The sequence below is a fragment of the Paenibacillus sp. 10L310 genome, from assembly GCF_056395745.1.
On the sequence record NZ_JBFTKC010000026.1, the window covers coordinates 1 to 55,927 of the forward strand.

Below are 55,927 nucleotides of genomic sequence, written 5' to 3' on the forward strand. Positions count from 1 at the left end.
ATGTAAGACCCCTTGAAGACGACGAGGTAGATAGGCTGGGGGTGGAAGTGCAGCAATGCATGGAGCTGACCAGTACTAATCGGTCGAGGGCTTATCCAATAGCAAGTGATAATTCGCATGTTTCGTTTCGAATCTAGTTTTCAGAGAACGATCTCTGAAATGAAAATTGGTACATCACAGAACGTGTGTATGATTTTCAGTTCCATATCTGATTTTAAGAAGCTATGCTTCGACAAATCGCGTTTGGTGGCGATGGCGGAGGGGTTCCACACGTACCCATCCCGAACACGACCGTTAAGCCCTCTAGCGCCGATGGTACTTGGACCGCAGGGTCCTGGGAGAGTAGGACGCCGCCAAGCGAAGAACCACTGCCGATGTTATTCGGTGGTGGTTTTTATTTGTTTATTTTAGGGGATGCGGAAGCATCTCTTATTTGACTTTGTAAGAATCCTCTGACACACTCTAAGGGGTACATATATCAGATATCAGGCCATGATTTGGATTGATATAACTCTAGCGAATGGGGTGTAGGACAACATGGAAATTCAGAAATTGACGGTAGATGATTTTGAACCGGCGATGGCACTCTCCGAATATGCTTTTCAAGTAGTAATGAGTGAAGAACAGAAAGAAAAACGGCGGAGTCAATTTTCGTCACAGGATATATGGGGTGTATATGAGGACGGGCAGCTAGGAGCCAAACTTCACATCATTCCTTTTCAAACCTATATTCATGGCAGATCGTTCGAGATGGGCGGTATTGCGGGTGTAGCCACCTGGCCAGAGTATAGACGCAAAGGCTGGGTAGCGGGTCTGCTGAAGCATGCGTTGGAAGAAATGAATCGTAACAAACAGAGTATATCTTTCTTGCATCCATTCTCTTTTGGTTTCTATCGGAAGTATGGATGGGAGACGTATGTTGAATTTAAACGTTATAAAGTACCTACAGCTCATTTGCCTCAGAAAAAAGCGACACCTGGAACAATTCGGCGTGGGGATCCGGGCCTCAGCATATTAAAGGAAGTATACAGTGCTTATGCTGAGCGTTATAACGGAACTCTGGTTCGAGATGATGCAAGGTGGGAGAATTCAGTTCTTGTTAATGGGGCCAGCCAGAAGGCTGTATATTACGATGAAGCTGATGCAGCACAAGGTTATCTTTTATATGAGGTTAAGGAAAATAAATTTACCATTAAAGAGATCATCTATCTGAATGAAGAGGCTAGGCAAGGGCTGTGGACCTTTATTGCTAACCATGATTCCATGATCCAGGAAGTTACGTTGCAGGCGCCTGCCAGTGATACGCTTGCCTTCCAATTGGATAACCCACGGATTCAGCAGGAGATTGTACCTTATTTTATGGCGCGTATCGTTAGTGTAGAGCAGTTTATATCCCAGTATCCATTTGCAAGCCAGGACTCACCGGTTCAGATTGTACTTCAGGTAGAAGATGCCCACGCTCCATGGAATGAAGGGGTATGGCAATTAAACGTGGCAATGAACGGAACAGCGTCCATATGGAAAACAACGGAGCCAATTACTGATGATCAGATCATTAAGGTGGATATTCAATCCCTTACCGCGGTGCTGATGGGATATCGCAGACCAACGGAAATGGCACGAATCGGAAGAATTCACGGACCGAACACAGCAATCAAGGCTTTGGAACAAGCGATTCCTGAACGGGAAACCTATTTGCTCGATTTCTTCTGATGACTATTCCCACTGCTCCATTTAACTTGATTAGCTTATATAGAAATACGGCGTGATTGAAAGACAAATGGACTTCTCCAGAAATTTTGGGGAGGTTTTTTTGTGTCCGGGGAATATTTCGTGTAAAATCGTAAAAAATGAATAGTGACCCCACTTGGCAAAACCACAAAATATGCTATAATGGTTATAAAGTCAAAGAAAGTCAAAGTCAACTAAAGGTTTAATACTTAAGTAGCTTTCTTTCTACAATCTGATGCATGATCGCCAATATACGGGATTCATTTCATCGGAGGATCAAGGGAATATTAAAGGACCTTCGTGCTTCCTTCGCTCTCCTGTTGACACCATTGGAAGCAAGATTCGCTGTTTCCCTGATTGGTTAAATGGGTAGAGAAGGTGTACTCTGTGGGGGCGTGTGGGTCCTTATTGACTTAACGTTTCAGACAGTGGAGGATGATTGGATGCGTAATATCTCTGATATTATCGAACGATATCTGAAGAGTATTTTGCATGAAAGTCCCGAAGGAATGGTTGAAATTCAGCGTAATGATCTGGCAGATCAATTCTCATGTGTACCTTCCCAGATCAATTATGTCATCAGCACACGTTTTACACTCGAGAAGGGATACCTGGTAGAGAGTAAACGCGGCGGTGGTGGTTATGTTCGCATACAGCGCATTGAATTACCGGCCCAATCAGCTCTGCATAATCATTTGCACCATAGTATTGGTGAAGAGATCGGGCAGACAGCTGCCGAAGGTCTGATCTATCAATTGGAAGAAGCGCGCTTCTTGAACAAGCGGGAAGCCGGGTTGATGCGAGCTGCTGTATCTAGAGAGGTTATATTGGTCAAACTTCCTTACCGGGATCAAATTCGTGCCAGAATGTTGAAGGCGATGTTAATATCTTTGCTCGGTAAATGAAAACTATCGGGGTCAAAGGAGGTACATCAATATGCTGTGCCAAGAATGCAATAAACGTCCGGCGACACTTCATTTTACGAAGATCGTAAATGGAGAGAAGACGGAATTCCATATTTGTGAGTCATGTGCCCGTGAAAAAGGGGAAATGATCCCTGGAACAGCAGGTGGGTTTTCCATTCACAACTTGTTGTCCGGATTGCTTGATTTTGATCCAGCCGGCAAAAGTGGATCGGCAGGAACACCACCTGCAAAAGCTCTTCAATGTGAAGAGTGTGGTATGACGTACGCACAATTTAGTAAGATAGGCCGGTTCGGCTGCAGTTCATGTTATAAATATTTTGACAGTCGTCTGGATCCTTTGTTCAAGCGGGTTCATGGTAATACGTCCCATGTAGGCAAAGTGCCTGCACGAGCTGGTGGTCGCATCAAGGTGAAACGGCAAATTGCTGATCTGAAGCGTGAGCTACAAGAGAGCATCGCACAAGAGGAATTTGAAGAGGCGGCTCAGATCCGTGACCAGATCAGAGGACTTGAAAAAGGAATAGCTCAGGAGTAAAGTTTGTCATGAGTAGGAGGGATGCGTAATGCCTAATCTGCGCTTTACAGAGAAGGCGCTCAGCGACTGGATGCGCAGTGATGCGGCTGATTCCGAAATTGTCATTAGCAGCCGTGTCCGGATTGCACGCAACCTTCAGCATGTTCCGTTTCCGATGCTGGCTTCCAATGAGCAATCGGAAGAGGTGCTGAATAAGCTGAGCGAAGTACTTCAATACGATGACGTTCATGCCTTTGGGGATTTTCATACGTTGGATCTGATCGATATTGACGAACTCGACAAACGGGTGCTGGTGGAGAAACATCTCATCAGTCCAAGTCTTGCGAATGAATCCAGGAATGGTGCGGTTATTCTCAGTGAGGATGAGTCTGTCAGTATTATGATTAATGAAGAGGATCATCTTCGTATCCAGTGCCTCTATCCGGGGTTTCAGGTGAAAGAAGCCTGGGAGAAAGCTTCCGCAATAGATGATGCTTTTGAAGCGCACGTGGATTATGCTTTTGATGATCGCAGAGGATACTTAACCAGCTGCCCTACCAATGTAGGTACAGGCGTCAGAGCATCGGTCATGATGCACTTGCCTGCCCTGGTGATGACACAACAGATTGGCCGTATTCTAACCGCAGTTTCCCAAGTGGGATTGACGGTAAGAGGGATATACGGTGAAGGTAGCGAGGCGATGGGTAACCTGTTCCAGATCTCGAACCAGATTACTTTGGGACAGACCGAACAGGAAGTCATCGAGAACCTGCATGGTGTTGTGTTACAGATGATTGGTCATGAACGTACAGCGAGAGAACGGTTAATTACCGACTCCAGACTTCGGATTACGGATCGGGTCATGCGTTCTTATGGCATATTGTCTCATGCAGCTATTGTTGATTCCAAGGAAGCTGCACAGCGCTTATCGGATGTACGCCTTGGCGTGGATCTCGGATTGTTGGATGGACTGTCCATCACGGTAATGAATGAATTGAATGTGATGACACAGCCGGGATTTTTGCAGAAAACATTCGGGGAAGATATGCGCACAGATGAGCGTGACATATACCGTGCTCAGTTGATTCGTGATACGATCAATGCAGCGAAGCAGTCCTAGTTCAGCCTGATATAGTATTGAATTATGGTTTCATGCCGCATTGCGGCTTTTATATAATAAGGCATGTACAAATGCCAAATGACTTTATTCGCAGCATGGCTGCAAACAAAAATGATATGAAGAATACGACGGTTATTTCATTATATGACCCTCGTTTTATCCAAAACCATGGAGGTGCAGGAGATATGATGTTTGGAAGATTTACGGAACGGGCCCAAAAGGTGCTCGCACTCGCGCAGGAAGAAGCTGTCCGTCTCGGTCATAATAACATCGGTACTGAGCATATTTTGCTCGGCCTCATTCGTGAAGGCGAAGGCATCGCAGCCAAAGCACTGATCGGCCTGGGACTCGGATTGGAAAAAATTCAGGATGAAGTAGAAACGCTAATTGGCCGTGGCCAAGAGCAACCTACCAACATTGCATATACGCCACGTGCGAAAAAAGTAATTGAACTGTCTATGGATGAAGCTCGTAAATTGGGCCACACTTATGTAGGCACAGAGCATATCCTGCTCGGATTGATTCGTGAAGGCGAGGGTGTTGCAGCACGTGTGCTCAATAACCTAGGAATTAGCCTGAACAAAGCACGTCAACAAGTGCTGCAATTGCTTGGCAGCAGTGAAGCTGTATCCAGCCATAATGGCACACCTGCCAATGTAAGCACACCAACGCTGGACAGTCTGGCACGTGACCTCACGGCTTATGCGAGAGAGAACAACCTGGACCCAGTCATTGGACGTAGCAAAGAAATTGAGCGTGTCATTCAGGTGCTCAGCCGTCGTACGAAGAACAACCCGGTATTGATCGGTGAGCCAGGTGTAGGTAAAACAGCGATTGCTGAAGGCCTTGCACAAAAAATCATTGCAAATGAAATTCCGGAAACATTGCGCGACAAACGGGTAATGACCCTGGATATGGGTTCTGTAGTCGCTGGAACCAAATATCGTGGTGAGTTTGAAGATCGTCTGAAAAAAATCATGGATGAGATTCGCCAAGCAGGTAACATTGTCCTGTTTATCGACGAATTGCATACCTTGATTGGCGCAGGCGGAGCTGAAGGTGCCATCGATGCTTCTAACATTTTGAAACCGGCTCTGGCCCGTGGAGAATTGCAATGTATCGGTGCGACAACACTGGATGAGTATCGTAAATACATCGAGAAGGATGCAGCGCTTGAGCGTCGTTTCCAACCGATTACTGTAGATCAGCCTTCTCCGGAAGAAGCGATTCAAATCTTGCACGGCTTGCGTGACCGTTATGAGGCGCATCACCGCGTGAAAATTACGGACGAAGCAATTGTGCAGGCGGTTAAACTGTCTGACCGTTACATTACAGACCGTTTCCTGCCAGATAAAGCGATTGACCTGATTGATGAAGCGGGTTCCAAAGTAAGATTGAACTCTTACACGATCCCACCAAACCTGAAACAACTGGAAAGCCGTCTGGAAGATATCCGTAAGGAAAAAGACGCTGCAGTTCAAAGTCAGGAGTTCGAAAAAGCAGCAGCTCTGCGTGATACGGAACAAAAAATTCGTGAAGAGCTGGATGTAACGAAGAACCAGTGGAAAGAGAAACAAGGTCGCACCGATTCCGAGGTTACTCCTGAGGATATCGCACAAGTGGTAGCCAGCTGGACAGGAATCCCTGTGAACCAACTGAAAGAAGAAGAGACACAGCGTCTGATGAATCTGGAGTCTATTCTACATGAACGTGTCATCGGTCAGGATGAGGCAGTGAAGTCTGTCAGCCGTGCGGTTCGTCGTGCTCGTGCGGGACTTAAAGATCCAAAACGTCCGATGGGTTCATTCATTTTCCTCGGCCCTACAGGGGTAGGTAAAACAGAACTTGCTCGTGCTCTGGCTGAAGCGATGTTCGGCGATGAAAATGCAGTAATCCGGATTGATATGTCCGAGTATGGTGAGAAGCACTCGACTTCCCGACTTGTCGGAGCGCCTCCAGGATATGTTGGGTACGAAGAAGGTGGCCAGCTGACAGAGAAAGTTCGTCGCAAACCATATTCCGTAGTCCTGCTCGATGAAATCGAGAAAGCACATCCAGAAGTATTCAATATCTTGTTACAAGTGCTTGAGGATGGTCGTCTGACGGATTCCAAAGGTCGCGTCGTTGACTTCCGCAATACGCTGATCATTCTAACATCCAACGTGGGTGCCGAAGCGATCAAACGTAACTCTACACTGGGCTTCACTGCAGTTGTAGATGCAGGAGCAGATTATGACAACATGAAGGGGAAAGTGATGGATGAGCTGAAGAAAAGCTTCCGTCCAGAGTTCCTTAACCGGATTGATGAAATTATCGTGTTCCACTCACTTGAAGAAAAACACATCGCTGAAATTGTTACGCTTATGAGTGAAGAACTTCGTAAACGACTGCTTGAACATGAGGTCGATTTCGAACTCACTGACAATGCCAAGTCTTTCCTTGCGAAGTCAGGCTTTGATCCAGCTTACGGTGCGCGTCCGCTTCGTCGGGCGATCCAGAAGCATATCGAGGACAAATTGTCCGAAGAGTTGCTCACAGGTAACGTAACCAAAGGGGATTCATTGCTCATCGACGAAGAGAACGGTGCACTGTCTGTTACGAAAAAAGACGTGGTCGTTCCGTCCAATGAGGAAATCGAAACTAAATAATATTTAGCAAGCTTTGGAGTTAAACTTCAGCTTGTATTGATCCATAATCCTTAATCAAATCCTTCCCGGCTTCGGCCGGGGAGGATTTTTTGCACTTTGGACAGAAGACGGACATGATTATGTCAGGAACATGTGTAAAGTTTGCGATAATCCTTTACGAAAAATCTCAAACAATGGTAAACTTTTAGTAACCCTGCACGTCAGGGAGTTTGGGTGAAATTCGTCGAATAATGCAAAATGCTGTTATAAAATTAAATTATAGGAGTGCTGAAGTGGCCAAAGTTAAAACCAAGTTTCAATGTACGGAATGCGGCTATGAAGCCCCCAAGTGGTACGGTAAGTGTCCGGGTTGTCAGTCATGGAATTCAATGGTGGAAGAAACAGAGACGGTGGTCAAAACACAAGGGAGAAATTCTCCTCTGTTTGACAGTAAAGATAAACCGCTTCCTATCATAGATATAGATAGCGGTCAGGAACCGCGTGTACAGACTGGAATCGGAGAGTTGAACCGGGTATTGGGTGGCGGAATCGTTCCGGGTTCACTCGTTCTCGTGGGCGGAGATCCGGGTATTGGTAAATCAACGTTGATGTTGCAGACGTCCCATGCTTTGACGCATTCGGGTTTGCGTGTGTTATATGTTTCCGGTGAGGAATCAGTCAAGCAAACCAAATTGCGGGCAGACCGTCTCGGGGCACTCTCTGCCGAGTTGTATGTACTGTGTGAAACGAATATGGAACGTGTAGAGGAAGCGGTGGATCAGATCCAGCCGCATTTTCTGGTCATCGACTCCATTCAGACGGTATATCTTCCCGAAGTTACCAGTGCGCCGGGTAGTGTTGCACAGGTAAGGGAATGTACGTCAAGGTTCATGCGGATTGCCAAAGGCAGAGGCATTGCAACGGTTCTTGTGGGGCATGTTACCAAAGAAGGTGCTATTGCCGGTCCACGTATGTTAGAACATATGGTGGATTGCGTGCTTTATTTTGAAGGAGAACGGCATCATACGTATCGCCTGCTGCGTGCGGTGAAGAACCGTTTTGGTTCCACCAATGAGATTGGCATTTTTGAAATGGGTGAGGATGGACTTCGTGAGGTGGGCAATCCGTCCGAACTCTTTTTGTCGGAACGTCCACTGGGTGTAGCAGGTTCAACGGTAGTTGCCAGTATGGAGGGGACACGTCCTCTGCTCGTGGAATTACAGGCGTTGATCTCAACCACCCATTTCCCTTCTCCCCGCCGTATGGCAACAGGGGTAGATCTGCATCGATTAAATCTGATCATTGCAGTGCTGGAGAAACGGATGGGGATGTTTTTACAGACCCAGGATGCATACTTAAATGTAGCTGGTGGAGTACGGTTGGATGAGCCCGCTGTAGACTTGGCGGTTGCTGTCAGCATTGCATCCAGTTTGAGAGATGTACCGACCAAGCCAGACGACGTCATCTTTGGCGAGATCGGTCTGACAGGTGAAGTTCGAGCCGTATCACGGGCCGAACAACGAGTGAAGGAAGCCGCAAAGCTGGGCTTCAAACGAGTCATTTTACCAGAAAAAAGCTTAAAGGGCTGGAAACATCCTCGCGGGATACAACTGATCGGTGTGAATACCGTGGCAGATGCACTAGCGGTTGCTTTAGATTAGGGGGCATAACAAGATGAAAGATATGAGCCAACTGGATAATATGAATGAGTTGTTAAGGCTGATCGCACCAGGTACACCTTTCCGCGAAGGTCTGGAAAATGTGCTGCGCGCCAAGACGGGCGCACTGCTTGTTGTAGGATACAGCCCTGAAGTAATGGAAGTGGTGGATGGGGGATTCTCGATTAACTGTGATTTCTCCCCGAACTATCTGTATGAACTCGCCAAAATGGATGGAGCCATTATTCTTAGCGAGGATTTGAAGCGTATTCTTTACGCCAATACCCAGTTAATCCCGGATTCATCTATCTCTTCATCAGAGACGGGGATTCGTCACCGGACGGCAGAGCGTGTAGCAAAGCAAACGGGTAAATTGGTCGTATCCATATCGCAGCGCCGGAATATCATTACCTTGTATCAGGGAACACTTCGTTATTCCCTCAAGGAAATCGGGGTTATACTGACCAAAGCGAATCAAGCGATTCAAACCCTGGAGAAATACAAAGCGGTATTAACACAGTCCCTTACGAATCTGAGTGCTTCGGAATTTGAGGAATTAGTAACGATTCCTGAAGTGGTTAATGTGATTCAGCGTACCGAAATGGTGATGCGGATCAAAACGGAAATCCAACGGTACATTCATGAACTCGGGAATGAGGGACGACTCATTTCCATGCAAATGGAAGAACTTGTGGGTACAACGGAAGAAGAGGCCTGGTTATTGTATAAAGACTATGCCCGTGACGACAGTGATGACAAAATCCGTGAAATTATCGTGGGACTGAAAAGATTGTCGGACGATGAGTTGCTGGATGCACATCATATTGTCCGTCTTCTCGGCTATCCATCATCAGCGGCTACTTCTGAGGATTCGGTTGCCCCTCGTGGATTCCGGGTATTAAATAAGATCCCCCGCCTGCCCAATGTCATTATCCATAATCTGGTGGATCAATTCGAACAATTGCCTCATGTTATTATGGCTACAATTGAAGAACTGGACGAAGTGGACGGTATTGGTGAAGTTCGTGCCCGGACCATTAAGGAAGGCCTCAAACGTTTGCAGGAGCAAATGTTTATCGACAGACAGATGTAAGGGTTTGCCTATATAAAGGCTTGAAATGGATGAGGTGAAACAACGATGCTAACCAGATTCATTCCGAATCTCTTTACCCTGGGTAATCTGTTTCTTGGAATGATGGCAATTTTGCTTGCGATTGATGGAAATTACAGTTTGGCTGCCATTATGGTCATTGTAGCGATGCTGCTGGATGGTCTGGATGGCCGAGTGGCACGTGCACTCAATGCCCAAAGTGAATTCGGCAAGGAACTGGATTCCTTGTCTGACATGGTTTCCTTTGGTGCAGCACCAGCCCTGATCATATTTATGGTGTCGTTTCAAGATTCAATGCCGATCCTCGCCTGGATCGCAACAGCGGCTTTTCCGATCTGTGGAGCCATTCGTCTTGCACGGTTTAACGTTCGTCCGGGAATTCCCGGGTACTTCACAGGTCTGCCGATACCGGCAGCCGGCGGGGTACTGGCCACACTGTCCTTGTTCAATAAGGATATTGGCCCGGTTAGCATGATGATTGCTACGTTGCTGTTATCGTATCTGATGGTGAGTTCGCTTAAATATCCCAATTTCAAAAAGGTCGGTTTGCCACGCAAGGCAATCTGGATTGCACCATGGGTTGTGTTATTTGCGATAGCCGTAGCCGTTATTTTCCCGGAGCAGTTATCCAAGTTGATCTTTATTCCGTTGGTGTTATACGCCCTGTATGGAATGAAGCATAATGTGCGAACAGCGGCCTCACGTAGTCGGGCGAAAAAGCGCAAGGATGAGAAATCTTCCCGTCCTTCCGATCGTTAAGTCGCCTTGGGGACAACACTATACAAAGAAAGCACGTACTCTCCTGAACTGGAGAATGCGTGCTTTTTGTTTATTCAGATCTATTTACGGTAAAAGAAACCCTTACGGACGACATACATATCTTCTTACGACAGATTAAACATCCCTAACGTTGAACACTTCTGTGATTCGTGATTTACGACCTCTTCCATGTTAATGTCCAGCAGATTGCAGAGAGCCGACATGTAGAACAGGTTCCGCCCTAGCTCAGAGCTGATGACCTCTCTGCAGTTCTCACACAACTCACCTTCCACATGCGTTTCCAGCAGGCCCTTGGTTTGAGCGATATCGCTCTCCGGGGCATATTTCTGCTTGGTGGCGTGCAGCTCGATGCAGCCGCATTCGGTAATGGCTTTGGACACGGCACGGTTAACAGACGCTCCGGCTTGTCCCGTTTTGGACAGTACATCAATCAGGCTGCGATGACGCAACAACAGTTCAGAAACTTGATCCTGGAAAGCCTGTAAACTTAGCGTACTCATTTTGCCACTCACCTCGGGATATGAATTGAATTCATTATATGCCAATAATTTACCTACTTTCAACTGACGATTGCAACATTTCCAAAAAGTTCTTCCAGATGGGATTAGCAATTCAGGAATTGGATCATACTGGATATAAAGATCAAGATACATTGAAGGAGGTGCAGGGACTAATGTGGAAAAAAGGCATTTTAACTTTTACAGGATTGTGCGGTGCATGGTTCGGCTACACGGCATATCATCTGGCAGGAAAATCGGTCCCATGGATGGCGGAGTGGATTCAGTCAGCAGGATTACTGGGAGCTGGTATATCGACGCTGCTGGGAGCTGTAATGTTTATGGCTGTATGTAATATTGGTGGAACATTGATGGCAGACAGGCTGCATAGTGGAATTGATTCATTGGCAAAAGTACCTATGAACGAATTGGCTGCAGGTGCTGCAGGTACCGTTGCAGGATTGCTCGTGGCCTTGTTACTTTACCCTGTTGTGGGATGGATGGGGACGGCAGGAGAAGTGCTGCAAGTGGCGCTGACGGTGATTAGTGCTTATTCCGGTTATACCCTTGCCATGGCGAAGAAAGACGATCTGGGGGCCTTCTGGATGTCTGGACGATGGGGTCATCCCGAGGTGGACGAGGACAGACGGATGGAAGAACATAAAATTCTGGATACCAGTGTTATTATCGATGGGCGTATCGCTGATATATGCAAGACCGGATTTATTGAAGGCACGATCGTAATTCCGGAATTTGTTCTGGAGGAGTTACAGCATATTGCCGATTCATCGGATCTGCTCAAGCGAAACAGAGGACGGCGTGGACTGGACATTTTGAACAAAATCCAGAAGGAACTTGATGTAAAAGTCCTGATCTACGAGGGGGATTTCGAGGAAATCTCCGAGGTGGACAGCAAACTGGTTAAACTGGCTAAAGTGCTTCAGGGCAAAGTGGTCACCAATGACTTTAACCTGAACAAAGTGTGCGAACTCCAAGGTGTATCTGTGTTGAACATTAATGATCTCGCCAATGCGGTTAAGCCGGTTGTTCTGCCAGGTGAGGAGATCATGGTGCAGATCATCAAGGATGGCAAGGAGCATGGTCAAGGTGTAGCCTATCTGGATGATGGCACAATGATCGTTGTGGAGGGCGGACGCGAGTATATCGGCATGATGATGGAAGTGCTGGTGACCAGTGTGTTGCAGACTTCAGCGGGACGAATGATTTTTGCCAAGCCGAAACTGTTGGAAAAAGCCCAATAAAGCGGTATGATGGGTAGTGTATCGTTGAATGATATTGTATATCTTTGGACGATAAACTGACAGACAAGGCAGGGATTGCGGCATGGATAAAGGGTGGGGCGTTGTCATTGTGGCAGCAGGTCGCGGAACCCGGATGGGGACGACCGAGAGCAAACAGTTTCTGTTGCTGCAGGACAAGCCCGTTTTCATACATACGCTTGAGGTATTTGCTGTGCTGGACGAGATCCGCGAGATGGTGCTGGTCACAGGAACCGCAGATGTTGAACGCTGCCAGGATTGGGTAAAAGAATACCAACTGGATTCACGTGTCCGTGTTATCCCCGGAGGGAAAGAGAGACAACATTCTGTCCATAAAGGCCTTGAGGCACTTGGGACGGATTGGGTTCTCGTTCACGACGGGGTACGTCCTTTTGTGAACCATGAGCAGATCAAGGGATGCATGGCGGCCGCCATAGCCGGTGGTGGAGCAGCTGTACTGGCGGTTCCCGTGAAGGATACGATCAAACAAGTGAATGCGGAAGGAGTCGTTACGGCGACGCCAGACCGTAGCAGTCTGTGGAGCATTCAAACCCCGCAGGCTTTTCGTCTTTCTTCCCTGCTCTCCGCCTACGAATCAGCTGAGCAGGACGGATTTCTGGGAACAGATGATGCCATGCTGGCTGAACGTCAGGGAATGTCGGTCAAGGTTGTGGAAGGCAATTATACCAATATCAAATTAACAACGCCGGAAGATTTGAAATATGCTGCGTTTTTGCTGGGGGGAGAGAAGAAGCGATGATACGTGTAGGACAGGGATTTGATGTACATCAGCTGGTAGAGGGACGCCCGTGTATTATTGGCGGAGTAACGATTCCTTATGAAAAAGGACTGCTGGGTCACTCGGACGCAGACGTGCTGTTGCACGCGATTAGTGATGCCATTTTGGGTGCGCTGGCACTTGGGGATATTGGCAAGCACTTCCCGGATACCGATCCGGAATTCAAAGATGCCGACAGTCTGAAGTTGCTGGAGCATGTATGGCAGCTTGTGAAGGATCACGGGTATAAGCTAGGGAATATCGATTCAACGATTATTGCCCAGAAGCCAAAGATGGCTCCTTATATCCCACAGATGGCTGAGGTTATTGCCAAGGCACTGGAAGCGGATGTAACACAGGTGAACGTGAAAGCAACAACGACAGAGCAACTGGGATTCCCGGGACGGGGAGAGGGCATTGCCGCTCAATCCGTTGTTTGCCTTGTACGTGTGTGATATCATCAATCAATTAGTGACGGAGGGGATCATATGAGCACGGATATTCGTGTGCGTTACGCGCCGAGCCCAACGGGACACCTGCATATCGGGAATGCCCGTACGGCGTTGTTTAACTATTTATATGCCAAACATAATAACGGTAAATTCATTATTCGTATTGAAGATACGGACGTGAAACGGAATATTGCCGGTGGTGAAGAAAGCCAACTGAAATACCTGAAATGGCTCGGAATTGAGTGGGACGAAAGTATTGACGTGGGCGGAGAATACGGACCATACCGTCAAACGGAACGTCTGGACCTCTATCGTAAATATACGCAGGAATTGCTGGATAAAGGTCTGGCTTACCGTTGCTTCTGCACGGAAGAAGAATTGGAGCAAGAGCGCGAGGAACAGTCAGCACGTGGAGAAACACCGCGTTATTCTGGCAAACACCGTGACCTGACTCCAGAGCAAATTAGTGCGTTTGAAACGGAAGGCCGCGTAGCGAGTATTCGTTTCCGTGTGCCGGAAGAGCGCACATATACGTTTGATGATATGGTTAAAGGCACAATCTCGTTCAACAGCAAGGAATCCGGTGACTTCGTCATTGTGAAAAAAGACGGCATTCCCACATACAACTATGCCGTTGCTGTGGATGATCACTTGATGAAGATCTCCCACGTCCTGCGTGGGGAAGATCACATCTCGAACACGCCGCGTCAACTGATGATCTATGAAGCGCTTGGCTGGGAGCCACCGCAATTCGGTCATATGACGTTGATCGTGAATGAAAATCACAAGAAGCTGAGTAAACGGGATGAGTCCGTTATCCAGTTTATTGAGCAGTATGATCAGCTCGGCTATTTGCCTGAAGCGATGTTTAACTTTATTTCCTTACTCGGCTGGTCGCCAGAAGGGGAAGAAGAGATCTTCTCGCAAGAGCAACTGATCTCCATTTTTGATACGAAACGTCTGTCCAAGAGCCCTGCGGTATTTGATACCCACAAGCTGGCGCACTTGAACAACCACTATATCAAACATGCTGACCCGGAACGTATTGCCGAAATGGCCATTCCGCATCTGCAAAAGGCTGGACGTATTTCTTCCGAGCTGTCTGCTGAACAAAAAGAATGGGCTTATACGCTGGTACACCTGTACCAGGAGCAGATGAATTCTGCCTCCGATATTGTCGAATTGTCAGAAGTATTCTTCCGTTCCAATCTGGAGCTTGAAAGTGAAGGAGAAGCAGTGCTTGCGGAGGAGCAGGTGCCAACTGTACTGAAGGCATTTGCGGATAAAGTACAGGCGAGCGAAGAGTTTACTCCAAGCAAAATGGCTGCATTGATCAAGGAAGTACAGAAAGAAACCGGCTTTAAGGGCAAACAGCTCTTTATGCCAATTCGTGTAGCCTTGACTGGACAGACGCATGGACGGGATCTGAACCAAACGATCGTGCTTCTGGGTCGTGATACGGTGATCGAACGTTTGCTTGCACAAGTAAAATAATCTTAGTCGAAGACATTCCGTTTATTTGGAATCTGAACACAGTCCTACGATGGATAGATTACGTAGGAGGCTGTTGTCAGTCTGAGGCCTTTTCGCTATAATAACAACACAACGAATAATTGATATGATGTATCTAATAGAACAGCAAAGATCGGGAGGAGTAGACTGACCCGGACAGATTCAGAGAGGATGGTCCCGTAGCAAAGAGAGATTTCTTTGGATGCGGTGGCTGTGAACCATCCACTGTCCATCAGTCGAAATGCGCCCGTGAGCTGCACAGCCGAATCCGGCCCCGCCTTTGTCGATCATGACATGGGAAAACGTTAGGATAGGTTGTGACGATTGGTTTCCGTTACCAAACCGCTTGAGGGCTCATTCTATTTAAGAATGGACCGAGCAGAGTGGGACCGCGATAAACGCCTCTGCAGCTAAATGCTGCAGGGGCGTTTTTTTGTTTAGGCGAGTGTGCAGTACACTACCAAGGAACGCGCCGTCCGGTAAGCCGGAGGACGGGAACCTGAACAAGAGGGGAACGAGCATGTTCAAGAAGATCAGATCAGATATCCAGGCGGTGTTTGAAAACGATCCGGCGGCCCGAGGTTGGTTTGAGGTGGTATTCACCTACTCAGGGCTGCATGCGATATGGGCACACCGGATCGCTCATTTTTTATACAAGCGAAGATGGTTCTCGGTTGCCCGGTTCATTTCGCAGGTTAGCCGTTTTATGACAGGAATCGAGATACATCCTGGAGCTACGATCGGAAATCGGTTGTTTATTGACCATGGAATGGGCGTCGTTATTGGAGAAACATGTGAGATTGGCGATGATGTCGTTATCTATCAGGGGGTTACCCTGGGCGGAACAGGGAAAGAAAAAGGAAAGAGACATCCGACCATTGGTAATAATGTGGTTATCTCATCCGGAGCCAAGGTGCTGGGTTCATTTAGCGTGGGGGATCAGTGTAACATTGGTGCGAACTCCGTTGTGCTTAAGGAGGTCCCTTCCAATAGTACCGTGGTAGGTATACCGGGTAGAATTGTTAAACAGGATGGCCGACGGGTAGATCGCCTCAGTCAGCAATTGCCCGATCCGGTAGTTGACTCCTTGCGCGGTATGCAAAAAGAACTCGAACGATTGCAGGAAGAAGTACGTACACTGCAAAATGCCCGTGAAAATGAGACTGTGCGTGATACGTGATACAATAAATAAAGGCAGTATAGGATGAAAGGATAAGTGACCATGACGCTTCAGATTTATAATACGATGAGTCGTACCAAAGAGAAATTTGTTCCCCAAGAGCCAGGGAAAGTGAAAATGTATGTCTGCGGACCAACGGTATATGACTACATTCATATCGGGAATGCACGCCCGGTTATCTTTTTCGACACGGTTCGTGGATACCTGGAACAGACAGGACATGATGTGAACTATGTGGTGAACTTCACGGATGTGGACGATAAGTTGATTCGCAAAGCAGAACAACTTGGAACAGACGTTCCTCACGTGGCTGAGAAATTTATAGCTGCCTATTATGAAGACATTGAGGGATTGGGTATTCCCAAGGCAAGCAGCAATCCGAGAGTAACGGAAAACATGCCGCTGATCATTGATTTTATCCGTGAGCTAGTTGAAAAAGGATTTGCGTATGAAAATGGCGGTGACGTCTATTATCGCACAGGCAAATTCAGCGAATATGGCAAACTTTCGAAACAAAACCTGCAGGAGCTGCAATTTGGAATCCGTGTGGGTGTGGACGAGCGCAAAGAGCATCCCGAAGATTTTGTGCTCTGGAAGGCTGCCAAACCAGGTGAGATCTATTGGTCCAGTCCTTGGGGCGATGGTCGACCAGGCTGGCATATTGAGTGCTCCGCCATGGCTAGGGAGTACCTTGGGGATACACTGGACATTCACGGGGGTGGACAGGATTTGCAGTTCCCGCACCATGAGTGCGAATGCGCCCAATCCGAGGTATTAACAGGTAAACCACTTGCGAACTACTGGATGCATAATGGATTCATCCGGATTGATAACGAGAAGATGTCGAAATCACTCGGTAATGGTGTTCTGGTTAAAGACTTGCGGAATCAATATAAACGCGAAGCGATTCGTTATTTCATGTTGTCTACCCACTATCGCAATCCATTGAACTTCACGGATGATACGATGGAGCAGGCACAGAACAGTGTGGACCGGATTGCAAATGCGGTAGGTAACCTGAACCATCGTCTGAATGCAGTAACTGTTGATCAGGACATCACAGCAGAGTTTGCGGCAAGACTCGACCAAATTCGTCAGCAGTATCACGAGAAGATGCAGGATGATTTCAATACTCCTGATGCAATTACTGCGATGTTTGAGTGGGCAGGGGAAGCCAACCAACTGTTGCAACAAGAAGTGGTTAATGCGGCAGACATTCGCGCACTCCTCGAGTTGTTCAGTGAATTGAATGCTGTACTGCGCATTTATACTGACGCAGAGCCAGAACTTCTGGATGAGGAAGTAGAACGTCTGATTGAAGAGCGTGTAGAAGCGCGCAAGTCCAAAAACTGGGCAAGAGCGGATGAAATTCGCGATGAATTGTCTGCACGTGGCATTCTGCTTGAAGATACGGCGCAGGGCATGAGATGGCGGCGCAAATGAGCGAAGGACATCCAAATACACCAAAACAACAGGAGCAGGTCACAGAGGGAGGGTGGTTCCCTTATCCTCCTTCCAGACCTGCGAGGTTGATTCCACCTATTGCACTGGCCTATATTGGTGATGCGGTATATGAGGTAGCTGTTCGTCAATATCTGTTGTCGAAGGCCAACATGCGTCCCAATCATTTGCACCGTAGTGCAACCGGGTTGGTATCAGCGAAGGCACAGAGCCGCATACTTACAACGATTGAGGATGAACTGACAGAGGAAGAACGGGATATCGTCCGGCAAGGGCGGAATGCCAAGTCGGGTAGTGTACCCAAAAATGCAGATGTATTGGAGTACAGACATGCTACGGCTTTTGAATGTCTCATTGGTTACCTCTATAGCAGTGGTCATCATGATCGCATGATTGAACTGATCGGGCTTGGCATTGAGCACGCGGAACAACAATCGCCATCGCCGACAAAAAAATAGAAATTTCAACAAAACAATGCATTACAGAGAGGATCGAACAACGATGGAAGAAGAATGGATCGCCGGTAAACACTCCGTGACGGAGGCGCTGCGTTCAGGCCGGACCATTAATAAAATATGGATTGCCGATACAGCACAGAAACATCTGACTCAACCTATTATCTCGGAAGCTAAAAAACTAGGTATTGTCATTCAACACGTGGACAAGCGTAAGCTGGATCAAACGGTACCAGGCATTCAGCATCAGGGGGTAGTTGCTCAAGCAGCACCTTACGCTTATGTGGAGGTAGAAGACATTCTTGCCGCAGCAAAAGCGAAGAATGAGCATCCTTTCCTGATTCTGCTGGATGAGATTGAAGATCCTCATAACCTGGGGTCTATTTTGCGGACAGCAGATTGCACGGGTGCGCATGGCGTCATTGTACCGAAACGTCGCTCGGCAGCGGTAACCGTGACAGTATCCAAAACATCAGCAGGTGCTGTGGAGTACGTGCCAGTGGCTCGTGTAAGTAATCTTGGTCAGACCATCGATCGCCTCAAAGAGGAAGGTGTATGGGTTGTAGGGACAGATGTCACCGCTCACGAAGGTGTCTTTGGTAATGGAGTCTTTACTGGCCCTGTGGCATTGGTAATCGGAAATGAGAACAAGGGAATGGGACGACTTATTCGTGAGAAATGCGATGTGCTGATCAAACTACCAATGCAAGGTCAGATTAATTCCCTGAATGCTTCCGTGGCAGCGGGGGTTGTCATGTACGAAGTGCTCCGCTCGCGTCAAGCGCAGGAATAGAAGGTATGGCTGATTCCCGTGATGTGCTTCTTGTAGACGGGTACAACATGATTGGCGACTGGCCGGAATTAACCAAACTGGCGGAAAGTGGGCTCGAAGAGGCACGTAACAGGCTTCTCTTTCGTCTTGCAGACTACCAGGCTTTCTCCGGCCGTCGAGTCATTGTTGTGTTTGACGCCTACCTCGTGCCTGGACTCGGTAAATCCTTTACTCAGAGCAAAGTGCAGATCTATTTTACAAAGGAAAAAGAGACGGCAGACGAATGCATTGAGAGACTCGTTCGGGAACTAAGCATGCGAAGACGCCAAATCTATGTGGCTACGAGCGATATGGTAGAGCAACATGTCATTTTTGGACAGGGAGCGCTACGTGTATCTGCAAGGGAGTTGCTAATTGAAGTTGAGCAGAACGAAAAAGAATTAAAAAAACGACTGGAAGAAGATCAGGCGAAGACCAGGCGTAACACACTCGGGGGTAAGTTAAGTCCCGATGTATTGAAAGAGTTTGAGCGATGGCGCCGGGAATAACAGCACGTTTTTACAAAATTTAGAATATTGAAACTCTTGACATTTATGTTATTGATGTTCTTTTTTAGGCAGAGCGTGGTTGACGGTGTGAGGTACCATCATATATACTGATCCTATATTTCATAGAGTAGAGTAACGGGGTACCTTGCGTTGCAGCCGGAGGGATTGTCTGTGAGTGTCGACCTCAAAGATATCATGTTATCTAAGTATGATTACCAAAGTGACGAAGACATTGTCGAAGCTTTCCGTGAAGGCGAAAGCGAAGCGTTAGAGTTTCTAATTAACAAATATCGTAACTTTGTACGCGCCAAGGCAAGATCTTATTTTCTGATTGGGGCAGACCGGGAAGATATTATTCAAGAAGGAATGATTGGCCTCTACAAATCCATTCGAGATTTCAAAGGGGACAAACTGGCTTCGTTCAAGGCTTTTGCCGAACTGTGTATTACAAGACAGATCATCACGGCGATTAAGACAGCAACACGTCAGAAGCATATTCCGCTTAATTCTTATGTATCTCTGGACAAGCCTATTTATGACGAAGAGTCTGATCGTACGTTACTCGATGTGATTTGTGGAACCCAGGTCAGTGATCCGGAAGAGCTTATCATCAATCAGGAAGAGTTTGTGGGCCTGGAAGATAAAATGTCCGAGATTCTGAGTGATCTGGAACGTAAAGTATTGATGTTGTATCTGGACGGGAGATCTTATCAAGAGATTGCAGTAGATTTGGACAGACATGTGAAGTCCATTGATAATGCACTTCAGCGCGTCAAGCGCAAACTTGAAAAGTACCTGGAAGTTCGAGATAATTAAACACATGTTGTCGTTGACGGAAAAGGCTCGGTGTTTGAGTCTTTTTTTAGTGTCTCAAGTTTATAAAATCTAAGAATGTTTATACTAGTAATCGCTCGGTCCAAGCAGGAGAAGAGAAAAACAGAGATGAGAAACGAATGTACGTTGTACGGAAGTAATACCCAATGAATGAAAGACTATTCTTTCATTGACATGGTTATACCCTTGTGATAAAGTGTTTTAGGTAGGCCTAAATTTATGGCTTTTTTTCAGGATCAATTTAGAGACTCTGCTTGAATGTGGAAGTCTTCGGGAGGTGTACATCATGCGGGTAATTATTACTTTGGCTTGTACTAACTGCAAACAAAGAAATTACACTACGACAAAAAACAAGCGTAATCACCCCGACCGCATGGAGATGAAGAAATTTTGCAAGTTTTGTAACGAGCAGACTTCTCATCGCGAAACCAGATAGTTTTTGGAGGTGTCGGCGTGAAACGAAGTTTCAAATCTCTGATTTCCTTTTTCTCAGAAAGCTGGGCTGAACTTAAAAAAGTTCGCTGGCCTAATCGTAAAGAGCTGACCAACTACACATTGATCGTACTTGGTACTGTTGTGGTTATGACGCTGTTTTTTTGGGTCATTGACATTGGCATCTCCTTTGTGATCGAAGCGATTATTTAAGAAGGGTTCCGGTGGCTTGATATGGAAAAAAGATGGTACGTCGTTCATACCTATTCAGGGTATGAGAACAAGGTCAAAGCCAATTTGGAAAAACGCGTAGAGTCTATGGGCATGGAAGACAAGATATTCCGCGTTCTTGTTCCTATGGAAGAAGAAGTGGTAAACAAGGACGGTAAGAAAAAAACCGTTATGCGTAAAGTTTACCCCGGTTATGTCTTGGTGGAAATGGTACAGACGGATGATTCTTGGTATGTTGTTCGCAACACACCAGGGGTTACAGGATTTGTCGGTTCGACAGGTTCTGGGTCCAAACCAACTGCATTGTTGCCTGAAGAAGTGGAACAAATTCTGAAGCACATGGGAATGGTTGAACCTAAGCCGAAAATTGAGTTCGATATTAAGGAATCCGTGCGTATTAAAGTCGGTCCTTTTGCGAATTTCGTAGGCTCCGTGGAAGAAATTTTGGTAGAGAAAAGCAAGTTGAAAGTGCACGTGAACATGTTTGGACGGGAAACACCGCTTGAGTTGGAATACACGCAAGTGGAGAAGATATAGTTTCTTCAAGTTTCTTGTGGGAGGGTTGAAAAACCCGTTAACCACTATTTTGCAAGGAGGTGTCAATCATGGCGAAAAAAGTTATTAAAATGGTAAAACTGCAGATTCCAGCAGGTAAAGCAAACCCAGCACCACCAGTAGGTCCAGCTTTGGGTCAAGCAGGTGTCAACATCATGGCATTCTGTAAAGAATTCAACGCTCGTACAGCTGATCAAGCGGGATTGATTATTCCAGTTGAAATTTCTGTATTCGAGGACCGTTCCTTTACTTTCATCACTAAAACTCCACCAGCAGCAGTTCTGTTGAAAGTGGCAGCTAAAGTTGAAAAAGGATCAGGCGAACCGAACAAGAAAAAAGTTGCTACTGTTAAACGTGATGCGGTACGTCAAATCGCAGAAACAAAAATGCCTGACCTGAATGCAGCAGACGTTGAGTCCGCTATGCGTATGGTCGAAGGTACTGCCCGCAGCATGGGTATCACCATCGAAGACTAATTTTCATAAGAAACATGGCTTCGTAAAACCGGTCGATTCGCGACCGGTTGATGTGGGAGGTATATCCGCTAACACCACAAAGGAGGAATAAAACATGGCTAAACACGGTAAAAAATACCTGGAAGCTGCTAAGCTGATTGACAGCGAAGCAACTTACGAGCCTTCAGAAGCTGTAGAGCTTGTGAAAAAGGCAGCTACTGCAAAATTCGATGAAACAATCGAAGCAGCAGTTCGTTTGGGTGTAGACCCTCGTAAGCAAGACCAGGCTGTACGTGGTGTTGTTGTCTTGCCACACGGTACAGGTAAAACACAACGCGTATTGGTATTTGCAAAAGGTGACAAAGCGAAAGAAGCGGAAGCGGCTGGCGCGGACTATGTTGGTGATGCAGACATGATCAACAAAATCCAACAAGGCTGGTTCGAATTCGACGTCTGCGTAGCGACACCAGATATGATGAGTGAAGTAGGTAAATTGGGCCGACTGCTCGGCGGTAAAGGTCTGATGCCTAACCCTAAAGCCGGAACGGTAACTTTCGATGTAACTAAGGCTGTTCAAGAAATTAAAGCCGGTAAAATCGAATATCGTCTGGATCGTGCAGGTCAAATTCATGCACCGATTGGTAAAGCTTCTTTCTCTTCTGAGCAACTTAATGAGAACTTCAAAGCTCTCATGGAAGCTCTGAATCGTGCTAAACCAGCGGCAGCAAAAGGTGTTTATCTGAAGAATGTTAGTCTTTCTTCCACGATGGGCCCTGGCGCACGCGTGAACGCAGCAGCTTTTAGATAATATCTCTTGACAGGCTTGTCCTGTTTTTGATAAGATATAAAAGTTGTGAGTCCGAGTGACTGACCGTTGACATTTGAATATGCTTGCCGTAGACAGTAGGTGCCATTTGGCTTAATTTCCTGCCGAGGTGTGATTATAGAACTTAGAACGATGCAAATCGATGATGAGTATATATCAAGCCTTCGTGATTCTACGGAGGCTTTTCTTAATGGGATAAATTTGATCAGGAGGTGTACAGATTGGCAAACGCAAAAGTGATTCAAGCAAAACAAGAATCCGTTGATGCAGTAACAGCAAAATTGCGCGAGAGCGTTACAACTGTTGTTGTTGACTATCGTGGATTGAACGTTGCCCAAGTAACTGAGTTGCGTAAGCAACTTCGTGAAGCAGGGATCGAATTCCAAGTGCTGAAAAACTCGTTGCTTCGCCGTGCAGCTGCAGCAGCAGAACTGACAGAACTTGAAAATGTTCTTACAGGTCCTACTGCAATTGCATTCAGCGTAGATGACGTTGTGGCTCCAGCTAAAATTCTGAACGACTTCGCGAAAAAGAACGATGCGCTGGAATTGAAAGGTGCAGTCGTAGAAGGTCGCGTAATCGGAGTAGAAGAAGTTAAGGCATTGGCAGAACTGCCATCCCGCGATGGACTCCTCTCGATGCTCCTCAGCGTGCTTCAAGCGCCAGTGCGCAACTTCGCGCTTGCGGTTAAAGCAGTTGCAGAAAAAGAAGAACAAGGCGCGTAAGCAACTTGATCTGAATGCTGCTTAGGCGGCAAATGAATTAAAAAAAATAATATTATATATGGAGGTTCACTCATGAGTAAAGAGCAAATCTTGGAAGCAATCAAAGGCATGACTGTACTGGAATTGAACGATCTTGTTAAAGCAATCGAAGAAGAATTCGGCGTAACTGCTGCAGCTCCAGTAGCTGCTGCAGGTGCAGCAGCTTCTGCTGAAGCTGAGCAATCCGAGTTCGACGTAATCTTGACTAGCGCTGGTGCTTCCAAAATCAACGTTATCAAAGCGGTTCGCGAAATCACAGGTCTTGGCCTGAAAGAAGCAAAAGAATTGGTTGACAACGCTCCAAAAGCATTGAAAGAAAAAGTTGCTAAAGAAGAAGCAGAAGCGGTTAAAGCTAAGCTTGAAGAAGCAGGCGCTTCAGTTGAAGTTAAATAATTTAGCTATTACAAGCTAAATGAACAAAACAACAAACCCCTTGACTTATATCAAGGGGTTTGTTGCTGTAATTGTAAATGGAAAGTGAGTGAGGGCATGTCCAATCATTATTATTCGGACAAACCGCAAGTGGCGCATGATCGCAGAGCAACTGAAGCGGTTCTTCGCGGATTCAGTCTGCGATTCGTGACGGATGCCGGTGTGTTTTCCAAAAACGGAATCGATTATGGCAGCAGAGTATTGATTGATGCGATAGAGTTGCCATCAGGGGCTCATGTTCTCGATGTGGGCTGTGGATACGGGCCAATGGGTCTTACAGCAGCCAAACTTGTACCGGATGGGCATGTCACCATGATCGATATCAACGAGAGAGCCGTTGAACTTTCCAGGGAAAATGCAAAAGCGAACGGAATTAACAATGTTACGGTATTGCAAAGTAATCTACTGTCTGAAGTAAAAAAGCAAGATTTTGACGTTATCCTAACCAACCCGCCTATACGGGCTGGGAAAGAGACGGTTCATACTATTTTCGAACAGGCACATCGCCATCTGAAGGTAGGCGGTTCGTTGTGGATTGTCATTCAGAAGAAACAAGGAGCACCGTCAGCGAAAGCGAAATTGGAATCTTTGTTTGGAAGAGTGGAAGAAGTGACGAAGGATAAAGGCTATCGGATTTTCAAAGCGGTGAAATCGGAATAGGTATCTACTAAAAGCTGAATCCGAGTTTGTAAAGTAAGCAGGGGATCATTTTTTTTGCAATAGGACTATTGACTTGAAATTCAGGTCGTGGTATAGTTGTAAAATGTCAGTATTAAGATGCCCTACTTGGCTTTAGCTAACTAAAAATGTCAACCTTTTTTTACGCCGAACGGGCTTATTATGCCTACGTTTGGCGTATAATATGTACATTTTGGGCAAACTGGGGATAAGAATGATTTGGAAAGACATCCGCCGATCAAAGTTGCTCTTTTTTCGAACGACATTTCGAGTAAGGGCTTTTCTTTATTTGTGGATGCATTGCTTTGCTCTGTATGTGTACCATTATAAGGTTACAAACAGAGGTTCGCAACGAAATTTTTAAAGTGAGTAGACATTGAGGGGTGAGTTTAAGTTGGCAGGACATCTTGTTCAATATGGTCGACGCACTCGGCGCAGTTATGCACGAATTAACGAGATACTCGAAGTTCCGAACCTGATTGAAATCCAACAAAAATCCTATGATTGGTTTTTGGAGGAAGGGTTGCGCGAAATGTTCCAGGATATCTCGCCGATCCAGGATTTTACAGGTAACTTGATTTTGGAATTTATCGATTACAGTCTCGGTGAACCGAAGTATACAGTAGACGACGCAAAAGAGCGTGACGTTACGTATGCAGCACCGCTTCGGGTCAAAGTCCGGCTCATTAATAAGGAAACCGGCGAAGTCAAAGAGCAGGAAGTATTCATGGGAGATTTCCCGCTGATGACCAACACTGGCACATTTATTATTAATGGTGCGGAACGGGTTATTGTCAGCCAGTTGGTTCGCTCTCCTAGCGTTTACTTCAGTACCAAAGTAGATAAAAACGCCAAAAAAACGTATACCGCTACAGTTATTCCTAACCGCGGCGCTTGGTTGGAACTGGAGATGGACGCGAAGGATGTTGTTTATGTCCGGATCGACCGTACACGTAAAATACCGGTTACGGTTCTCCTGCGTTCACTTGGTTTTGGCACAGATGCTGAGATTCTGGATCTGCTCGGTAATGACGAATATATCCGCAACACACTGGACAAAGACAACACGGATTCCACGGAGAAAGCACTCATTGAGATCTATGAGCGTCTTCGTCCGGGCGAGCCGCCAACGCTGGATAATGCGAAAAGCTTGCTCGTAGCACGTTTCTTTGATCCAAAACGTTATGACCTGGCTAATGTAGGTCGTTACAAAATGAACAAAAAGCTTCACATCAAAAACCGTTTGTTTAACCAGCGTTTGGCTGAATCACTTGTTGACGCTGAAACAGGCGAGATTATTGCTGAAGCAGGTCAAATGGTGGATCGTCGCTTGTTGGATGAAATCATGCCGTATCTGGAGAAGAGCGTTGGTTTCCGCACGTATCACGTGGGTAACGGTGTTCTGGATGCTAATGATGTTCCTATGCAAACGATCGATGTATTTTCACCAACAGAAGATGGTAAAGTAGTCAAACTGATTGCCAATGGAATCATTGACAAGTCCGTTAAAAACGTGACACCGGCGGATATCATTTCGTCCATCAGTTATTTCCTTAACCTTCTGCAGGGAATTGGTAGCACGGATGATATTGACCATCTGGGTAACCGTCGTTTGCGTTCGGTGGGTGAACTCCTGCAGAATCAGTTCCGTATCGGTTTGTCCCGTATGGAGCGTGTGGTTCGTGAGAGAATGTCCATTCAGGATGCTAACGTAATTACACCACAGGCATTGATCAACATACGTCCTGTTATTGCATCTATTAAAGAGTTCTTTGGTAGCTCTCAGTTGTCACAATTTATGGATCAAACGAACCCGCTGGGTGAGTTGACACATAAACGTCGTTTGTCCGCACTCGGACCCGGTGGTTTGACACGTGAGCGCGCAGGTATGGAAGTGCGTGACGTCCATCCATCCCACTATGGCCGTATGTGTCCAATCGAGACGCCAGAGGGACCAAACATCGGTTTGATCAACTCCTTGTCTACGTTCGCCCGTGTGAATGAATATGGCTTCATTGAAGCTCCATATCGTTGGGTTGATCCGAAGACAGGTATTGTAACCGAGCAAATTGATTACCTGACAGCGGACGAAGAGGACAACTATGTTATCGCGCAAGCGAATGCGAAACTGAATGAAGATAGTACATTTGAAGAAGAAGCGATCATTGTACGTTATAACAAACAGTCGGATAACATCCTTACGATGCCGAGTGAGCGCGTTGACTACATGGACGTATCTCCTAAGCAAGTTGTATCCGTCGCTACAGCGCTGATTCCGTTCCTTGAGAACGATGACTCCAACCGTGCGCTCATGGGATCAAACATGCAGCGGCAGGCCGTTCCACTTTTGATTCCTAAAGCACCACTTGTGGGAACAGGTATGGAACACAAAGCCGCGAAAGATTCCGGTGTATGTATTGTCTCCGATTATGACGGAATTATTGAACGATCTACTGCGAACGAGATTTGGGTCCGTCGTGTTGAAGAAGTGGACGGTCAGGAAGTTAAAGGCGATATCGTTAAATATAAATTACACAAATTTATGCGTTCGAACCAAGGAACATGCATTAACCAGCGTCCGATTGTTAAAAGAGGTGCCGCTGTCAAAGCTGGCGATATCCTCGCTGATGGTCCTTCAACGGAAATGGGTGAATTGGCTCTGGGACGTAACGTTGTTGTTGCCTTCATGACTTGGGAAGGTTACAACTACGAGGATGCGATCTTGCTCAGTGAAAAACTCGTTAAGGAAGATGTATACACATCCATCCATATCGAGGAGTATGAGTCAGAAGCACGTGATACCAAGCTTGGACCTGAAGAGATCACACGTGACATCCCTAACGTTGGGGAAGAAGCGTTGCGTAACTTGGATGAGCGCGGTATTATCCGCATCGGTGCTGAGATCAGTGCTGGTGACATTCTGGTTGGTAAAGTAACACCTAAGGGTGTAACAGAGCTGACAGCAGAAGAACGTCTCTTGCATGCGATCTTTGGTGAGAAAGCACGTGAAGTACGTGATACTTCCTTGCGTGTACCACATGGTACTGACGGTATCGTAGTAGACGTGAAAGTATTTACCCGCGAAAACGGTGATGAGTTGCCTCCAGGTGTTAACCAACTCGTTCGTGTATATATCGCTCAAAAACGGAAAATTTCCGAGGGTGATAAAATGGCTGGACGTCACGGTAACAAAGGGGTCGTGGCCCGCATCTTGCCGGAAGAAGATATGCCTTTCCTGCCAGACGGTACACCGGTTCAGATCGTTCTTAACCCACTGGGCGTACCTTCCCGGATGAATATCGGTCAAGTACTCGAGGTTCACTTGGGTATGGCGGCGATGCAACTGGGTATTCACGTAGCAACTCCTGTATTCGACGGAGCGAAGGAGTATGACGTCTTCGATACGATGGAAGAAGCAGGTATGCAACGTAATGGTAAAACTATCCTGTATGATGGTCGTACAGGTGAAGAGTTTGAACGTGAAGTTACCGTAGGTGTCATGCACATGATCAAACTGGCACACATGGTTGATGATAAAATCCATGCCCGTTCCACGGGTCCTTACTCACTTGTTACGCAACAGCCATTGGGTGGTAAAGCTCAATTTGGTGGACAGCGTTTCGGGGAGATGGAAGTATGGGCGCTTGAGGCATACGGTGCTGCTTATACACTGCAAGAAATCTTGACTGTTAAATCCGATGACGTTGTTGGTCGGGTTAAAACGTATGAATCCATTGTCAAAGGTGAGAATGTTCCGGAACCAGGTGTTCCTGAATCATTCAAAGTATTGATCAAAGAGCTGCAAAGCTTGGGTATGGACGTTAAGATTTTGAGTGAAGATGAGCAAGAGATTGAAATGAGAGAAATGGACGATGAAGATGACGCTGCGAGCGATAAGCTCAGCCTCAACCTTGAGGGTACAGAGGTCGGAGCGGAATAAACCGCTTCGAGCGCATGATGACCGGCGTTTTTCATCAGGCTCACGTCTTGCTCCGGCTTCGGCCGGAGTGGGCGTAACCTAGATTACAGGAATTGGTTAAGGAGGGTTGCTCCTTGTTGGACGTCAACAATTTCGAATACATGAAGATCGGGCTTGCTTCCCCAGAGAAAATTCGTTCTTGGTCCCGCGGAGAAGTGAAAAAACCGGAAACGATCAACTATCGTACGTTGAAACCGGAAAAAGAAGGGCTGTTCTGCGAAAAGATTTTTGGCCCTACAAAAGACTGGGAATGTCATTGCGGTAAATACAAACGCGTCCGTTATAAAGGCGTTGTCTGTGATCGTTGTGGCGTTGAAGTAACACGTGCGAAAGTACGCCGCGAACGGATGGGCCACATTGAGCTCGCTGCTCCGGTATCGCATATCTGGTACTTCAAAGGTATTCCGAGCCGTATGGGTCTTGCTCTGGATATGTCTCCAAGATCTCTTGAAGAGATTATTTATTTTGCATCATATGTTGTAACTGATCCAGGAGAAACTCCACTGGAGAAAAAACAGCTGTTGTCCGAGAAAGAATACCGCAGCTACCGTGAAAAATACGGTTATGGTTTCCATGCTGGCATGGGCGCAGAAGCGGTTAAAAAATTGCTTCAAGACCTTGACATAGACAAAGAGCTTGAGTTCCTGAAAGAAGAGCTCCGGACTGCGCAAGGACAACGTCGTAATCGTGCAATCAAACGTCTGGAAGTTATCGAAGCATTCCGCAACTCCGGCAACAAGCCAGAGTGGATGATCATGGATGTACTTCCTGTTATCCCGCCGGAACTTCGTCCAATGGTACAGTTGGATGGTGGACGTTTTGCAACGTCTGACCTGAATGACTTGTACCGTCGTGTAATCAACCGGAATAACCGTCTGAAACGTCTGCTTGATCTGGGCGCGCCAGATATTATCGTGCAAAATGAAAAACGGATGTTGCAGGAAGCTGTTGACGCATTGATCGATAATGGTCGTCGTGGACGCCCGGTAACGGGTCCTGGTAACCGTCCATTGAAATCTCTCAGCCACATGCTGAAAGGTAAACAAGGACGTTTCCGTCAAAACTTGCTCGGTAAACGGGTTGACTATTCTGGTCGTTCCGTTATCGTGGTTGGACCTTACCTGAAAATGTATCAGTGTGGTCTGCCAAAAGATATGGCACTTGAATTGTTCAAGCCTTTTGTTATGAAAGAGCTTGTAAATAAAGGGCTTGCCCACAACATCAAGAGCGCAAAACGTAAAGTTGAGCGTGTAAGTCCTGAAGTATGGGATGTTCTTGAAGAAGTAATCAAGGAGCATCCGGTTCTGTTGAACCGTGCCCCTACGCTTCACAGACTCGGTATTCAAGCATTTGAACCGATTCTCGTTGAAGGTAAAGCAATTCGTCTTCACCCGCTCGTATGTACGGCATACAATGCCGACTTTGACGGTGACCAAATGGCCGTGCACGTTCCCTTGTCCGCTGAAGCTCAAGCGGAAGCACGTATCCTGATGCTTGCATCGGGTAACATTTTGAACCCGAAAGACGGTAAACCGGTTGTTACTCCTTCCCAGGATATGGTGCTTGGTTCTTACTACCTCACTATGGATAACAAGGAAGAAAAGGGCACAGGTATGATCTTGCGTACAGTTAACGAAGCTGTATCGGCATACCAACGTGGTACTGCTGGTCTGCATGCGCGTGTAGCTATTCCGGTTAAGGCGCTTGGTAAAACAAGCTTCACGGAAGAACAACAAGAAGGAATGTTGCTGACAACTGTCGGTAAAATTATCTTCAATGAAATTTTCCCGGCAAGCTTCCCGTATATCAATGATGCGACTCGTGCTAACCTGTACCAAGGTACTGCAGATCACTCATTTGTATATGAAAAAGGTGCTGATCTCAGAGAAGCTATTATGAATGCCCCTCTGGCTGGCGGTGTCGGTAAAGAATACCTCGGCTCCATCATTGCACGTTGTTTTGAAATTTATCACACAACGGAAACAGCCGTTATTTTGGATAAAATTAAACAACTTGGTTTCACATACTCTACACGTGCCGGTATTACGGTTGCGGTATCTGATGTTATCGTTCCGCCTGAGAAGTTTGAAATTCTTAGACAATCTGAGGAAAAAGCACAAATCGTTACGAATCAGTACCGTCGTGGTCTGATTACGAATGAAGAGCGCTATGACCGTATCATTGATATTTGGTCAAAATCCAAAGATGACATCACTGAGATTCTGATGAAGTCCATGGATCGTTACAACTCGATCATGATGATGGTAGACTCCAAAGCACGGGGTAACAAATCGCAAATCACCCAATTGGGCGGTATGCGTGGTCTGATGGCCAACCCATCCGGTCGAATTATCGAACTCCCAATCAAATCGAACTTCCGTGAAGGTCTGACGGTACTCGAGTACTTTATCTCCACTCACGGAGCGCGTAAAGGTTTGGCGGATACAGCCCTGCGTACAGCCGATTCAGGTTACCTGACTCGTCGTCTCGTAGACGTAGCCCAAGACGTAATCGTGCGTGATGATGATTGTGGTACAGATAAAGGCTTTACGGTAAGTCGTATCCAGGATGGTAAAGAGGTTATCGAAGACCTCTACGACCGTATTGAAGGCAGATACTGCTTCGAGACTCTTCGTCATCCGGAAACGAAAGAAATCATTGTAGGTCGCAATGAATTGATTGACTCCGATAAAGCAGAAGCGATTATCAAAGCAGGTATTACTAAATTGCAAATCCGCTCCGTCCTCAGCTGCCGTGCAAGTCATGGTGTCTGCAAGAAGTGTTATGGTCGCAACCTCGCGACTGGTAAACACGTGGAGATTGGTGAAGCAGTTGGTATTATCGCAGCACAGTCCATTGGTGAGCCAGGAACACAGCTTACAATGCGTACGTTCCATACTGGTGGTGTAGCCGGAGACGATATTACGCAAGGTTTGCCACGTATCCAGGAGTTGTTCGAAGCTCGTAATCCTAAGGGTCAAGCAACGATCAGTGAAATCGATGGTGTGGTTAAAGAGATTCGCGAAGCGAAAGATCGTCGTGAAATCGAAATTCAAGGTGAAGCGGAATCCAAAGTATACGCCGTTACCTACGGTTCCCGTGTGCGCGTAAGCGAAGGCGCGGAAGTTGAAGCGGGTGACGAGTTGACAGACGGTTCCATTGATCCAAAAGAGATGTTACGGATTAAAGGCATACGTGGTGTACAAAACTACATTCTGCAGGAAGTACAACGCGTATATCGTAACCAAGGCGTAGAAATTAACGATAAGCACGTTGAAGTTATGATCCGTCAAATGCTGCGTAAAATCCGTATCGTAGATGCAGGAGATACAACGCTGTTGCCAGGATCGTTCGTGGATATGCATGAGTACGAAAGAGCTAACAAAATTGCGATTCTTAGTGATAAAGAGCCGGCGGTTGCTAAACCAATCCTGCTCGGTATTACGAAAGCATCCCTGGAAACAGACTCCTTCCTCTCGGCGGCTTCGTTCCAAGAAACTACACGTGTATTGACAGATGCAGCGATCAAAGGTAAAGTCGATCAGTTGCTCGGTCTGAAGGAAAATGTAATCATCGGTAAATTGATTCCTGCCGGTACAGGTATGCACCGTTACCGCAGCATCAAATTTGCTGAGCCAGAAGATGGCCAATCTTCAGTAGAAGAACTTGAGCCAGTTTCGGTTGATTAAATATATTTCTCCTCATTAGAGGAGAGTGAAAGTTTTGTGCGTCAGGAGACGGACGTTTGTATGATACAGGCGGACGAATCCTGATGTACGTAAACTTTTAAAAAATGTTTTAGGATTAGCATTGACAATGCTTGCGCTAGATGCTAATATATCAAAGGTGCGTGGGCAGCTGATTGTACATGGTTCTATTCGGAGGAATACACAATGTCTAATGAAAAAGCCTTGCAAGATGCTCATGTCAAAATAGGTACCAAACAGACCATGCGGATGGTGCAGACAGGTATGGCTTCTGAAGTCTATGTCGCAGAAGATAGTGATCCGCAGCTTACTTCCAAAATCATTGCTTTGTGTGAACAACACAATGTGAAATGCACGAGAGTGGATACAATGAAAAATCTCGGCAAGGCTTGCGGGATTGGAGTAGGAGCAGCTATGGCTGCTGTCGTAAAATCATAGGGTAAGGAACGTTTTTGTCCGAGAACTTTTAAGGATTCTCCAAGGCAAAAACTTTTCATTTGTCTTTTTATGAACCGCCTGGGTCTGTGGACTTAGTGCAAAGAGGTTTATAAAGAAACATGAATATTTGAGGAAGGGGGTGGCAATCACATGCCAACTATTAACCAACTGGTTCGTAAAGGACGTCAAGCAAAAGTTGAGAAGTCAAAATCTCCAGCTTTGCAAAAAGGATTCAACGCTTTGAAACGTGAATCTACTAACATCAGTGCCCCACAAAAACGTGGTGTCTGCACTCGTGTAGGTACAATGACTCCACGTAAACCAAACTCTGCACTTCGTAAGTATGCCCGTGTTCGTTTGACGAACCGTCTCGAGGTTACTGCTTATATCCCGGGAATCGGACATAACCTTCAAGAGCACAGTGTGGTATTGATCCGCGGAGGTAAAGTTAAAGACCTTGCAGGAGTTCGTTATCACATCGTTCGTGGAGCTCTCGATACTGCTGGTGTAAACAACCGTATGCAAGCTCGTTCGAAATACGGCGCTAAACGTCCAAAAGCTAAAAAAGCCTAAACTATTATAGGCAGATAGCCTGAAAGCCTTCTGGTCTAAGTCTGGAAGGTACAGGATCTGCTGAACAAGAAAGAAAGGGGGATATCCATGCCACGCAAAGGTCCAGTTACGAAAAGAGACGTTCTGCCTGATCCGTTATATAACAGCAAGTTGGTTACTCGTTTAATCAACCGCATCATGATCGGCGGAAAACGCGGTGTTGCTCAAAGCATTCTGTATAATGCGTTCAAGTTGATTCAAGAACGTACGGGTAATGACCCTATGGAAGTATTTGAAGCAGCAATCAAGAACATCATGCCAGTCCTGGAAGTTAAAGCTCGCCGTGTCGGCGGTGCCAACTACCAAGTACCAATCGAGGTGAAACCAGAGAGACGTACTGCTCTGGGATTACGTTGGCTCGTGAACTACTCCCGCAACCGCGGTGAGAAAACAATGGAAGAGCGTTTGGCGGCTGAGATCATCGACGCTTCCAACAACACAGGCGCTTCCGTTAAAAAACGTGAAGATACGCACAAAATGGCTGAAGCGAACAAAGCGTTTGCTCACTACCGTTGGTAGGATTCAGTTCACAATAAAAAAACTTCAATTTTGAAGGGAGACCCATTTCATGGCTAGAGAGTTCTCCTTAAAAAATACACGTAATATCGGGATCATGGCTCATATTGATGCGGGTAAAACCACGACAACTGAGCGGATCCTGTTTTACACAGGACGTACGCACAAAATCGGTGAAGTACACGAAGGCGCTGCGACAATGGACTGGATGGAACAGGAACAGGAGCGCGGAATTACGATTACTTCCGCTGCAACTACCGCTGCTTGGAAAGGCCACCGCGTTAATATTATTGATACCCCGGGACACGTTGACTTCACTGTTGAAGTTGAACGTTCCCTTCGTGTATTGGACGGAGCAGTTGGTGTATTCAGTGCGAAAGAAGGCGTTGAGCCTCAGTCCGAAACCGTATGGAGACAGGCTGACAAGTACGGCGTACCTCGTATCGCATATGTAAACAAAATGGATATCATCGGTGCTGACTTCCTGAACGTTGTATCTGACATGCGTGATCGCCTTCAAGCGAACGCTGTTGCGATTCAACTTCCAATCGGCGCTGAAAATGATTTCAAAGGTATCATCGATATCGTTGCACAAAGAGCTCATATGTACAAAGATGACCTTGGTCAAGATATCGAAGAAACCGACATTCCTGCAGAGTTTGCAGATCAAGTTGAAGAACTTCGCAACGAGTTGATTGAGCGCGTTGCTGAACTGGATGAAGATTTGACAATGAAATACCTGGAAGGCGAAGAGATCACAATTGATGAGATCAAAACCGTACTCCGTAAAGGTGTTGTAGATGTTAAGATCTTCCCAGTTATCTGTGGATCCTCATATCGTAACAAAGGTGTTCAACTGATGTTGGATGCTGTTATCGACTACTTGCCAGCTCCAACAGATGTTGCATCGATCACGGGACATCTTGAAGATGGAACTGAAGCAATTCGTAAGTCATCCGATGAAGAGCCATTCTCCGCATTGGCATTCAAAATTATGACTGACCCTTACGTTGGTAAATTGACATTCTTCCGCGTATACTCTGGTGTTCTTCAATCCGGATCATATGTATTGAATGCCACTAAAAACAAACGTGAGCGTATCGGTCGTATCCTTCAAATGCATGCGAACAGCCGTCAAGAAATCACTGTAGTTTACTCCGGTGATATTGCAGCTGCCGTAGGTTTGAAAGATACAGGTACAGGTGATACACTATGTGATGAGAAAAATCCGGTTATCCTGGAGTCAATGAACTTCCCTGATCCGGTTATCGAAATCGCTGTTGAACCTAAAACCAAAGCTGACCAGGATAAACTGGGTGTTGCTCTCGGTAAGTTGACTGAAGAGGATCCAACTCTTCGTGCTCATACTGACGAAGAAACAGGCCAAACGATCTTGGCAGGTATGGGTGAGCTTCACCTTGATATCATCATCGACCGTATGCGTCGTGAGTTCAAGGTTGAAACTACTGTGGGTAAACCACAAGTAGCTTACCGTGAAACATTCCGTGCTCCAGCGCGCGTTGAAGGTAAATTCGTACGTCAATCCGGTGGTCGTGGTCAATACGGTCACGTATGGGTTGAATTCGAACCTCTCGAGCCGGGTACAGGCAGCCAGTTCGAAAGTAAGGTTGTCGGTGGTTCCGTACCAAGAGAATACATTCAACCTGCACTGTCAGGGATTGAAGAGCAAATGAAAAACGGCGTTATTGCAGGCTTCCCGCTTGTTGATGTTAAGGCTACAATCGTAGACGGATCTTACCATGATGTCGATTCCAATGAGATGGCATTTAAAATTGCCGGATCTATGGCGCTTAAAGCGGCTAAAGACAAGTGTAAACCAGTTCTGCTTGAGCCTATCATGAAAGTAGAAGTAACTGTTCCAGAAGAGTACATGGGTGACGTAATGGGTATGTTGAACTCCCGTCGTGGCCGCATCGAAGGTATGGATTCCCGTAGTGGAGCTCAAATCATCCGTGCTAAGGTACCTCTGTCTGAAATGTTTGGTTACTCTACAACTCTTCGTTCCGGTACTCAAGGACGCGGCGTATTCTCCATGGAACTCTCTCACTATGAAGAAGTTCCTAAGAGCATCGCTGAAGAAATCGTTGCCAAAACAAAAGGCACCGAGTAGTTTTCTCACACTGGATGCAAGTGCATAAGAATTTAATTCGGAGCACTTCATTCAGTGAAAACATAAAATTATAATTTTAAGGAGGCCACGTTCAAATGGCAAAGGCTAAATACGAACGTAATAAACCCCACGTTAACATCGGTACTATTGGTCACGTCGATCACGGTAAAACAACTCTGACTGCTGCAATCACAACTGTATTGTCCAAAACTTACGGTGGTGCTGCAATTGCATTCGACCAAATCGACAAAGCTCCAGAAGAGCGCGAACGCGGTATCACAATCTCCACATCACACGTTGAGTACGAAACTGACACTCGTCACTACGCTCACGTTGACTGCCCAGGTCACGCCGACTATGTTAAAAACATGATCACTGGTGCGGCTCAAATGGATGGAGCTATCTTGGTAGTATCCGCAGCAGACGGCCCAATGCCACAAACTCGTGAGCACATCTTGCTCTCCCGTCAAGTAGGCGTACCTTACATTGTTGTATTCTTGAACAAATGTGACATGGTTGAAGACGAAGAGTTGTTGGAATTGGTTGAGATGGAAGTTCGCGACCTTCTTAACGAATATGAGTTCCCAGGTGACGATACTCCAATCACTCGTGGATCCGCTCGTGAAGCTCTGGCAAACCCAGATGGCGAATGGGCTCAAAAAATCGTTGAGATGTTCAAAGAGATCGACACTTACATCCCACTGCCTGAGCGTCAAACTGACAAGCCTTTCTTGATGCCTGTCGAGGACGTATTCTCCATCACTGGTCGTGGTACTGTTGCTACTGGCCGTGTAGAGCGTGGTACTGTTAAAGTCGGCGAAGAGATCGAAATCGTTGGTATCACTGAAGAAACTAAAAAATCCGTTGTAACAGGCGTTGAGATGTTCCGTAAATTGTTGGATTCCGCTCAAGCGGGTGACAACATCGGTGCATTGTTGCGTGGTGTTGACCGTACTCAAATCGAGCGTGGTCAAGTACTTGCAAAACCAGGTTCTGTTAAGCCACACACAGAATTCACAGCTCAAATCTACGTTCTGACTAAAGAAGAGGGCGGACGTCACAAACCATTCTTCACTGGTTACCGTCCACAGTTCTACTTCCGTACAACTGACGTAACAGGCATCATCAACTTGCCTGAAGGTACTGAAATGGTAATGCCTGGTGATAACATCACTGTTACTGTTTCCCTGATCTCCCCAATCGCGATTGAAGAAGGAACTAAATTCTCCATTCGTGAAGGCGGACGTACAGTAGGTGCCGGTTCCGTAGCATCTATCCAAAAATAATTCGGCTTAACGCTGAATAAAGCATATGTAACAGTGTACTGGAACGAGTAACATTGTATTGTAACGAAGCTTCGGAAGAGTTCTTTATCCGACATCGGATAGAGAACTCTTTTATTATGTTTAAAGTTCGGAACCTGCGTCATACGAAATGAACATCATTTACGTGTTTAGAAGGATTGGCAAGGCAGCCTGGATATTGAAGATTAACACTGCAATAAACGAAGTCATTTCATCAGAAAAGATAAGTTTAAATGTTTTTCTTAAATATGCTTGCAATACGCCTATCTTTTCTATATAATAATGAATGTTGTTCTGTGACGTTGCGATGATGTGAGAGGTTACTGGCACACCCGGCCCCTTTGCCATGGGAGAGTGGCTAGAAAATTTTCACGGAGTATGTCCGATAAAAAATTGGGCGATAGAAGGAGGGACTAAAATGGCAAAGCAAAAAATTCGTATTCGTTTGAAAGCTTACGACCACAGAATTCTTGATCAATCCGCGGAGAAAATTGTTGAAACAGCAAAACGTTCGGGTGCTGGTGTATCCGGTCCGATTCCGCTTCCTACTGAAAAACAAATCATTACTATTCTTCGTGCGGTGCACAAGTACAAGGATTCTCGGGAACAATTCGAACAACGTACACATAAACGTTTGATCGACATCGTTAACCCGACTCCACAAACTGTGGATGCCTTGATGCGCTTGGATCTGCCGTCCGGTGTAGATATCGAAATTAAATTGTAATATAAGCTACAACAAAGACCATGTATAAAGGAAAAGAGGTGTCAACATGAAAGCAATCTTAGGAAAAAAACTCGGAATGACTCAAGTATTTACTCCTGAAGGTAACGTCGTTCCAGTAACGGTTATCGAAGCAGGCCCTTGTGTTGTTTTGCAAAAGAAAGACATTGAGAACGATGGCTACGAAGCAATTCAAATCGGTTACTCCGATAAGAAAGAGAAAAATGCTAACAAGCCAGAAGCAGGTCACGCTAAAAAAGCGAACACTGCCCCTAAGCGCTACGTTCGTGAAGTTCGCGGTATCAACATCGCAGAATATGAAGTTGGCCAAGAACTGAAAGCTGACATTTTCGCTGAAGGCGAATTCGTTGACGTAACGGGTATTTCTAAAGGTAAAGGTTTTGCCGGCGTTATCAAACGTTGGGGACAAAGCACTGGACCTATGTCACACGGTTCGCGTTACCACCGTGGCCCTGGTTCAATGGGTTCGATCCAAGCTAACCGCGTTCCTAAAGGCAAACGCCTGCCAGGACACATGGGACATGATACTATTACAATCCAACGTCTTGAAGTAGTTAAAGTAGACGCTGAGCGTAACGTGTTGCTCGTGAAAGGTTCCATTCCTGGACCGAAAAACAGTCTCATTAGAGTTAAAGAAACGGTGAAAAAATAACCACTGAAGAAAGGAGGAACACAAAATGCCAAAAGTATCAGTTTACAATGTAGATGGTAGCCAAGTAGGCGAAGTTGAATTGAACGATGCGGTTTTCGGAATTGAGCCGAACCAACACGTTCTGTACGATGCAGTTCTTATGCAACGCGCTTCCCTTCGTCAAGGTACCCACAAAGTAAAAGGACGTTCTGAAGTTCGTGGCGGTGGACGTAAGCCTTGGAAACAAAAAGGTACAGGTCGCGCTCGTCAAGGTTCAATTCGTTCACCACAATGGAAAGGCGGCGGTATCGTATTTGGTCCAACACCACGGAGCTATGCGTATAAACTGCCTAAGAAAGTTCGCCGCTTGGCGATCAAATCAGCCCTTTCATCCAAAGTGCTTGACAATGACATTATCGTTTTGGACGCTCTCACGTTGAGCACGCCTAAAACTAAAGAATTTGCAGCCATCTTGAGTAACCTCAAAGTGGGACGTAAAGCTTTGATTGTAGCTCCTAGCTATGATGATAATGTAGCTCTTTCCGCACGGAATATTCCAGGCGTGAAATTCGTAGCTGCTGACGGTATTAATGTTCTTGACGTGCTCTCGCACGACAAATTGATCATTACGAAAGAAGCAGTTCAGAAGGTAGAGGAGGTGCTCGCGTAATGAAGGATCCTCGTGATATTGTAAAACGTCCGATTATTACGGAACGTACTGCTGACATGATGAACGACTTGAAATATGTATTTGAAGTCGATATCCGTGCAAACAAAACCGAGATCAAAAAGGCAGTAGAAGCTATTTTCAATGTAAAAGTGAAAAACGTGAACACGCTTCGTGTTCCAGCTAAGCCGAAACGGTACGGACGTTATTCCGGATATACTAGCGAATGGAAAAAAGCGTTTGTAACGTTGACAAAAGACAGCAAAACGCTTGAGTTCTTTGAAACTGTATAATTGAATTTTTGAAGTAAGGAGGGAAACCCAGTGCCAATCAAAAAGTATAAACCAACATCCCCGGCAAGACGGAACATGTCCGTTTCTACATTTGAGGAAATCACCACAAATCAGCCGGAGAAATCGTTGTTGGCCCCGTTGAGCAAACAAGCAGGCCGCAACAACCAAGGTAAAATTACAGTTCGTCACCATGGTGGTGGACACAAACGTAAATACCGTATCATTGACTTCAAACGTACTAAAGATGGAATACCGGGCCGCGTTGCTACGATTGAGTATGACCCGAACCGTACATCCAACATCGCTCTGATTCACTATGCTGATGGTGAAAAGCGTTATATCATCGCTCCTAAAGGTTTGAAAGTTGGAGATCAAGTGTTCTCCGGACCTGAATCAGACATCAAAATCGGTAACGCACTGCCACTCGAAAACATTCCAGTAGGTACCGTTATCCACAACATCGAGTTGAAACCAGGTAAAGGCGGACAATTGGTTCGTGCTGCTGGTACAGAAGCTCAATTGCTTGGTAAAGAAGAAAAATACGTTTCCGTTCGTCTCTCTTCCGGAGAAGTTCGTCGTATTTTGAAAGTTTGCCGCGCGACAATCGGATCTGTAGGTAACCAAGACCACGAGCTCATCAAAATCGGTAAAGCCGGTCGTAGCCGTTGGTTGGGTAAACGTCCTGAGGTTCGTGGTGTAGTAATGAACCCTAACGATCACCCACACGGTGGTGGTGAAGGTCGTGCTCCAATCGGACGTAAATCGCCAATGTCACCATGGGGTAAACCTACACTTGGTTACAAAACGCGTAAGAAAAATAAAGCTTCTGATAAATACATCATTCGCCGCCGCACGAAGTAATACACACTGTGCATAACTTCGTGAGGCATCTGCGGATGCATAATAGCTATGTTTGAAGGGAGGATCTCCACATGGGTCGCAGTTTGAAAAAAGGGCCATTCATTGATGGCTACATGCTTAAAAAGGTAGAAGAGATGGAAGCTTCAGGTAAGAAGAATGTGATCAAAACCTGGTCCCGTCGTTCTACAATTTTCCCGCAATTCATCGGACACACATTTGGCGTTTACGATGGTCGTAAACACGTGCCAGTGTATGTAACTGAGGACATGGTCGGACACAAACTGGGTGAGTTCGCTCCAACCCGTACGTACAAAGGCCATACTGCTGATGATAAGAAAACAAGAAGATAAATGAATATCTTTAATGTTTGAAAGGAGGTTACACAATGGAAGCAAAAGCACATGCTAAGTTTATCCGGATTGCTCCTCGTAAAGCTCAACTCGTTGTTGACTTGATTCGTGGCAAGCAAGTAGGTGAGGCGGTTGCCATTCTCCGTCACACTCCGAAATCTGCTTCTCCAATCGTTGAGAAGTTGCTTAACTCCGCTATTGCGAATGCGGAACATAACTATTCTTTGGATGTTAACAAATTGGTTATCTCGCAAGCTTACGTGAACCAAGGACCGACAATGAAGCGTTTCCGCCCTCGTGCAATGGGACGTGCAAGTCGTATTAACAAACGTACTAGCCACATTACTTTGGTGGTATCTGAGAAGTAGAAGGAGGGGAAATGTGTGGGCCAAAAGGTAAATCCAGTCGGACTCCGTGTCGGAATTATCCGTGACTGGGAATCTAAGTGGTATGCAGGCAAAGACTTCGGTGATCTTTTGATGGAAGACGTGAGAATTCGTGAATTCCTGAAAAATAAATTGAAAGACTCCGCTTTATCTCGTGTAGAAATTGAGAGAGCGGCTAACCGCGTAAACGTAACGATTCACACTGCTAAACCAGGTATGGTTATTGGTAAGGGTGGTTCGGAAGTTGAAAATCTTCGTAACCAAATTACGAAAATTGCTGGCGGTAAAAAAGTACACATCAACATTTCTGAAATTAAGAACCAAGACTTGGACGCTGTTCTTGTAGCTGAAAGCATTGCACAACAATTGGAACGTCGTGTTTCTTTCCGTCGTGCTCTGAAACAAGCAATTCAAAGAACTATGCGCTCCGGTGCTAAAGGTATCAAAACTCAAGTAGGCGGACGTCTTGGCGGTGCTGAGATCGCACGTTCTGAAGGCTACAGCGAAGGAACTGTTCCACTGCACACACTGCGTGCTGACATTGACTACGGTACAGCAGAGGCTCATACTACTTACGGACTTATCGGCGTAAAAGTATGGATCTATCGTGGAGAGGTTCTTCCTACGGCTAAGAAACAAGCTGCTAAGGAAGGAGGCAACTAATCATGTTGGTACCAAAACGCGTAAAACACCGTAAGCAACAACGTGGACATATGAAAGGCCAAGCTAAAGGCGGAACGACTCTGAACTTTGGCGAATACGGTCTGCAAGCTACGGAACCGGCTTGGATTACGAACCGTCAAATCGAAGCGGCTCGTATTGCGATGACTCGTTACATCAAACGTGGTGGTAAAGTTTGGATCAAAATTTTCCCAGACAAACCAATCACTCAAAAGCCTCTCGAGGTTCGGATGGGTAGCGGTAAAGGTAACGTAGAAAAATGGGTTGCAGTAGTGAAACCAGGTAAGATCATGTTTGAACTTGCTGGTGTACCGGAGGAAATTGCACGCGAAGCAATGCGTCTTGCCGCTCACAAACTGCCAATCAAAACGAAGTTCGTGAAACGTGAAGAATTGGGTGGTGAAGCAAATGAAAGCTAGTGAATTTCGCAACCTAACCTCTGCTGAAATCGAGCAAAAGATTGCCGGATTTAAAGAAGAACTCTTTAACCTCCGCTTTCAATTAGCTACCGGTCAGCTGGATAACCCGACTCGCATCCGTGATGTGCGGAAAGAAATAGCTCGTGCTAAAACCATTATCCGTGAGAGAGAATTGGGAATCGGTTAATTAGGGATAGGATGGACAATCCGTCCGTAATCAGGAAGGAGGCCAACAATGAGCGAAGAACGTAACGCACGTAAAGTGCAAACTGGTAAAGTGGTCAGCGATAAAATGGACAAAACGATTGTTGTTGCTGTAGAAACTTACAAAAAACACAACTTGTACCATAAACGCATTAAGGTTACTAAAAAATTCAAAGCGCATGACGAAGAAAACACTGCGAAAATCGGTGACACGGTGAAAATCATGGAGACTCGTCCGCTTTCGAAAGATAAACGCTGGAGACTTACTGAAATCGTAGAAAAAGCGGTTATCATCTAATGCATCAGCAGCATTGCTGAAAGGAGGAATACTAAATGATTCAACCATTTACACGTTTGACTGTGGCCGACAACTCCGGTGCGAAGGAACTGATGTGTATCCGCGTACTCGGCGGTACGGGACGTCGTACAGCTCAAATCGGTGATCTGATCGTTTGTTCTGTTAAACAAGCAACACCAGGCGGCGTTGTCAAAAAAGGTGATGTAGTTAGAGCGGTTGTCGTTCGTACGAAACGTTCTGTACGTCGTAAAGACGGTTCCTACATCGGTTTTGATGAAAATGCAGCGGTTGTTGTAAAAGACGACAGAAGCCCACGTGGAACACGTATTTTCGGACCAGTTGCTCGCGAACTTCGCGATAAAGACTTCATGAAAATCGTTTCCTTGGCTCCAGAAGTTATCTAAAGCTTAATCTCGTGATGTTAGAAACAGGAGGTGTACGAAATGCCAAGAGTGAAAAAAGTTCTGGAATCCCATAACAACAAACTTCACGTTAAAAAGGAAGATACGGTTATGGTGATCAGCGGTAAAGACAAAGGTAAAAAAGGCCGTGTCATCGCTGCTTATCCTCGTGAGAACCGCGTCCTTGTGGAAGGTGTTAACATGGTGAAAAAACACCAGAAGCCTAACCAGCAAAATCCGCAAGGCGGCATTATCGAGAAGGAAGCTCCGATTCACGTTTCCAACGTAATGCACATCGATCCGAAGAGCGGAAAAGTAACCCGTGTAGGTTACAAAGTTTTGGATAACGGTAAGAAAGTGCGCGTTGCTAAACGTTCCGGAGAAATTATCGACTAATTGAACCGAATGAGAAAGGAGGGCTATGATTCATGGCATCAAGAATGAAAGAACGTTACCTGCAAGAAATCGCTCCTGCTTTGATGCAGAAGTTTAACTATACAACGGTAATGCAAGTGCCGAAAATCGAGAAAATCGTTATCAACATGGGTGTGGGCGACGCTGTCCAAAACTCTAAAGTGTTGGATTCTGCAGTAAACGATTTGCAACTGATCGCGGGTCAAAAACCTGTAATCACTCGTGCTAAAAAATCTATCGCAGGTTTCAAACTGCGTGAGAATATGCCTATCGGTGCGAAAGTTACATTACGCGGTGAGCGTATGTACTTCTTCCTAGATAAGCTGCTCAACGTAACGCTTCCTCGTGTCCGCGACTTCCGCGGTGTATCGAGTAATGCTTTCGATGGACGTGGTAACTATACACTGGGTCTGAAAGAGCAATTGATCTTCCCGGAGATCGAATACGATAAAGTTGATAAAGTCCGCGGTATGGATATTGTCATTGTAACAACGGCGAAAACAGACGAAGAGTCCCGTGAATTGCTTACGCAAATGGGAATGCCTTTCGTTAAGTAATGTTGGCATAACGTTTCCGGGTGTCTGGAAAGACTCCCTTTTCTCCGAAATTATTTAGGAGGTGTCAGGCTAAGTGGCAAAAACTTCGATGAAAGTTAAACAACAACGTACACCTAAGTTTAAAGTACGTGCATATACACGCTGTGAGCGTTGCGGACGTCCACATTCGGTCCTGCAAAAGTTCAAAATTTGCAGAATTTGTTTCCGTGAATTAGCTTATAAAGGCCAGATCCCTGGCGTGAAAAAAGCAAGCTGGTAAAAAGTCCTGAACGGGAAGGAGGTTAACTCACAATGACTATGTCTGATCCAATTGCAGATATGCTTACTCGTATTCGTAACGCGAACACTGTTCGTCACGAAACGGTAGAAATGCCTGCTTCAACAATGAAAAAACAAATCGCCGATATCCTGAAGCGTGAAGGTTTCATCCGTGACGCTGAAGTTATCGATGATAACAAACAAGGGATTATCCGTGTTTTCCTGAAATACGGTCAAAATAACGAGCGCGTTATCACTGGTCTGAAAAGAATCAGTAAACCTGGTCTTCGTGTTTACACGAAAAGCAACGAAGTACCTCGTGTACTTGGTGGCCTGGGAATCGCGATCATCTCGACATCTAAAGGTATCATGACGGACAAAGAAGCTCGTCAATCGAAATCCGGCGGAGAAGTCGTTTGCTACGTTTGGTAATATAACGTCACAAGATAGGAGGTGCAACATATGTCTCGTATTGGTCGCAAACCAATCACAGTACCAAGTGGTGTAGACATCACCCTGGACAACACCGTTATTACGGTAAAAGGACCTAAAGGAACTTTGACTCGTGAGCTTCATAAAGACATGAAGGTTACAGTTGAAAATAACGAAATCACAGTTGTGCGTCCTTCCGATAACAAAACTCACCGTTCTTTGCACGGCACAACGCGTAGCGTTGTAAACAATATGGTGAGCGGCGTTACTGAAGGATTCGCGAAATCTCTGGAATTGGTTGGGGTCGGATATCGTGCAAGCAAATCCGGAGATAAAATCGTTCTGAACGTTGGTTACTCTCACCCGGTTGAAATTACACCGGAAGCGGGAATCGAATTCGAAGTACCTTCGAATACAAAAATCATCGTTCGCGGAATTGACAAAGAGCGTGTAGGTGCTTACGCTGCTAAAATCCGTTCCGTACGTGAACCTGAGCCGTACAAAGGTAAAGGTATTAAATATGAAGGCGAGCGTATCATCCGTAAGGAAGGTAAAGCCGGTAAGAAGAAATAAGATTTCTCTTACCGCCTTTGCGCGGCTTTCGGCTTGCTTGCTTCGTGTGTTTCTAATATACCCCGTGGCTTCTGCTTTGAAGCCAGCGAGGTAACCTGAAAGGAGTGAATCTTTGAGATGATTACGAAACCAGATAAAAATAAGGCTCGTCTGAAAAGACACCTTCGTGTTCGTAAGAAAATCCAAGGAACGGCAGCACGTCCTCGTTTGAACGTATTCCGTTCTGGTAAACATATGTATGCTCAAATCATCGATGATGTTGCTGGTGTAACAATCGCTTCCGCGTCTACCGTAGACAAAGAATTGAGCACTGACATCAAAAATGGTGCATCTGTTGAATCAGCTCGTAAAGTTGGCGAACTCGTTGCTAAACGTGCGAAAGACAAAGGTGTTTCCAACATCGTATTTGACCGTAGCGGTTATCTGTACCATGGTCGTATCGCAGCATTGGCTGAAGCGGCTCGTGAAGCAGGACTTGAGTTTTAAGATATTTTTCAAAAGGAGGTTAACGACTTGCGTGTAGATCCGAATACTTTGGAACTGACTGAAAGAGTTGTAAATATTAATCGCGTAGCTAAAGTAGTAAAAGGCGGACGCCGTTTCAGCTTTAGCGCACTGGTTGTAGTCGGCGACGGCAACGGCTGGGTTGGAGCTGGTATCGGTAAAGCGGGCGAAGTACCTGATGCAATTCGCAAAGGTATTGAAGACGCTAAGAAAAACCTTGTACACGTTCCACTCGTAGGAACATCGATTCCTCACTTGGTAACAGGTAAGTTCGGCGCAGGACGCGTGCTGTTGAAACCAGCATCTGAAGGTACTGGTGTTATCGCTGGTGGTCCTGTACGTGCGGTTCTCGAACTTGCTGGTGTAGGTGACATTTTGACAAAATCTCTGGGTTCTTCGAATTCCATGAACATGGTCAATGCGACTTTGGAAGGTTTGTCCCGTTTGAAGCGTGCTGAAGACGTGGCTAAACTGCGCGGAAAATCCGTCGAAGAGCTTCTGGGTTAAGGAGGGAATTCTCATGGCTAAATTAGAAATTACCCTCGTCCGCAGTTTGATCGGACGTCCGGAGACGCAAAGAACAACTGTGAAAACATTGGGTTTGCGCAAAATCAATAGCAAAGTGGTACAAAACGATAATCCTGCCATCCGTGGTATGATTAACAAAGTAAGCCACTTGGTTGCTGTTAAAGAAGTAGAAGCTTAATATCGGGTTAATCCCACAAATCTTTAAGGAGGTGCAACGAACGATGAAGTTACATGAGCTTTCACCATCTCCTGGATCCCGCAAAGAACGTAAACGTGTTGGTCGCGGTCCAAGTAGTGGTACAGGTAAAACATCAGGTCGCGGTCACAAAGGACAAAATTCTCGTTCTGGCGGTGGAGTACGTCCAGGCTTCGAAGGTGGACAAAATCCATTGTATCGTCGCTTGCCAAAACGTGGTTTTGTAAACCCAACTCGCAAAGAATATGCAGTTGTGAATACTGAAGACCTGAACAGTTTTGCTGCGGGTACTGAAGTAACTCCAGAATTCTTGATGACGAACGGCGTAGTTAAAAACGCTAAATCCGGAATCAAAATCCTGGGTAACGGTGATGTCACTGTGAAGCTGACTGTTAAAGCTAACAAGTTTTCTCAATCTGCTATTGAGAAAATTGAAGCTGCCGGCGGTACAACCGAGGTGATTTAATGTTCAAGACCCTAAAGAATATCTGGCGGGTTGAAGATCTGCGCAAAAGGGTATTATTTACCCTTTTTGTACTGATCATTTACCGCATCGGCTCCTTTGTTCCCGTACCGGGAGTTAACAAAGACGTGTTCGAAGCGACAAATTCTGCGGGTAAAGAAGTTTTTGGACTTCTCAATACGTTCTCGGGTGGAGCGCTCTTCCAGTTCTCGATATTTGCGCTCGGGATCGTGCCTTACATCACTGCGTCTATCATAGTACAGTTGCTTTCCATGGACGTTATTCCTAAATTAGCGGAGTGGGCAAAGCAAGGTGAACAAGGTAAGAAGAAATCTGCACAATTGACCCGTTATTTAACGATTGGCCTGGCATTGATTCAAGCGTTTGGTACGTCGATCGGATTCAACCGCTTGTACAATACAGACATGATTCCTAACGCTACATTTGCAGATTATATCTTGATCGCGATTGTACTTACGGCCGGTACTTCATTCCTGATGTGGCTTGGTGAGCAGATCACCGAGAAGGGCATAGGAAACGGGATTTCGATCTTGATCTTTGCGGGTATCCTATCTACGGTGCCTAACATTATCAAACAAACGATCGAATCCGACTTCATTCAACCTGACCAACTGTTTATGAATATTCTTAAAGGTGTTATCATCGCAATTGTTATTGTGTTGATCATCATAGGGGTCATTTACATTCAGCAGGCGATTCGGAAAATTCCGGTACAGTACGCTAAACGTGTCGTAGGTAACAAAATGTACGGTGGACAGAATACACATATCCCGCTGAAAATTAATGCAGCAGGTGTTATCCCTGTCATCTTCGCATCATCGTTGTTGATGTTCCCGACGATCATCGCCAACTTCTGGGCAGATCGCCTTTGGGCACAGTGGATCGGACAGAACCTGACTACACACAAACCTCTGGGTATGTTGTTGTATGTCGTGATGATCTTCGGTTTCACATTCTTCTATACTTTCGTACAGATGAATCCACAGCAGATGGCTGATAATATGAAAAAGAACGGCGGTTACATCCCAGGCATTCGCCCGGGTAAAGCAACCGAGAAATATCTGACCCGTGTCATGACTCGTTTGACAATGGCCGGTGCCATGTTCTTGGCAGTCATTTCCGTTCTGCCTGTAATCTTGGGGGCACTGTCTGGTTTGCCTCAATCTGCGCAAATTGGAGGAACATCCCTCCTGATCGTTATCGGTGTTGCGCTGGATACGATGAAGCAAATCGAAAGCCAATTGATCAAACGCCACTACAAAGGTTTTATCAATAAATAGGCAATAGGTACCGGTCGAGTGAAGATTTACTTGCCGGCACCTATTGTGCTGTTTGTTGATGTAGGGTAGTCTTGGAGGGAGTGACATAACGTGAACATCCTATTCATGGGCCCTCCGGGGGCAGGAAAAGGAACGCAAGCAGACGTCATCGTGAAAGAGTTCGGTATTCCCCATATTTCAACAGGCGATGCATTTCGTCTCGCGATCAAACAGGGAACTCCCATTGGCATGAAAGCCAAGGAATATATGGATCAAGGATTGCTTGTACCAGATGATGTAACCATTGGCATCGTTGAAGAACGTTTGCAGCAGCCTGACTGCAGAGAAGGTTTCCTCTTGGACGGATTTCCAAGAACCCTTTCGCAAGCAGAAGCGCTCGATGGCATTCTGGATCGATTGAACTCAGGTCTCGATCATGTAATCAACCTGAAAGTGGATCGCAACAAATTGCTCGCTCGTTTGACGGGTCGTCGAATTTGTAAAAACTGTGGTTCCACTTATCATGTGGTATTCAATCCGCCTAAGCAGGAAGGTATTTGTGATAAATGCGCTGGTGAGTTGTATCAACGCTCTGATGATAATGAAGAGAGTGTAGGTACACGACTGGACGAGTATATCAACAAAACAGCACCACTCCTCACGTTCTATGAGACTAAAGGTCTTCTTCGTCAAATGAACGGAGAACAGGATATCGATCAAGTTTCTCAAGAAATCGTGTCCTTACTGAGAGGTTAATTGATGATCATTGGTAAGTCCGAAACGGAACTGGGCTTGATGAGGGAAGCAGGGAGAATTGTTGCGGAAACGCATCGTCTCTTGGCAGAGCATATCGCTCCCGGTATTACGACTGGAGAACTTGACCATATGGCTGATCAATATATCCGCAGTCAAGGAGCTGTGCCGTCTTTCAAAGGTTATAACGGTTTCCCTGCCAGTGTGTGCGCTTCAGTCAATGAAGAGTTGGTACATGGATTTCCCGGCAAACGCAAGTTGAACGAGGGCGATATCGTTACGTTTGACATTGGCGCGCAGTACCAGGGGTATCATGGAGATTCCGCCTGGACTTATCCGGTCGGCCGTATTTCCGAAGAAGCCCGTCGTCTTCTGGACGTTACCGAGGCTTCGTTATACGCAGGTCTGGCGCTGGTAAAACCGGACGCTCGCTTGTTTACAATATCTCATGCGATTCAGAAATATATTGAAGATGAAGGGTTCTCCGTAGTTCGTGAATATGTCGGTCACGGCATAGGCGCAGATCTGCACGAAGAACCACAGATTCCGAACTATGGTCTTCCCGATCGGGGACCACGGCTTAAAGCGGGCATGGTGCTGGCCATAGAGCCGATGGTTAACGTAGGTAGACGGTATGTGAAAACGTTGGAAGATAACTGGACTGTCGTCACGGTTGATGGTAAGTTATGTGCACACTTTGAACACACCGTAGCAGTTACACCAGATGGTATGGAAATTTTCACGAAACTGAATGCGTAGGTGATGAGGCATGAACAGTCAGTCTAATCCGCAGCTCGGTCAACTTGTGAAGATCCGTAAAGGCCGCAATGCGGACCAAGCCGCAGTAATTGTTGCTATAGCGGACGGTAAGTTCGTATATATTGCGGATGGAGACAAACGTAAGTTTGATCAACCAAAGAAGAAGAATCTTCTTCATCTTGAGCTCCAGCCCATGATTAGCAGCGAGGTTGTGAACAGTTTAAACGAGAGTGGTCGGGTGACAAATGGAAAGCTCCGTTACGCGGTTCATTCATTTCTGGAATCCACCAACATTCAAGCTGAAGAGAAAGGAGACTGACTAATGGCTAAGGAAGATGTCATTGAAGTGGAAGGTACGGTTCTCGAACCGCTACCGAATGCAACATTCAAGGTTGAGCTTGAGAACGGTCATCAAATTCTCGCTCACGTTTCCGGAAAACTGCGGATGCACTTTATCCGTATCCTGACTGGAGACAAAGTAGTTGTTCAGTTGTCGCCTTATGATTTAACAAAAGGTCGCATAACTTACCGTAAATAGTAGTAGACAGTTGCAATGAACTGTGAAGCTTATGTAGCGGGTTTTGCCCGGCAAAACTTGCGAAAGCTTCGAAGCCGGTTTTACAATAGTAGAACAAGGTCAATGCTTACGAAGAGGGTTTTGCTTAGCAAAACTTTGAGGAGGTAATTCACATGAAGGTAAGACCTTCGGTCAAGCCGATTTGCGAAAAGTGCAAAGTCATTCGCCGCAAAGGGAATGTTATGGTTATCTGTGAAAATCCGAAACACAAACAAAAACAAGGTTAAAGAAGGGGGTGTAGCGTAAAATGGCACGTATATCTGGTGTGGATTTGCCACGTGATAAGCGCGTTGAGATCGCCTTGACTTATATTTTCGGAATCGGTAAAACGACTTCCCAGAAAATTCTGAGCACAACAGGCATCAATCCGGACACTCGTGTTCGTGATTTGACGGAAGATGAAGTCAGCAAATTGCGTGAAAGTATCGATAAAGAGGTCAAAGTAGAAGGTGACCTGCGTCGAGAAATCTCTTTGAATATTAAACGTTTGACGGAGATCGGTTGTTACCGTGGAGTTCGTCATCGTCGTGGTCTGCCTGTTCGTGGACAACGTACGAAAACGAATGCTCGTACTCGTAAAGGTCCTCGTCGTACAGTAGCGAACAAGAAGAAATAATAAGGGGGGATAAGAGAAAATGGCTAAACCGAAAAAAGTCGTACGTACTAAACGTCGTGACCGTAAGAATATTGAATCTGGCGTGGCGCATATCCGTTCCACTTTCAATAACACTATCGTTACTATTACGGATCCTCACGGAAACGCAATTTCGTGGGCAAGCTCCGGCGGCCTCGGATTCAGAGGTTCCCGTAAATCGACTCCGTTTGCTGCACAAATGGCTGCTGAGACTGCTGCCAAAGCTGCAATGGAACATGGGATGAAAGCCGTTGAGGTTATGGTTAAAGGACCAGGCGCAGGCCGTGAAGCAGCGATCCGCTCTTTGCAAGCTGCTGGTCTTGAAGTTAACCTGATCAAAGACGTAACTCCAGTCCCGCATAACGGATGCCGTCCTCCAAAACGTCGTCGTGTCTAATGAGATTTGCCCCTGCGTGTGGTATATTTCCGGCACAATCTGCTAATAATGGTTGTTTAGGCATACTACTACATGTTTTCGCAAGAGAAGGTAAATGTTTCATAGAGGACCGACGTTTTGAAGGAGGGGTATTGCAGTGATTGAAATCGAAAAGCCGAAAATTGAGACGGTAGACGTCAACGATGATGGCACCTATGGGAAATTCGTAGTAGAACCGCTTGAGCGCGGATACGGTACGACGCTTGGAAACTCGCTTCGCCGAATCTTGCTCTCGTCACTGCCGGGTGCGGCAGTGTCTTCGGTTCAAATCGATGGCGTTCTGCATGAATTTGCTACAGTTCCTGGCGTAATGGAAGATGTAACGGAGGTTATTCTTAACCTGAAAGCTTTGTCGCTTAAGATTCATTCAGACGAGGAGAAAGTGCTCGAGATTGATGCTGAAGGCGAAGGAGCAATTACGGCTGGAGATATCCGTGCTGACTCCGATGTGGAAATCCTTAATCCGGATTTGCACATTGCTACGCTCGGACCAGGTTCGAGACTTCACATGCGTATTTTTGCCAATCGCGGTCGCGGCTACGTCCAGGCAGATCGGAATAAACGCGATGACCAGCCGATCGGCGTCATCCCAGTCGATTCCATCTTCACCCCGATCAGTCGCGTTAACTACGCTGTGGAAAATACGCGTGTCGGTCAAGTGACCAACTATGACAAACTCACGTTGGAAGTTTGGACTGATGGAAGTATTCGTCCTGAAGAGGCTGTAAGCCTCGGCGCTAAAATTTTGACTGAGCATTTGATGCTCTTCGTGGGTCTTACAGACGAAGCGAAAGATGCAGAAATCATGGTCGAAAAAGAAGAAGACAAAAAAGAAAAAGTACTCGAAATGACGATCGAAGAGCTGGATCTCTCTGTTCGTTCCTACAACTGCCTCAAACGTGCCGGTATTAATACCGTGCAAGAGCTGACTACGAAAACGGAAGAAGACATGATGAAAGTCCGTAACCTCGGACGCAAGTCTTTGGAAGAAGTTCAAGAGAAGCTTGAGGAACTTGGTTTGGGACTCCGTACAGAAGAATAGACAGCCGAGTGCTTGAAGTGAAGGAGGGAAAACAATGGCATACCAAAAGTTGGGCCGTAATTCCAGCGCACGTAAAGCTTTGTTCCGTGACCTGGTAACCGACCTGTTCTTATACGAACGCATTCAGACAACTGAAGCGAAAGCAAAAGAGGTTCGCTCTATTGCTGAAAAACTGATCACTAAAGCGAAAAAGGGAGATCTTCATGCCCGTCGCCAAGTGGCAGCTTATGTTCGCCGCGAAACTATCGATGGTGAGCAAGATGCAATCCAAAAACTGTTTAGCGAATTGTCCGGTCGTTACGCTGAGCGTCCAGGTGGATACACTCGTATCTTGAAACTGGGACCTCGTCGTGGTGACGCAGCGCCAATGGTTTACTTGGAACTGGTAGACCGCGCGTAAAACAGATGAGATGAGGAAAGGGGACAGAATCAACGATTCTGGATTAACCCTTTTTTTCTCTTCATTTCGGAATTCGTGCTGTAATAGAAGCTCCGTAAGGGGCTTCTTTTGCTGTTCGGGATAGGGATATGTATAGTATGGAACAAAGGTGTGGTATTAATGCGAAACTTATGTATGACGTTAACTTATGATGGCACTGCCTATTACGGCTTCCAAGTACAGCCGGGTGGGAATACCATTCAGGATCATCTTGAAGATGCGATTCGTGCTTTAACCGGTGAGAAGGTTAAAATTACAGGTTCAGGCCGAACAGATGCAGGTGTTCACGCCCGCAGACAAATCTTCAATTTTCCTACGGAGTCCCAGATCCCGATTGAACGTTGGTGTATTGCACTCAACTCCAGATTACCCTCCGATATTGTCGTTATTGATGCGATTGAAGTTTCGGCTGATTTTCATTCTCGCTATGCAGCGAAAAAGAAAACGTATCGTTATACAGTCAATGCGAATCAATTTCCGGATGTATTCAACAGAAGACTGCAATATCATCATCATGCGAAGCTTGATATTATGGCAATGCAGGAGGGCTTACGACATTTCATAGGGACGTATGATTTTACCTCTTTTGCTTCACGCAAGTCTCAGAAAGAGAATCATGTCCGTTCGGTGTACGAAGCATGGATGGAAGTGGACCGATCAATGTGCAGAGACCATCCGCGCGATCAGGGTGTCATTCACATTTATGTGAGTGGTAACGGCTTTTTGCAGCATATGGTTCGTATCATTGTAGGGACACTGCTGGAGATCGGAGAGGGCAAACGGAAAGCCTCTGATGTACCAAATATGATTGCTGCATGTAATCGATCTGCTGCAGGACCTACTGCAGTTAGCTGCGGTTTAATGCTCTGGGATCTTGAATACAAAAAAGATTGAATTTGGTGAGTGAAAAGCTTAATTAACACTTGCGATTTAATCGCCTATCATGTAATATAAAAGTTGTGTTTTCTTAATGGCTTTCCCACAGCCCCAATTAAGAGTTTCACATCAAATTTACAATCCATCAACACCTAAAGTTATAACTTAACGAACGAAGATAAATGAAAATGATGATTTTGAACATTTTAAGGAGGAACTTTTCATGCGTACTACGTACATGGCGAAGCCTAACGAAGTTGAGCGCCAATGGCACATCATTGATGCTGAAGGCAAAACCCTCGGACGTTTGGCGAGCGAAGCAGCAGCTTTGATTCGCGGCAAACACAAGCCACAATTCACTCCACATGTGGACACTGGCGATTTCGTTGTTATCATCAATGCTGAGAAAATCGTATTGACTGGTAAGAAAATGCAAGGTAAAAAATACTACCGTCACTCAATGCACCCAGGTGGTTTGAAAGTAACTACAGCTGAAGAGATGGTTAAAAACAAACCTGAGCGTATGTTGGAATTGGCTGTTCGCGGTATGCTTCCTAAAACTCGCATGGGCGAGAAAATGAAGTTGAGACTTAAAGCGTACAGAGGCACTGAGCATCCACATGCAGCACAAAAACCAGAAGTTTACGAACTTCGCGGTTAATTAAAAGGAGGACAGTTTCATGGCACAAGTACAATACTATGGGACAGGTCGTCGTAAACATTCGGTAGCACGTGTTCGCCTTGTACCGGGTGAAGGACGCATTGTCATCAATAAACGTGATATTAATGAATACTTCGGTTTGGAAACACTCAAACTGATCGTAAAACAACCACTGAACTTGACAGAAACGCTCAACAACTATGACGTTCTTGTTATTGCTCATGGTGGCGGAATCTCCGGTCAAGCCGGCGCAATCCGTCATGGTATCTCCCGCGCTCTGCTCAAAGCAGATCCGGAATACCGTGCATCCCTGAAAAAAGCAGGATTCCTGACTCGTGACCCACGTATGAAAGAGCGTAAAAAATACGGTCTTAAAGCGGCTCGTCGCGCACCTCAGTTCTCCAAACGTTAATATTAAAAGCCTTTGGCCTCGGTCAAAGGCTTTTTTATATATTCATGAATATTACGCCATATATTATATTAGTTTGTGCGATAGCTCTCATATCTCTGATGTCTCTCCCCGTGCTTGTGCATTTTTCCTTCATTGCCTTTTCATTGTGCTCTTAATGTCCCTCAATACAGTCCTATAATATGTACGTTGATACATCTACATATTACTGAACCTCTCTAATCGTTTAGATCATTGAATACTCTCATACCCATCGCTCACCACACATTTTATAACAGCTCCTATAAAATCATCGATTAGAACTCACGCCGGATTTTTTGAATGCACTAGGCTTAATGTTTTTGTACTTAATTCTTTATTGCAAACCTTATCAGTATTTCTTATGGAAACGATAAAAGTCCCTTACATATCAACAGCTAAAATCCGCAAAGCTGCTCCCCTTAAAACTTTAGCTTTTCTTCCTTCAACTTCAATCGCCCAGTGATTTTTTGATGCTGTTCTTGACGACAAGAACTGTCCAAACCCTGTAACAGCAAAGGTTTCCCAGACTAAGAGATGTATTTTTACCTGCCTAATGACTTGGGCCAACATCATTGTTTTTTTCTCATTAACAGAGAAATGGATAAATTGAACCAAAATATTGTGTGAGAGCGGCAATCAAAAAGGGTCAAAAACTGATTTATTTTACCATATGGTAGGCATTGACATCCCCAATGAAAGATTTATACTAAACATAATTCATATTAGATTAGTCGGCTTTAGGTGTATTGAATTGCAGAATGGGGGAAATTCACAGATGAACTTGTTGGAGAAAGAAGATTTGGCACGGACGAAGGCAGAGGAACTGGAACATGCCAGTCCAGAGGATATTATTCGGTATGCTATTGAAACATTCCCAAATATC

General features: G+C 45.9%; 70 protein-coding genes, 2 rRNA genes and 1 other annotated feature (1 of these 73 cut by a window edge). Of the genes, 70 read left to right on the plus strand and 2 right to left on the minus strand.

Annotated features, from left to right (window positions below; genetic code table 11):
- The 10 genes from AC1DE7_RS28955 to pssA form a co-directional block, all read left to right on the plus strand.
- Positions 1-99, plus strand: a 23S ribosomal RNA gene (locus AC1DE7_RS28955); the annotation flags it as partial.
- A 143-nt stretch (positions 100-242) separates the two neighbouring features.
- Positions 243-359 (plus strand): 5S ribosomal RNA (rrf, locus tag AC1DE7_RS28960).
- 178 nt (positions 360-537) lie between these two features.
- Complete coding sequence (locus AC1DE7_RS28965) at positions 538-1,713, plus strand: GNAT family N-acetyltransferase (protein WP_477535703.1); 1,176 nt, start codon at positions 538-540, stop codon at positions 1,711-1,713.
- A 461-nt stretch (positions 1,714-2,174) separates the two neighbouring features.
- Positions 2,175-2,636: a CtsR family transcriptional regulator gene (locus AC1DE7_RS28970; protein WP_036671579.1), complete on the plus strand. Its 462-nt coding sequence runs from the start codon at positions 2,175-2,177 to the stop codon at positions 2,634-2,636.
- Between the two features lie 31 nt (positions 2,637-2,667).
- Positions 2,668-3,192: a UvrB/UvrC motif-containing protein gene (locus tag AC1DE7_RS28975; RefSeq protein WP_036607138.1), complete on the plus strand. Its 525-nt coding sequence runs from the start codon at positions 2,668-2,670 to the stop codon at positions 3,190-3,192.
- 28 nt (positions 3,193-3,220) lie between these two features.
- Positions 3,221-4,291 (plus strand): protein arginine kinase, encoded by a 1,071-nt coding sequence (locus AC1DE7_RS28980; protein WP_036607140.1) that lies wholly within the window; start codon positions 3,221-3,223, stop codon positions 4,289-4,291.
- Positions 4,292-4,476: 185 nt separating this feature from the next.
- On the plus strand, positions 4,477-6,939 hold the full coding sequence (locus tag AC1DE7_RS28985; RefSeq protein ID WP_036607223.1) for an ATP-dependent Clp protease ATP-binding subunit: 2,463 nt from the start codon (positions 4,477-4,479) through the stop codon (positions 6,937-6,939).
- A gap of 272 nt (positions 6,940-7,211) precedes the next feature.
- Positions 7,212-8,579, plus strand: coding sequence for a DNA repair protein RadA (radA, locus tag AC1DE7_RS28990; protein ID WP_036671578.1), 1,368 nt, complete (start codon positions 7,212-7,214; stop codon positions 8,577-8,579).
- A gap of 13 nt (positions 8,580-8,592) precedes the next feature.
- A complete protein-coding gene (gene disA / locus AC1DE7_RS28995) occupies positions 8,593-9,669 on the plus strand; it encodes a DNA integrity scanning diadenylate cyclase DisA (RefSeq protein WP_036607144.1) in 1,077 nt (358 codons plus the stop codon).
- A gap of 45 nt (positions 9,670-9,714) precedes the next feature.
- On the plus strand, positions 9,715-10,446 hold the full coding sequence (gene pssA / locus AC1DE7_RS29000; RefSeq protein ID WP_017692048.1) for a CDP-diacylglycerol--serine O-phosphatidyltransferase: 732 nt from the start codon (positions 9,715-9,717) through the stop codon (positions 10,444-10,446).
- Between the two features lie 125 nt (positions 10,447-10,571).
- Here the strand turns inward: pssA and AC1DE7_RS29005 are convergent, their stop codons facing one another.
- Entirely contained in the window at positions 10,572-10,967 is a 396-nt protein-coding gene (locus AC1DE7_RS29005) for a nucleoside triphosphate pyrophosphohydrolase family protein (protein WP_017692049.1), read from the minus strand.
- Between the two features lie 173 nt (positions 10,968-11,140).
- On the opposite strand from AC1DE7_RS29005, the gene AC1DE7_RS29010 reads away from it, so the two are divergent.
- The 59 genes from AC1DE7_RS29010 (at position 11,141) to rpsI (ending at position 55,026) form a co-directional block, all read left to right on the plus strand.
- Positions 11,141-12,226: a PIN/TRAM domain-containing protein gene (locus AC1DE7_RS29010; RefSeq protein ID WP_047841132.1), complete on the plus strand. Its 1,086-nt coding sequence runs from the start codon at positions 11,141-11,143 to the stop codon at positions 12,224-12,226.
- An 82-nt stretch (positions 12,227-12,308) separates the two neighbouring features.
- Positions 12,309-13,004, plus strand: a complete 696-nt coding sequence (ispD, locus tag AC1DE7_RS29015; RefSeq protein WP_076320294.1) for a 2-C-methyl-D-erythritol 4-phosphate cytidylyltransferase — start codon at positions 12,309-12,311, stop codon at positions 13,002-13,004.
- Positions 13,001-13,477, plus strand: coding sequence for a 2-C-methyl-D-erythritol 2,4-cyclodiphosphate synthase (ispF, locus tag AC1DE7_RS29020; protein ID WP_339195750.1), 477 nt, complete (start codon positions 13,001-13,003; stop codon positions 13,475-13,477). The genes ispD and ispF overlap by 4 nt, the downstream gene beginning before the upstream one ends.
- 33 nt (positions 13,478-13,510) lie before the next feature.
- Positions 13,511-14,968 carry a glutamate--tRNA ligase gene (gene gltX, locus AC1DE7_RS29025; protein WP_477535704.1) on the plus strand — a complete coding sequence of 486 codons (1,458 nt, stop codon included), beginning with the start codon at positions 13,511-13,513 and terminating at the stop codon, positions 14,966-14,968.
- 538 nt (positions 14,969-15,506) lie between these two features.
- Positions 15,507-16,166 carry a serine O-acetyltransferase gene (gene cysE, locus AC1DE7_RS29030; RefSeq protein WP_036607155.1) on the plus strand — a complete coding sequence of 220 codons (660 nt, stop codon included), beginning with the start codon at positions 15,507-15,509 and terminating at the stop codon, positions 16,164-16,166.
- A gap of 42 nt (positions 16,167-16,208) precedes the next feature.
- Positions 16,209-17,609: a cysteine--tRNA ligase gene (gene cysS, locus AC1DE7_RS29035; RefSeq protein ID WP_017692055.1), complete on the plus strand. Its 1,401-nt coding sequence runs from the start codon at positions 16,209-16,211 to the stop codon at positions 17,607-17,609.
- Positions 17,606-18,085, plus strand: coding sequence for a Mini-ribonuclease 3 (locus tag AC1DE7_RS29040; RefSeq protein ID WP_017692056.1), 480 nt, complete (start codon positions 17,606-17,608; stop codon positions 18,083-18,085). Before cysS ends, AC1DE7_RS29040 begins: the two co-directional genes overlap by 4 nt.
- Before the next feature lie 43 nt (positions 18,086-18,128).
- Positions 18,129-18,875 (plus strand): 23S rRNA (guanosine(2251)-2'-O)-methyltransferase RlmB, encoded by a 747-nt coding sequence (rlmB, locus tag AC1DE7_RS29045; protein WP_017692057.1) that lies wholly within the window; start codon positions 18,129-18,131, stop codon positions 18,873-18,875.
- Between the two features lie 5 nt (positions 18,876-18,880).
- Positions 18,881-19,402, plus strand: coding sequence for an NYN domain-containing protein (locus AC1DE7_RS29050; RefSeq protein WP_477535705.1), 522 nt, complete (start codon positions 18,881-18,883; stop codon positions 19,400-19,402).
- Positions 19,403-19,573: 171 nt separating this feature from the next.
- Entirely contained in the window at positions 19,574-20,218 is a 645-nt protein-coding gene (gene sigH, locus AC1DE7_RS29055; protein WP_017692059.1) for an RNA polymerase sporulation sigma factor SigH, read from the plus strand.
- A 304-nt stretch (positions 20,219-20,522) separates the two neighbouring features.
- A complete protein-coding gene (gene rpmG / locus AC1DE7_RS29060; RefSeq protein ID WP_072735843.1) occupies positions 20,523-20,672 on the plus strand; it encodes a 50S ribosomal protein L33 in 150 nt (49 codons plus the stop codon).
- A 17-nt stretch (positions 20,673-20,689) separates the two neighbouring features.
- Positions 20,690-20,881 carry a preprotein translocase subunit SecE gene (secE, locus tag AC1DE7_RS29065; RefSeq protein WP_017692060.1) on the plus strand — a complete coding sequence of 64 codons (192 nt, stop codon included), beginning with the start codon at positions 20,690-20,692 and terminating at the stop codon, positions 20,879-20,881.
- Positions 20,882-20,902: 21 nt separating this feature from the next.
- Positions 20,903-21,436, plus strand: a complete 534-nt coding sequence (gene nusG, locus AC1DE7_RS29070) for a transcription termination/antitermination protein NusG (RefSeq protein WP_036607165.1) — start codon at positions 20,903-20,905, stop codon at positions 21,434-21,436.
- Between the two features lie 68 nt (positions 21,437-21,504).
- Positions 21,505-21,930, plus strand: a complete 426-nt coding sequence (gene rplK, locus AC1DE7_RS29075) for a 50S ribosomal protein L11 (RefSeq protein WP_017692062.1) — start codon at positions 21,505-21,507, stop codon at positions 21,928-21,930.
- 94 nt (positions 21,931-22,024) lie between these two features.
- Positions 22,025-22,717 (plus strand): 50S ribosomal protein L1, encoded by a 693-nt coding sequence (rplA, locus tag AC1DE7_RS29080; RefSeq protein WP_017692063.1) that lies wholly within the window; start codon positions 22,025-22,027, stop codon positions 22,715-22,717.
- Positions 22,718-22,785: 68 nt separating this feature from the next.
- Positions 22,786-22,932 (plus strand) — a sequence feature (ribosomal protein L10 leader region).
- A 24-nt stretch (positions 22,933-22,956) separates the two neighbouring features.
- The gene (gene rplJ / locus AC1DE7_RS29085; RefSeq protein ID WP_047841127.1) at positions 22,957-23,460 is read left to right on the plus strand and encodes a 50S ribosomal protein L10; all 504 of its coding nucleotides are present in this window, start codon (positions 22,957-22,959) and stop codon (positions 23,458-23,460) included.
- 72 nt (positions 23,461-23,532) lie between these two features.
- Positions 23,533-23,892 (plus strand): 50S ribosomal protein L7/L12, encoded by a 360-nt coding sequence (rplL, locus tag AC1DE7_RS29090; protein WP_339191212.1) that lies wholly within the window; start codon positions 23,533-23,535, stop codon positions 23,890-23,892.
- A 96-nt stretch (positions 23,893-23,988) separates the two neighbouring features.
- Positions 23,989-24,591 carry a class I SAM-dependent methyltransferase gene (locus tag AC1DE7_RS29095; protein ID WP_076320292.1) on the plus strand — a complete coding sequence of 201 codons (603 nt, stop codon included), beginning with the start codon at positions 23,989-23,991 and terminating at the stop codon, positions 24,589-24,591.
- A gap of 412 nt (positions 24,592-25,003) precedes the next feature.
- Positions 25,004-28,549: a DNA-directed RNA polymerase subunit beta gene (rpoB, locus tag AC1DE7_RS29100; protein ID WP_315371001.1), complete on the plus strand. Its 3,546-nt coding sequence runs from the start codon at positions 25,004-25,006 to the stop codon at positions 28,547-28,549.
- A gap of 113 nt (positions 28,550-28,662) precedes the next feature.
- Positions 28,663-32,277: a DNA-directed RNA polymerase subunit beta' gene (rpoC, locus tag AC1DE7_RS29105; RefSeq protein ID WP_036607173.1), complete on the plus strand. Its 3,615-nt coding sequence runs from the start codon at positions 28,663-28,665 to the stop codon at positions 32,275-32,277.
- A gap of 204 nt (positions 32,278-32,481) precedes the next feature.
- Positions 32,482-32,733, plus strand: a complete 252-nt coding sequence (locus tag AC1DE7_RS29110; protein ID WP_477535706.1) for a ribosomal L7Ae/L30e/S12e/Gadd45 family protein — start codon at positions 32,482-32,484, stop codon at positions 32,731-32,733.
- A gap of 150 nt (positions 32,734-32,883) precedes the next feature.
- A complete protein-coding gene (rpsL, locus tag AC1DE7_RS29115) occupies positions 32,884-33,306 on the plus strand; it encodes a 30S ribosomal protein S12 (RefSeq protein WP_017692070.1) in 423 nt (140 codons plus the stop codon).
- An 87-nt stretch (positions 33,307-33,393) separates the two neighbouring features.
- Positions 33,394-33,864, plus strand: coding sequence for a 30S ribosomal protein S7 (gene rpsG / locus AC1DE7_RS29120; RefSeq protein ID WP_017692071.1), 471 nt, complete (start codon positions 33,394-33,396; stop codon positions 33,862-33,864).
- Positions 33,865-33,913: 49 nt separating this feature from the next.
- Positions 33,914-35,992, plus strand: a complete 2,079-nt coding sequence (fusA, locus tag AC1DE7_RS29125; protein WP_036607177.1) for an elongation factor G — start codon at positions 33,914-33,916, stop codon at positions 35,990-35,992.
- 95 nt (positions 35,993-36,087) lie between these two features.
- Entirely contained in the window at positions 36,088-37,278 is a 1,191-nt protein-coding gene (gene tuf, locus AC1DE7_RS29130) for an elongation factor Tu (protein WP_017692073.1), read from the plus strand.
- A gap of 436 nt (positions 37,279-37,714) precedes the next feature.
- Positions 37,715-38,023, plus strand: coding sequence for a 30S ribosomal protein S10 (gene rpsJ / locus AC1DE7_RS29135; RefSeq protein ID WP_017692074.1), 309 nt, complete (start codon positions 37,715-37,717; stop codon positions 38,021-38,023).
- 46 nt (positions 38,024-38,069) lie between these two features.
- Positions 38,070-38,693, plus strand: coding sequence for a 50S ribosomal protein L3 (gene rplC, locus AC1DE7_RS29140; protein ID WP_017692075.1), 624 nt, complete (start codon positions 38,070-38,072; stop codon positions 38,691-38,693).
- 25 nt (positions 38,694-38,718) lie between these two features.
- Positions 38,719-39,342, plus strand: a complete 624-nt coding sequence (gene rplD, locus AC1DE7_RS29145) for a 50S ribosomal protein L4 (RefSeq protein ID WP_017692076.1) — start codon at positions 38,719-38,721, stop codon at positions 39,340-39,342.
- A complete protein-coding gene (gene rplW / locus AC1DE7_RS29150) occupies positions 39,342-39,632 on the plus strand; it encodes a 50S ribosomal protein L23 (RefSeq protein ID WP_017692077.1) in 291 nt (96 codons plus the stop codon). The genes rplD and rplW overlap by 1 nt, the downstream gene beginning before the upstream one ends.
- Before the next feature lie 30 nt (positions 39,633-39,662).
- A complete protein-coding gene (gene rplB / locus AC1DE7_RS29155; RefSeq protein WP_017692078.1) occupies positions 39,663-40,493 on the plus strand; it encodes a 50S ribosomal protein L2 in 831 nt (276 codons plus the stop codon).
- Between the two features lie 71 nt (positions 40,494-40,564).
- Entirely contained in the window at positions 40,565-40,843 is a 279-nt protein-coding gene (gene rpsS / locus AC1DE7_RS29160) for a 30S ribosomal protein S19 (RefSeq protein ID WP_017692079.1), read from the plus strand.
- A gap of 35 nt (positions 40,844-40,878) precedes the next feature.
- Positions 40,879-41,211, plus strand: a complete 333-nt coding sequence (gene rplV / locus AC1DE7_RS29165; protein WP_036607180.1) for a 50S ribosomal protein L22 — start codon at positions 40,879-40,881, stop codon at positions 41,209-41,211.
- 15 nt (positions 41,212-41,226) lie between these two features.
- Positions 41,227-41,892, plus strand: a complete 666-nt coding sequence (gene rpsC / locus AC1DE7_RS29170; RefSeq protein ID WP_036607182.1) for a 30S ribosomal protein S3 — start codon at positions 41,227-41,229, stop codon at positions 41,890-41,892.
- Between the two features lie 2 nt (positions 41,893-41,894).
- Positions 41,895-42,329 carry a 50S ribosomal protein L16 gene (rplP, locus tag AC1DE7_RS29175; protein WP_017692082.1) on the plus strand — a complete coding sequence of 145 codons (435 nt, stop codon included), beginning with the start codon at positions 41,895-41,897 and terminating at the stop codon, positions 42,327-42,329.
- Positions 42,319-42,516 carry a 50S ribosomal protein L29 gene (gene rpmC / locus AC1DE7_RS29180; RefSeq protein ID WP_017692083.1) on the plus strand — a complete coding sequence of 66 codons (198 nt, stop codon included), beginning with the start codon at positions 42,319-42,321 and terminating at the stop codon, positions 42,514-42,516. The genes rplP and rpmC overlap by 11 nt, the downstream gene beginning before the upstream one ends.
- Before the next feature lie 48 nt (positions 42,517-42,564).
- A complete protein-coding gene (rpsQ, locus tag AC1DE7_RS29185) occupies positions 42,565-42,831 on the plus strand; it encodes a 30S ribosomal protein S17 (protein ID WP_017692084.1) in 267 nt (88 codons plus the stop codon).
- A 35-nt stretch (positions 42,832-42,866) separates the two neighbouring features.
- A complete protein-coding gene (gene rplN, locus AC1DE7_RS29190; RefSeq protein ID WP_017692085.1) occupies positions 42,867-43,235 on the plus strand; it encodes a 50S ribosomal protein L14 in 369 nt (122 codons plus the stop codon).
- Between the two features lie 39 nt (positions 43,236-43,274).
- The gene (rplX, locus tag AC1DE7_RS29195) at positions 43,275-43,628 is read left to right on the plus strand and encodes a 50S ribosomal protein L24 (protein ID WP_017692086.1); all 354 of its coding nucleotides are present in this window, start codon (positions 43,275-43,277) and stop codon (positions 43,626-43,628) included.
- A gap of 32 nt (positions 43,629-43,660) precedes the next feature.
- Positions 43,661-44,203 (plus strand): 50S ribosomal protein L5, encoded by a 543-nt coding sequence (gene rplE, locus AC1DE7_RS29200; protein WP_017692087.1) that lies wholly within the window; start codon positions 43,661-43,663, stop codon positions 44,201-44,203.
- A gap of 73 nt (positions 44,204-44,276) precedes the next feature.
- Positions 44,277-44,462, plus strand: a complete 186-nt coding sequence (locus AC1DE7_RS29205) for a type Z 30S ribosomal protein S14 (RefSeq protein WP_013312154.1) — start codon at positions 44,277-44,279, stop codon at positions 44,460-44,462.
- A 32-nt stretch (positions 44,463-44,494) separates the two neighbouring features.
- Positions 44,495-44,893 (plus strand): 30S ribosomal protein S8, encoded by a 399-nt coding sequence (rpsH, locus tag AC1DE7_RS29210; protein ID WP_017692088.1) that lies wholly within the window; start codon positions 44,495-44,497, stop codon positions 44,891-44,893.
- A 30-nt stretch (positions 44,894-44,923) separates the two neighbouring features.
- Positions 44,924-45,466 carry a 50S ribosomal protein L6 gene (gene rplF, locus AC1DE7_RS29215; RefSeq protein ID WP_017692089.1) on the plus strand — a complete coding sequence of 181 codons (543 nt, stop codon included), beginning with the start codon at positions 44,924-44,926 and terminating at the stop codon, positions 45,464-45,466.
- Positions 45,467-45,583: 117 nt separating this feature from the next.
- Positions 45,584-45,952 carry a 50S ribosomal protein L18 gene (gene rplR, locus AC1DE7_RS29220; protein WP_017692090.1) on the plus strand — a complete coding sequence of 123 codons (369 nt, stop codon included), beginning with the start codon at positions 45,584-45,586 and terminating at the stop codon, positions 45,950-45,952.
- Between the two features lie 27 nt (positions 45,953-45,979).
- Entirely contained in the window at positions 45,980-46,477 is a 498-nt protein-coding gene (gene rpsE / locus AC1DE7_RS29225; protein ID WP_017692091.1) for a 30S ribosomal protein S5, read from the plus strand.
- 13 nt (positions 46,478-46,490) lie between these two features.
- Positions 46,491-46,676, plus strand: coding sequence for a 50S ribosomal protein L30 (gene rpmD, locus AC1DE7_RS29230; protein WP_017692092.1), 186 nt, complete (start codon positions 46,491-46,493; stop codon positions 46,674-46,676).
- A 43-nt stretch (positions 46,677-46,719) separates the two neighbouring features.
- A complete protein-coding gene (gene rplO / locus AC1DE7_RS29235; RefSeq protein WP_091020538.1) occupies positions 46,720-47,160 on the plus strand; it encodes a 50S ribosomal protein L15 in 441 nt (146 codons plus the stop codon).
- Positions 47,160-48,458 (plus strand): preprotein translocase subunit SecY, encoded by a 1,299-nt coding sequence (secY, locus tag AC1DE7_RS29240; RefSeq protein WP_017692094.1) that lies wholly within the window; start codon positions 47,160-47,162, stop codon positions 48,456-48,458. The genes rplO and secY overlap by 1 nt, the downstream gene beginning before the upstream one ends.
- Before the next feature lie 90 nt (positions 48,459-48,548).
- Entirely contained in the window at positions 48,549-49,193 is a 645-nt protein-coding gene (locus tag AC1DE7_RS29245) for an adenylate kinase (protein WP_036607188.1), read from the plus strand.
- 3 nt (positions 49,194-49,196) lie between these two features.
- The gene (map, locus tag AC1DE7_RS29250; RefSeq protein ID WP_477535707.1) at positions 49,197-49,949 is read left to right on the plus strand and encodes a type I methionyl aminopeptidase; all 753 of its coding nucleotides are present in this window, start codon (positions 49,197-49,199) and stop codon (positions 49,947-49,949) included.
- A gap of 10 nt (positions 49,950-49,959) precedes the next feature.
- A complete protein-coding gene (locus tag AC1DE7_RS29255) occupies positions 49,960-50,268 on the plus strand; it encodes a KOW domain-containing RNA-binding protein (protein ID WP_036607194.1) in 309 nt (102 codons plus the stop codon).
- A gap of 3 nt (positions 50,269-50,271) precedes the next feature.
- Positions 50,272-50,487 carry a translation initiation factor IF-1 gene (infA, locus tag AC1DE7_RS29260; protein ID WP_017692098.1) on the plus strand — a complete coding sequence of 72 codons (216 nt, stop codon included), beginning with the start codon at positions 50,272-50,274 and terminating at the stop codon, positions 50,485-50,487.
- 152 nt (positions 50,488-50,639) lie between these two features.
- A complete protein-coding gene (gene rpmJ, locus AC1DE7_RS29265; protein WP_003333770.1) occupies positions 50,640-50,753 on the plus strand; it encodes a 50S ribosomal protein L36 in 114 nt (37 codons plus the stop codon).
- Positions 50,754-50,773: 20 nt separating this feature from the next.
- Complete coding sequence (gene rpsM, locus AC1DE7_RS29270) at positions 50,774-51,142, plus strand: 30S ribosomal protein S13 (protein ID WP_036607200.1); 369 nt, start codon at positions 50,774-50,776, stop codon at positions 51,140-51,142.
- A 19-nt stretch (positions 51,143-51,161) separates the two neighbouring features.
- The gene (rpsK, locus tag AC1DE7_RS29275) at positions 51,162-51,557 is read left to right on the plus strand and encodes a 30S ribosomal protein S11 (RefSeq protein ID WP_017692100.1); all 396 of its coding nucleotides are present in this window, start codon (positions 51,162-51,164) and stop codon (positions 51,555-51,557) included.
- Positions 51,558-51,693: 136 nt separating this feature from the next.
- Positions 51,694-52,638 (plus strand): DNA-directed RNA polymerase subunit alpha, encoded by a 945-nt coding sequence (locus AC1DE7_RS29280; protein WP_017692101.1) that lies wholly within the window; start codon positions 51,694-51,696, stop codon positions 52,636-52,638.
- Positions 52,639-52,672: 34 nt separating this feature from the next.
- On the plus strand, positions 52,673-53,038 hold the full coding sequence (rplQ, locus tag AC1DE7_RS29285; RefSeq protein ID WP_017692102.1) for a 50S ribosomal protein L17: 366 nt from the start codon (positions 52,673-52,675) through the stop codon (positions 53,036-53,038).
- A gap of 159 nt (positions 53,039-53,197) precedes the next feature.
- Positions 53,198-53,971: a tRNA pseudouridine(38-40) synthase TruA gene (gene truA, locus AC1DE7_RS29290; protein WP_076216861.1), complete on the plus strand. Its 774-nt coding sequence runs from the start codon at positions 53,198-53,200 to the stop codon at positions 53,969-53,971.
- A 205-nt stretch (positions 53,972-54,176) separates the two neighbouring features.
- A complete protein-coding gene (gene rplM, locus AC1DE7_RS29295; RefSeq protein WP_024633564.1) occupies positions 54,177-54,614 on the plus strand; it encodes a 50S ribosomal protein L13 in 438 nt (145 codons plus the stop codon).
- A gap of 19 nt (positions 54,615-54,633) precedes the next feature.
- Entirely contained in the window at positions 54,634-55,026 is a 393-nt protein-coding gene (gene rpsI, locus AC1DE7_RS29300) for a 30S ribosomal protein S9 (protein WP_017692105.1), read from the plus strand.
- Positions 55,027-55,425: 399 nt separating this feature from the next.
- Here rpsI and AC1DE7_RS29305 read toward each other — a convergent pair whose 3' ends face one another.
- Complete coding sequence (locus tag AC1DE7_RS29305) at positions 55,426-55,617, minus strand: hypothetical protein (RefSeq protein ID WP_477535708.1); 192 nt, start codon at positions 55,615-55,617, stop codon at positions 55,426-55,428.
- Between the two features lie 202 nt (positions 55,618-55,819).
- Between AC1DE7_RS29305 and AC1DE7_RS29310 the strand changes: the two genes are divergently transcribed.
- Positions 55,820-55,927, plus strand: partial view of a phosphoadenylyl-sulfate reductase gene (locus tag AC1DE7_RS29310; RefSeq protein WP_076320297.1) — the beginning only. It continues 585 nt past the right edge of the window; the window shows 108 of its 693 coding nt (coding positions 1-108); it begins with the start codon at positions 55,820-55,822; its stop codon lies off the right edge, out of view.

Bases quoted from the DNA above. Each gene is read 5' to 3' on its own strand.
- AC1DE7_RS28965 (WP_477535703.1), top strand. From the start codon at position 538: ATGGAAATTCAGAAATTGACGGTAGATGATTTTGAACCGGCGATGGCA.
- AC1DE7_RS28970 (WP_036671579.1), top strand. From the start codon at position 2,175: ATGCGTAATATCTCTGATATTATCGAACGATATCTGAAGAGTATTTTG.
- AC1DE7_RS28975 (WP_036607138.1), top strand. From the start codon at position 2,668: ATGCTGTGCCAAGAATGCAATAAACGTCCGGCGACACTTCATTTTACG.
- AC1DE7_RS28980 (WP_036607140.1), top strand. From the start codon at position 3,221: ATGCCTAATCTGCGCTTTACAGAGAAGGCGCTCAGCGACTGGATGCGC.
- AC1DE7_RS28985 (WP_036607223.1), top strand. From the start codon at position 4,477: ATGATGTTTGGAAGATTTACGGAACGGGCCCAAAAGGTGCTCGCACTC.
- disA (WP_036607144.1), top strand. From the start codon at position 8,593: ATGAAAGATATGAGCCAACTGGATAATATGAATGAGTTGTTAAGGCTG.
- pssA (WP_017692048.1), top strand. From the start codon at position 9,715: ATGCTAACCAGATTCATTCCGAATCTCTTTACCCTGGGTAATCTGTTT.
- AC1DE7_RS29005 (WP_017692049.1), bottom strand. From the start codon at position 10,967: ATGAGTACGCTAAGTTTACAGGCTTTCCAGGATCAAGTTTCTGAACTG.
- AC1DE7_RS29010 (WP_047841132.1), top strand. From the start codon at position 11,141: ATGTGGAAAAAAGGCATTTTAACTTTTACAGGATTGTGCGGTGCATGG.
- ispD (WP_076320294.1), top strand. From the start codon at position 12,309: ATGGATAAAGGGTGGGGCGTTGTCATTGTGGCAGCAGGTCGCGGAACC.
- ispF (WP_339195750.1), top strand. From the start codon at position 13,001: ATGATACGTGTAGGACAGGGATTTGATGTACATCAGCTGGTAGAGGGA.
- gltX (WP_477535704.1), top strand. From the start codon at position 13,511: ATGAGCACGGATATTCGTGTGCGTTACGCGCCGAGCCCAACGGGACAC.
- cysE (WP_036607155.1), top strand. From the start codon at position 15,507: ATGTTCAAGAAGATCAGATCAGATATCCAGGCGGTGTTTGAAAACGAT.
- cysS (WP_017692055.1), top strand. From the start codon at position 16,209: ATGACGCTTCAGATTTATAATACGATGAGTCGTACCAAAGAGAAATTT.
- AC1DE7_RS29040 (WP_017692056.1), top strand. From the start codon at position 17,606: ATGAGCGAAGGACATCCAAATACACCAAAACAACAGGAGCAGGTCACA.
- rlmB (WP_017692057.1), top strand. From the start codon at position 18,129: ATGGAAGAAGAATGGATCGCCGGTAAACACTCCGTGACGGAGGCGCTG.
- AC1DE7_RS29050 (WP_477535705.1), top strand. From the start codon at position 18,881: ATGGCTGATTCCCGTGATGTGCTTCTTGTAGACGGGTACAACATGATT.
- rpmG (WP_072735843.1), top strand. From the start codon at position 20,523: ATGCGGGTAATTATTACTTTGGCTTGTACTAACTGCAAACAAAGAAAT.
- nusG (WP_036607165.1), top strand. From the start codon at position 20,903: ATGGAAAAAAGATGGTACGTCGTTCATACCTATTCAGGGTATGAGAAC.
- rplK (WP_017692062.1), top strand. From the start codon at position 21,505: ATGGCGAAAAAAGTTATTAAAATGGTAAAACTGCAGATTCCAGCAGGT.
- rplA (WP_017692063.1), top strand. From the start codon at position 22,025: ATGGCTAAACACGGTAAAAAATACCTGGAAGCTGCTAAGCTGATTGAC.
- rplL (WP_339191212.1), top strand. From the start codon at position 23,533: ATGAGTAAAGAGCAAATCTTGGAAGCAATCAAAGGCATGACTGTACTG.
- AC1DE7_RS29095 (WP_076320292.1), top strand. From the start codon at position 23,989: ATGTCCAATCATTATTATTCGGACAAACCGCAAGTGGCGCATGATCGC.
- AC1DE7_RS29110 (WP_477535706.1), top strand. From the start codon at position 32,482: ATGTCTAATGAAAAAGCCTTGCAAGATGCTCATGTCAAAATAGGTACC.
- rpsL (WP_017692070.1), top strand. From the start codon at position 32,884: ATGCCAACTATTAACCAACTGGTTCGTAAAGGACGTCAAGCAAAAGTT.
- rpsG (WP_017692071.1), top strand. From the start codon at position 33,394: ATGCCACGCAAAGGTCCAGTTACGAAAAGAGACGTTCTGCCTGATCCG.
- fusA (WP_036607177.1), top strand. From the start codon at position 33,914: ATGGCTAGAGAGTTCTCCTTAAAAAATACACGTAATATCGGGATCATG.
- tuf (WP_017692073.1), top strand. From the start codon at position 36,088: ATGGCAAAGGCTAAATACGAACGTAATAAACCCCACGTTAACATCGGT.
- rpsJ (WP_017692074.1), top strand. From the start codon at position 37,715: ATGGCAAAGCAAAAAATTCGTATTCGTTTGAAAGCTTACGACCACAGA.
- rplC (WP_017692075.1), top strand. From the start codon at position 38,070: ATGAAAGCAATCTTAGGAAAAAAACTCGGAATGACTCAAGTATTTACT.
- rplD (WP_017692076.1), top strand. From the start codon at position 38,719: ATGCCAAAAGTATCAGTTTACAATGTAGATGGTAGCCAAGTAGGCGAA.
- rplW (WP_017692077.1), top strand. From the start codon at position 39,342: ATGAAGGATCCTCGTGATATTGTAAAACGTCCGATTATTACGGAACGT.
- rpsS (WP_017692079.1), top strand. From the start codon at position 40,565: ATGGGTCGCAGTTTGAAAAAAGGGCCATTCATTGATGGCTACATGCTT.
- rplV (WP_036607180.1), top strand. From the start codon at position 40,879: ATGGAAGCAAAAGCACATGCTAAGTTTATCCGGATTGCTCCTCGTAAA.
- rplP (WP_017692082.1), top strand. From the start codon at position 41,895: ATGTTGGTACCAAAACGCGTAAAACACCGTAAGCAACAACGTGGACAT.
- rpmC (WP_017692083.1), top strand. From the start codon at position 42,319: ATGAAAGCTAGTGAATTTCGCAACCTAACCTCTGCTGAAATCGAGCAA.
- rpsQ (WP_017692084.1), top strand. From the start codon at position 42,565: ATGAGCGAAGAACGTAACGCACGTAAAGTGCAAACTGGTAAAGTGGTC.
- rplN (WP_017692085.1), top strand. From the start codon at position 42,867: ATGATTCAACCATTTACACGTTTGACTGTGGCCGACAACTCCGGTGCG.
- rplX (WP_017692086.1), top strand. From the start codon at position 43,275: ATGCCAAGAGTGAAAAAAGTTCTGGAATCCCATAACAACAAACTTCAC.
- rplE (WP_017692087.1), top strand. From the start codon at position 43,661: ATGGCATCAAGAATGAAAGAACGTTACCTGCAAGAAATCGCTCCTGCT.
- rpsH (WP_017692088.1), top strand. From the start codon at position 44,495: ATGACTATGTCTGATCCAATTGCAGATATGCTTACTCGTATTCGTAAC.
- rplF (WP_017692089.1), top strand. From the start codon at position 44,924: ATGTCTCGTATTGGTCGCAAACCAATCACAGTACCAAGTGGTGTAGAC.
- rplR (WP_017692090.1), top strand. From the start codon at position 45,584: ATGATTACGAAACCAGATAAAAATAAGGCTCGTCTGAAAAGACACCTT.
- rpmD (WP_017692092.1), top strand. From the start codon at position 46,491: ATGGCTAAATTAGAAATTACCCTCGTCCGCAGTTTGATCGGACGTCCG.
- rplO (WP_091020538.1), top strand. From the start codon at position 46,720: ATGAAGTTACATGAGCTTTCACCATCTCCTGGATCCCGCAAAGAACGT.
- secY (WP_017692094.1), top strand. From the start codon at position 47,160: ATGTTCAAGACCCTAAAGAATATCTGGCGGGTTGAAGATCTGCGCAAA.
- map (WP_477535707.1), top strand. From the start codon at position 49,197: ATGATCATTGGTAAGTCCGAAACGGAACTGGGCTTGATGAGGGAAGCA.
- AC1DE7_RS29255 (WP_036607194.1), top strand. From the start codon at position 49,960: ATGAACAGTCAGTCTAATCCGCAGCTCGGTCAACTTGTGAAGATCCGT.
- infA (WP_017692098.1), top strand. From the start codon at position 50,272: ATGGCTAAGGAAGATGTCATTGAAGTGGAAGGTACGGTTCTCGAACCG.
- rpmJ (WP_003333770.1), top strand. From the start codon at position 50,640: ATGAAGGTAAGACCTTCGGTCAAGCCGATTTGCGAAAAGTGCAAAGTC.
- rpsM (WP_036607200.1), top strand. From the start codon at position 50,774: ATGGCACGTATATCTGGTGTGGATTTGCCACGTGATAAGCGCGTTGAG.
- rpsK (WP_017692100.1), top strand. From the start codon at position 51,162: ATGGCTAAACCGAAAAAAGTCGTACGTACTAAACGTCGTGACCGTAAG.
- rplQ (WP_017692102.1), top strand. From the start codon at position 52,673: ATGGCATACCAAAAGTTGGGCCGTAATTCCAGCGCACGTAAAGCTTTG.
- truA (WP_076216861.1), top strand. From the start codon at position 53,198: ATGCGAAACTTATGTATGACGTTAACTTATGATGGCACTGCCTATTAC.
- rplM (WP_024633564.1), top strand. From the start codon at position 54,177: ATGCGTACTACGTACATGGCGAAGCCTAACGAAGTTGAGCGCCAATGG.
- rpsI (WP_017692105.1), top strand. From the start codon at position 54,634: ATGGCACAAGTACAATACTATGGGACAGGTCGTCGTAAACATTCGGTA.
- AC1DE7_RS29305 (WP_477535708.1), bottom strand. From the start codon at position 55,617: ATGATGTTGGCCCAAGTCATTAGGCAGGTAAAAATACATCTCTTAGTC.